The sequence below is a fragment of the Streptomyces sp. NPDC004629 genome, assembly GCF_042873595.1.
Lineage (GTDB): Bacteria > Actinomycetota > Actinomycetes > Streptomycetales > Streptomycetaceae > Streptomyces.
Map to the genome: position 1 here is coordinate 117,540 of NZ_JBIALO010000019.1, position 57,671 is coordinate 175,210.

45 protein-coding genes, 1 tRNA gene and 2 pseudogenes (2 of these 48 cut by a window edge) are annotated in these 57,671 nt (G+C 70.5%); 28 read left to right on the forward strand and 20 right to left on the reverse strand.

Annotated features, from left to right (window positions below; translation table 11 throughout):
* On the reverse strand, nt 1-665 hold the 5' portion of the coding sequence (locus ACFYTE_RS27190) for a Crp/Fnr family transcriptional regulator (protein ID WP_014674022.1). It extends 10 nt beyond the left edge of the window; 665 of the gene's 675 nt are visible here — the first part of the coding sequence; the start codon lies at nt 663-665; its stop codon lies beyond the left edge, outside the window.
* Nucleotides 666-976: 311 nt separating this feature from the next.
* Between ACFYTE_RS27190 and nth the strand changes: the two genes are divergently transcribed.
* The 3 genes from nth (at nt 977) to ACFYTE_RS27205 (ending at nt 4,214) form a co-directional block, all read left to right on the forward strand.
* Nucleotides 977-2,023, forward strand: a complete 1,047-nt coding sequence (gene nth, locus ACFYTE_RS27195) for an endonuclease III (RefSeq protein WP_388715560.1) — start codon at nt 977-979, stop codon at nt 2,021-2,023.
* 202 nt (nt 2,024-2,225) lie between these two features.
* Nucleotides 2,226-2,918 (forward strand): NUDIX hydrolase, encoded by a 693-nt coding sequence (locus ACFYTE_RS27200; RefSeq protein WP_388715563.1) that lies wholly within the window; start codon nt 2,226-2,228, stop codon nt 2,916-2,918.
* 96 nt (nt 2,919-3,014) lie between these two features.
* Nucleotides 3,015-4,214 carry a MarP family serine protease gene (locus tag ACFYTE_RS27205; protein ID WP_388715566.1) on the forward strand — a complete coding sequence of 400 codons (1,200 nt, stop codon included), beginning with the start codon at nt 3,015-3,017 and terminating at the stop codon, nt 4,212-4,214.
* An 18-nt stretch (nt 4,215-4,232) separates the two neighbouring features.
* On the opposite strand, the gene ACFYTE_RS27210 is transcribed toward ACFYTE_RS27205, so the two are convergent.
* The 6 genes from ACFYTE_RS27210 to ACFYTE_RS27235 form a co-directional block, all read right to left on the reverse strand.
* On the reverse strand, nt 4,233-4,412 hold the full coding sequence (locus tag ACFYTE_RS27210) for a hypothetical protein (RefSeq protein ID WP_388715569.1): 180 nt from the start codon (nt 4,410-4,412) through the stop codon (nt 4,233-4,235).
* Nucleotides 4,413-4,539: 127 nt separating this feature from the next.
* Nucleotides 4,540-5,463 (reverse strand): alpha/beta fold hydrolase, encoded by a 924-nt coding sequence (locus ACFYTE_RS27215; RefSeq protein ID WP_388715572.1) that lies wholly within the window; start codon nt 5,461-5,463, stop codon nt 4,540-4,542.
* Nucleotides 5,460-5,948 carry a phage holin family protein gene (locus ACFYTE_RS27220; RefSeq protein ID WP_388715575.1) on the reverse strand — a complete coding sequence of 163 codons (489 nt, stop codon included), beginning with the start codon at nt 5,946-5,948 and terminating at the stop codon, nt 5,460-5,462. The genes ACFYTE_RS27215 and ACFYTE_RS27220 overlap by 4 nt, the downstream gene beginning before the upstream one ends.
* Before the next feature lie 90 nt (nt 5,949-6,038).
* Nucleotides 6,039-7,475, reverse strand: a complete 1,437-nt coding sequence (gene nhaA / locus ACFYTE_RS27225; RefSeq protein WP_388715578.1) for a Na+/H+ antiporter NhaA — start codon at nt 7,473-7,475, stop codon at nt 6,039-6,041.
* Between the two features lie 196 nt (nt 7,476-7,671).
* Nucleotides 7,672-9,627, reverse strand: coding sequence for an acetate--CoA ligase (gene acs / locus ACFYTE_RS27230; RefSeq protein WP_388715581.1), 1,956 nt, complete (start codon nt 9,625-9,627; stop codon nt 7,672-7,674).
* Nucleotides 9,628-10,163: 536 nt separating this feature from the next.
* Nucleotides 10,164-12,887, reverse strand: a complete 2,724-nt coding sequence (locus tag ACFYTE_RS27235) for a bifunctional SulP family inorganic anion transporter/carbonic anhydrase (protein ID WP_388715584.1) — start codon at nt 12,885-12,887, stop codon at nt 10,164-10,166.
* 329 nt (nt 12,888-13,216) lie between these two features.
* Here ACFYTE_RS27235 and ACFYTE_RS27240 point away from each other — a divergent pair, with 329 nt between their 5' ends.
* Nucleotides 13,217-14,482 carry a hypothetical protein gene (locus ACFYTE_RS27240; RefSeq protein WP_388715587.1) on the forward strand — a complete coding sequence of 422 codons (1,266 nt, stop codon included), beginning with the start codon at nt 13,217-13,219 and terminating at the stop codon, nt 14,480-14,482.
* A 5-nt stretch (nt 14,483-14,487) separates the two neighbouring features.
* Here ACFYTE_RS27240 and ACFYTE_RS27245 read toward each other — a convergent pair whose 3' ends face one another.
* Nucleotides 14,488-15,468 (reverse strand): ATP-binding protein, encoded by a 981-nt coding sequence (locus ACFYTE_RS27245; RefSeq protein ID WP_388715590.1) that lies wholly within the window; start codon nt 15,466-15,468, stop codon nt 14,488-14,490.
* 100 nt (nt 15,469-15,568) lie between these two features.
* Between ACFYTE_RS27245 and ACFYTE_RS27250 the strand changes: the two genes are divergently transcribed.
* A complete protein-coding gene (locus ACFYTE_RS27250) occupies nt 15,569-16,393 on the forward strand; it encodes an oxidoreductase (RefSeq protein ID WP_388715593.1) in 825 nt (274 codons plus the stop codon).
* Nucleotides 16,394-16,725: 332 nt separating this feature from the next.
* Here the strand turns inward: ACFYTE_RS27250 and ACFYTE_RS27255 are convergent, their stop codons facing one another.
* Complete coding sequence (locus ACFYTE_RS27255; protein WP_388715596.1) at nt 16,726-17,559, reverse strand: HAD family hydrolase; 834 nt, start codon at nt 17,557-17,559, stop codon at nt 16,726-16,728.
* Nucleotides 17,560-18,141: 582 nt separating this feature from the next.
* On the opposite strand from ACFYTE_RS27255, the gene ssd reads away from it, so the two are divergent.
* The 7 genes and pseudogenes from ssd to ACFYTE_RS27290 form a co-directional block, all read left to right on the forward strand.
* Entirely contained in the window at nt 18,142-19,245 is a 1,104-nt protein-coding gene (gene ssd / locus ACFYTE_RS27260; protein ID WP_388715599.1) for a septum site-determining protein Ssd, read from the forward strand.
* Nucleotides 19,242-20,432: a TadA family conjugal transfer-associated ATPase gene (locus ACFYTE_RS27265; protein ID WP_388715602.1), complete on the forward strand. Its 1,191-nt coding sequence runs from the start codon at nt 19,242-19,244 to the stop codon at nt 20,430-20,432. The genes ssd and ACFYTE_RS27265 overlap by 4 nt, the downstream gene beginning before the upstream one ends.
* A 17-nt stretch (nt 20,433-20,449) precedes the next feature.
* The gene (locus tag ACFYTE_RS27270; protein ID WP_388715605.1) at nt 20,450-21,319 is read left to right on the forward strand and encodes a type II secretion system F family protein; all 870 of its coding nucleotides are present in this window, start codon (nt 20,450-20,452) and stop codon (nt 21,317-21,319) included.
* Nucleotides 21,316-22,131: a type II secretion system F family protein gene (locus ACFYTE_RS27275; protein ID WP_388715608.1), complete on the forward strand. Its 816-nt coding sequence runs from the start codon at nt 21,316-21,318 to the stop codon at nt 22,129-22,131. Before ACFYTE_RS27270 ends, ACFYTE_RS27275 begins: the two co-directional genes overlap by 4 nt.
* 141 nt (nt 22,132-22,272) lie before the next feature.
* Nucleotides 22,273-22,473: a DUF4244 domain-containing protein gene (locus tag ACFYTE_RS27280; RefSeq protein WP_388715611.1), complete on the forward strand. Its 201-nt coding sequence runs from the start codon at nt 22,273-22,275 to the stop codon at nt 22,471-22,473.
* Between the two features lie 28 nt (nt 22,474-22,501).
* A complete protein-coding gene (locus ACFYTE_RS27285) occupies nt 22,502-22,849 on the forward strand; it encodes a TadE family type IV pilus minor pilin (RefSeq protein ID WP_388715614.1) in 348 nt (115 codons plus the stop codon).
* Nucleotides 22,846-23,364: pseudogene (locus ACFYTE_RS27290) on the forward strand (Rv3654c family TadE-like protein); the annotation flags it as partial. The gene ACFYTE_RS27285 and the pseudogene ACFYTE_RS27290, both read left to right, overlap by 4 nt.
* A 214-nt stretch (nt 23,365-23,578) precedes the next feature.
* Here ACFYTE_RS27290 and ACFYTE_RS27295 read toward each other — a convergent pair.
* A complete protein-coding gene (locus tag ACFYTE_RS27295) occupies nt 23,579-26,296 on the reverse strand; it encodes a DEAD/DEAH box helicase (protein WP_388715617.1) in 2,718 nt (905 codons plus the stop codon).
* A gap of 81 nt (nt 26,297-26,377) precedes the next feature.
* On the opposite strand from ACFYTE_RS27295, the gene bldG reads away from it, so the two are divergent.
* The 11 genes from bldG to ACFYTE_RS27350 all read left to right on the forward strand — a co-directional run bounded on the left by bldG (nt 26,378) and on the right by ACFYTE_RS27350 (nt 43,027).
* Nucleotides 26,378-26,719 carry an anti-sigma factor antagonist BldG gene (gene bldG, locus ACFYTE_RS27300; protein WP_010986038.1) on the forward strand — a complete coding sequence of 114 codons (342 nt, stop codon included), beginning with the start codon at nt 26,378-26,380 and terminating at the stop codon, nt 26,717-26,719.
* A 157-nt stretch (nt 26,720-26,876) separates the two neighbouring features.
* Entirely contained in the window at nt 26,877-27,314 is a 438-nt protein-coding gene (locus ACFYTE_RS27305; RefSeq protein WP_388715620.1) for an ATP-binding protein, read from the forward strand.
* Between the two features lie 387 nt (nt 27,315-27,701).
* Entirely contained in the window at nt 27,702-30,110 is a 2,409-nt protein-coding gene (locus ACFYTE_RS27310; RefSeq protein WP_388715623.1) for a sodium-translocating pyrophosphatase, read from the forward strand.
* A 213-nt stretch (nt 30,111-30,323) separates the two neighbouring features.
* Nucleotides 30,324-30,896 (forward strand): small secreted protein, encoded by a 573-nt coding sequence (locus ACFYTE_RS27315; RefSeq protein ID WP_388715626.1) that lies wholly within the window; start codon nt 30,324-30,326, stop codon nt 30,894-30,896.
* A 69-nt stretch (nt 30,897-30,965) separates the two neighbouring features.
* On the forward strand, nt 30,966-32,492 hold the full coding sequence (locus ACFYTE_RS27320; protein WP_388715629.1) for a methyltransferase: 1,527 nt from the start codon (nt 30,966-30,968) through the stop codon (nt 32,490-32,492).
* Between the two features lie 556 nt (nt 32,493-33,048).
* Nucleotides 33,049-33,246 carry a hypothetical protein gene (locus ACFYTE_RS27325; protein WP_388715632.1) on the forward strand — a complete coding sequence of 66 codons (198 nt, stop codon included), beginning with the start codon at nt 33,049-33,051 and terminating at the stop codon, nt 33,244-33,246.
* 245 nt (nt 33,247-33,491) lie between these two features.
* Nucleotides 33,492-36,314 (forward strand): type I DNA topoisomerase, encoded by a 2,823-nt coding sequence (topA, locus tag ACFYTE_RS27330; protein WP_388715635.1) that lies wholly within the window; start codon nt 33,492-33,494, stop codon nt 36,312-36,314.
* A 154-nt stretch (nt 36,315-36,468) separates the two neighbouring features.
* Nucleotides 36,469-39,651, forward strand: coding sequence for a dTMP kinase (tmk, locus tag ACFYTE_RS27335; RefSeq protein WP_388715638.1), 3,183 nt, complete (start codon nt 36,469-36,471; stop codon nt 39,649-39,651).
* Between the two features lie 266 nt (nt 39,652-39,917).
* On the forward strand, nt 39,918-41,123 hold the full coding sequence (locus tag ACFYTE_RS27340) for a DNA polymerase III subunit delta' (RefSeq protein WP_388715641.1): 1,206 nt from the start codon (nt 39,918-39,920) through the stop codon (nt 41,121-41,123).
* A 134-nt stretch (nt 41,124-41,257) separates the two neighbouring features.
* A complete protein-coding gene (locus ACFYTE_RS27345; RefSeq protein WP_388715642.1) occupies nt 41,258-42,847 on the forward strand; it encodes an alpha/beta hydrolase in 1,590 nt (529 codons plus the stop codon).
* A gap of 106 nt (nt 42,848-42,953) precedes the next feature.
* Nucleotides 42,954-43,027, forward strand: a tRNA-Thr gene (locus ACFYTE_RS27350).
* 424 nt (nt 43,028-43,451) lie between these two features.
* Here the strand turns inward: ACFYTE_RS27350 and ACFYTE_RS27355 are convergent.
* Complete coding sequence (locus tag ACFYTE_RS27355; protein WP_388715645.1) at nt 43,452-44,903, reverse strand: LacI family DNA-binding transcriptional regulator; 1,452 nt, start codon at nt 44,901-44,903, stop codon at nt 43,452-43,454.
* A complete protein-coding gene (locus ACFYTE_RS27360; protein ID WP_388715648.1) occupies nt 44,900-45,598 on the reverse strand; it encodes a hypothetical protein in 699 nt (232 codons plus the stop codon). Before ACFYTE_RS27360 ends, ACFYTE_RS27355 begins: the two co-directional genes overlap by 4 nt.
* Nucleotides 45,599-45,940: 342 nt before the next feature.
* Between ACFYTE_RS27360 and ACFYTE_RS27365 the strand changes: the two genes are divergently transcribed.
* Nucleotides 45,941-46,732: a hypothetical protein gene (locus ACFYTE_RS27365; protein ID WP_388715651.1), complete on the forward strand. Its 792-nt coding sequence runs from the start codon at nt 45,941-45,943 to the stop codon at nt 46,730-46,732.
* A gap of 195 nt (nt 46,733-46,927) precedes the next feature.
* Nucleotides 46,928-48,076, forward strand: coding sequence for a hypothetical protein (locus ACFYTE_RS27370; RefSeq protein ID WP_388715655.1), 1,149 nt, complete (start codon nt 46,928-46,930; stop codon nt 48,074-48,076).
* Nucleotides 48,077-48,511: 435 nt separating this feature from the next.
* On the opposite strand, the gene ACFYTE_RS27375 is transcribed toward ACFYTE_RS27370, so the two are convergent.
* From ACFYTE_RS27375 to ACFYTE_RS27385, 3 genes and pseudogenes are all read right to left on the reverse strand, one after another.
* Nucleotides 48,512-48,643 (reverse strand): hypothetical protein, encoded by a 132-nt coding sequence (locus tag ACFYTE_RS27375; RefSeq protein ID WP_388715658.1) that lies wholly within the window; start codon nt 48,641-48,643, stop codon nt 48,512-48,514.
* Nucleotides 48,644-48,795: 152 nt separating this feature from the next.
* Nucleotides 48,796-50,410, reverse strand: a pseudogene (locus ACFYTE_RS27380) (tyrosine-type recombinase/integrase).
* On the reverse strand, nt 50,407-51,066 hold the full coding sequence (locus ACFYTE_RS27385; protein WP_388715661.1) for a helix-turn-helix domain-containing protein: 660 nt from the start codon (nt 51,064-51,066) through the stop codon (nt 50,407-50,409). The pseudogene ACFYTE_RS27380 and the gene ACFYTE_RS27385 overlap by 4 nt, the downstream one beginning before the upstream one ends.
* Before the next feature lie 92 nt (nt 51,067-51,158).
* On the opposite strand from ACFYTE_RS27385, the gene ACFYTE_RS27390 reads away from it, so the two are divergent.
* The 3 genes from ACFYTE_RS27390 (at nt 51,159) to ACFYTE_RS27400 (ending at nt 53,631) form a co-directional block, all read left to right on the forward strand.
* Nucleotides 51,159-51,443: a hypothetical protein gene (locus tag ACFYTE_RS27390; protein WP_388715664.1), complete on the forward strand. Its 285-nt coding sequence runs from the start codon at nt 51,159-51,161 to the stop codon at nt 51,441-51,443.
* A 484-nt stretch (nt 51,444-51,927) separates the two neighbouring features.
* Nucleotides 51,928-52,494: an ATP-binding protein gene (locus tag ACFYTE_RS27395; RefSeq protein ID WP_388715667.1), complete on the forward strand. Its 567-nt coding sequence runs from the start codon at nt 51,928-51,930 to the stop codon at nt 52,492-52,494.
* Nucleotides 52,495-52,800: 306 nt separating this feature from the next.
* Nucleotides 52,801-53,631 carry an RNA methyltransferase gene (locus ACFYTE_RS27400; RefSeq protein WP_239760576.1) on the forward strand — a complete coding sequence of 277 codons (831 nt, stop codon included), beginning with the start codon at nt 52,801-52,803 and terminating at the stop codon, nt 53,629-53,631.
* A 10-nt stretch (nt 53,632-53,641) separates the two neighbouring features.
* Here the strand turns inward: ACFYTE_RS27400 and ACFYTE_RS27405 are convergent, their stop codons facing one another.
* The 5 genes from ACFYTE_RS27405 to ACFYTE_RS27425 form a co-directional block, all read right to left on the reverse strand.
* Complete coding sequence (locus ACFYTE_RS27405) at nt 53,642-54,643, reverse strand: glycosyltransferase (RefSeq protein WP_388715670.1); 1,002 nt, start codon at nt 54,641-54,643, stop codon at nt 53,642-53,644.
* Nucleotides 54,640-55,539, reverse strand: coding sequence for a glycosyltransferase (locus tag ACFYTE_RS27410; RefSeq protein WP_388715673.1), 900 nt, complete (start codon nt 55,537-55,539; stop codon nt 54,640-54,642). The genes ACFYTE_RS27405 and ACFYTE_RS27410 overlap by 4 nt, the downstream gene beginning before the upstream one ends.
* Nucleotides 55,536-56,291, reverse strand: coding sequence for an HAD family hydrolase (locus ACFYTE_RS27415; RefSeq protein WP_388715676.1), 756 nt, complete (start codon nt 56,289-56,291; stop codon nt 55,536-55,538). Before ACFYTE_RS27415 ends, ACFYTE_RS27410 begins: the two co-directional genes overlap by 4 nt.
* Nucleotides 56,288-57,310, reverse strand: coding sequence for an NAD-dependent epimerase/dehydratase family protein (locus ACFYTE_RS27420; protein ID WP_388715679.1), 1,023 nt, complete (start codon nt 57,308-57,310; stop codon nt 56,288-56,290). The genes ACFYTE_RS27415 and ACFYTE_RS27420 overlap by 4 nt, the downstream gene beginning before the upstream one ends.
* A 108-nt stretch (nt 57,311-57,418) precedes the next feature.
* Nucleotides 57,419-57,671 carry the final stretch of a polysaccharide pyruvyl transferase family protein gene (locus ACFYTE_RS27425; protein ID WP_388715682.1) on the reverse strand. 980 nt of this gene lie beyond the right edge of the window, so 253 of the gene's 1,233 nt are visible here — the last part of the coding sequence; its start codon lies beyond the right edge, outside the window; its stop codon occupies nt 57,419-57,421.

The window sequence follows — 57,671 nt, forward strand, 5'->3', positions numbered from 1 at the left end:
CGCTTGGCGAGCCGCTCGACGTCCAGCAGGATCACGGCCCGCGCCTCCAGGCGGAGCCACCCGCGCTGGGCGAAGTCGGCGAGCGCCTTGTTCACGGTCTCGCGGGACGCGCCGACCAACTGGGCCAGCTCCTCCTGCGTGAGGTCGTGGACGACGTGGATGCCCTCCTCGGACTGCACGCCGAAACGGCGGGAGAGGTCCAGCAGGGCGCGCGCCACACGACCGGGCACGTCGGAGAAGACGAGGTCCGACATGGCGTCGTTGGTCTTGCGCAGGCGGCGGGCGACGGCGCGCAGCAGGGCGCCGGCCACCTCCGGACGCGCGTTCAGCCAGGGCTGGAGGTCGCCGTGGCCGAGACCGAGCAGCTTTACCTCGGTCAGTGCGGTCGCGGTCGCCGTACGCGGGCCCGGGTCGAACAGTGACAGCTCGCCGATCAGCTCACCGGGACCGACGACGGCCAGCATGTTCTCGCGGCCGTCGGGGGAGGTGCGGTGCAGCTTGACCTTGCCCTCGGTGACCACGTACAGCCGGTCGCCCGGGTCGCCCTCGTGGAAGAGGGAGTCGCCGCGCGCCAGGGTCACCTCACTCATGGAGGCGCGCAGCTCCGCGGCCTGCTCGTCGTCAAGAGCCGCGAAGAGCGGGTTGCGCCGCAGAACGTCGTCCACGAGTTCTCTCCTTGTCGACCTGCTCAAGGGATCTTGCTCCCCCGGTGTACCAGGGGACCGTGTTCCCCATCTTGCCGGACGGTCCAAACAGTGTGATCTGTCACAAGGATGCCGCACAGGTGTCCCGAGGTAAGCGGCAGGGGGCCAATCGGGGGCTGATCCCGGGGGTCCGGGGCGGATGTCGGTGCCGGGGCTTAGGCTGGCCGGGTGTCCAAATCGCCGGTAGAGCACAGGCCGAGGGGGCTGGGCGGGTGGTTGTACGTCGCGATTCCGCTGTGGGCGAACAGGACCCGGGCGGTGGTAGTAAAAAGGTGAAATCGGTAGAAAAGGTACCGGCGAAGAAGGCGGCCCCGGCGCCCGCGAACGAGGCGGACGCCGCGAAGAAGGCGGCCCCGGCGAAGAAGGCGGCACCCGTGAAGTCGACGGCCGTCAAGAAGGCGGCAGAGAGAGCAGCCGCCACGAAGCCGGCCGTCGCCAAGAAGGCACCCGCCAAGAGGGCACCCGCCAAGAAGGTGGCCGCCAAGAAGGTGGCCGCCGCCGGAGCGGCTGGTGCCGAGAAGGCCGCCGTCGCGAAGCCCCCGAAGAACGAGTCGCGTGCCGCGCTCGTCCGCCGGGCCCGCCGGATCAACCGCGAACTCGCCGAGGTGTACCCGTACGCCCACCCCGAGCTGGACTTCGAGAACCCCTTCCAGCTGCTGATCGCCACGGTCCTGTCCGCCCAGACCACCGACCTCAGGGTCAACCAGACGACCCCGACGCTCTTCGCCAAGTACCCCTCGCCCGAGGATCTGGCCGCCGCCAACCCGGAGGAGGTCGAGGAGATCTTGAGGCCGTGCGGCTTCTTCCGGGCGAAGACGAAGTCGGTCATAGGGCTGTCCAAGGCGCTGACCGAGCAGTCCGGCGGCGAGGTCCCCGGCCGCCTGGAAGACCTCGTGAAGCTGCCCGGCGTCGGCCGCAAGACCGCCTTCGTGGTCCTCGGCAACGCCTTCGGCCGCCCCGGGATCACCGTGGACACCCACTTCCAGCGGCTGGTGCGGCGCTGGCAGTGGACCGAGGAGACGGACCCCAACAAGATCGAGGCGGCCGTCGGCGCGCTGTTCCCGAAGAACGAGTGGACGGACCTCTCGCACCACGTCATCTGGCACGGCCGCCGCATCTGCCACGCCCGCAAGCCAGCCTGCGGCGCCTGCCCCATCGCCCCGCTCTGCCCGGCGTACGGCGAGGGCGAGACCGACCCGGAGAAGGCCAAGAAGCTGCTGAAGTACGAGAAGGGCGGCTTCCCCGGCCAGCGGCTCAAGCCGCCGCAGGCCTACCTCGACGCGGGCGGCAGGCCGGCGCCGCCACTGGGGGCCGGGTGACGGCCCGGTCAACCTGGCTTGACCGGCCGGAACGATCCAGGGCCCGCAGGGCGTTGGACTCGGCAGAACGGGGGTGGTCATGACGCACACCAGCGGGACGCACACCGGCGGTCCGCCTTCAAGCAATGCGGATTCGGGCACTGCGCGTACGAGCATCGCGCGCGCGAACGGGACGCATGCCGACGCTGCGCACGCGAAGAGCATGCACCCGCTCAGCACGCGGACCGGACCGGTGACGCTCAGCAAGGAGGGGCTCCCCGGCTGGCTTGACCCGGTGGTGCACGCCGTGGAGACGGTCGAGCCGCTGCAACTCAGCCGCTTTCTGCCACCGGAGAACGGGACGGGGCGGCAGTCGGCCGTGCTGATCCTGTTCGGCGAGGGCGCGCGCGGCCCCGAGCTGCTTCTCATGGAGCGCGCGGGCTCCCTGCGCTCGCACGCCGGCCAGCCCGCCTTCCCCGGCGGCGCCCTCGACCCCGAGGACGGCGACCCGACGGCCGACGGGCCGCTGCGGGCCGCTCTCCGCGAGGCCGAGGAGGAGACCGGGCTCGACCCCTGCGGGGTCCAGCTCTTCGGCGTGCTGCCCAAGCTGTACATCCCGGTCAGCGGCTTCGTCGTGACGCCGGTCCTCGGCTGGTGGCGTGAGCCCAGCCCGGTCGGCGTCGTCGATCCGAACGAGACCGCGCGGGTCTTCACCGTCCCCGTGGCGGATCTCACGGACCCGGCCAACAGAGCCACCGCCGTCCACCCCCGCGGCCACCGAGGTCCGGCATTCCTGGTCGAATCGGCACTGGTGTGGGGCTTCACTGCAGGGATCATCGACCGCCTGCTGCACTACGCGGGCTGGGAGCGCCCATGGGACGGAGACAGGCAGGTCCCGCTCGACTGGCGGTCATGACAGGGTGGCGTCCGTGCTGTGTTTTCCCGGGGGGCTCCCCTCGGCACTCCGGCCGGGCCGGTCGGACCGGAGCGTGACGAGGCGAGGCCTGAACAAGTGAATGTGCTGGACATCCTGCTGCTGATCGCTGCCGTGTGGTTCGCGATCGTGGGCTACCGCCAGGGCTTCGTCGTCGGCATCCTGTCGGTGATCGGCTTCCTCGGCGGCGGGCTCGTCGCGGTCTATGCGCTGCCGGTGATCTGGGACGCCCTCACCGACAACGCGGAGGTCAACACAACCGCCGCCGTCGTCGCGGTGGTCGTCGTCATCGTCTGCGCCTCCGTCGGGCAGGCACTGACCACCCACCTCGGCAACAAGCTGCGCCGGCACATCACGTGGTCACCGGCCCGCGCCCTGGACGCGACGGGCGGCGTGCTCGTCAACGTCGTGGCGATGCTGCTGGTCGCCTGGCTGATCGGTTCGGCCCTCGCCGGTACGACACTGCCGACCCTGGGCAAGGAGGTCCGCGGCTCCAAGGTGCTGCTCGGGGTCTCCCGGGCGCTGCCCGCGCAGGCCGACACCTGGTTCGCGGACTTCTCCTCGGTCCTCGCGCAGAACGGCTTCCCGCAGGTCTTCAGCCCGTTCTCGAACGAGCCGATCACCGACGTCCAGCCGCCCGACCCGGCGCTGGCGGGCAGCGCCGTGGCCACCCGCGCCCAGAACTCCATCGTGAAGGTCATGGGCACCGCCCAGAAGTGCGGCAAGGTCCTGGAGGGCACCGGCTTCGTCTTCGCCGACCGCCGCATCATGACCAACGCGCATGTGGTCGGCGGCGTGGACGAGCCCACCGTGCAGATAGGCGGGGTCGGCCGCAGGTATGACGCGAAGGTCGTCCTCTACGACTGGCGGCGCGACATCGCCGTACTCGACGTACCGGACCTCAGGGCGCCCGCCCTGCGGTTCACGTCCCAGGACGCGGCGAGCGGCGACAGCGCGATCGTCGCGGGGTTCCCGGAGAACGGGGCGTACGACGTCCGTGCCGCGCGCGTGCGCGGCCGCATCACGGCCAACGGCCCGGACATCTACCACCGCGGCACCGTCCGCCGCGACGTCTACTCCCTGTACGCGACCGTCCGCCAGGGCAACTCCGGTGGCCCGCTGCTCACGCCCGACGGCAAGGTGTACGGCGTGGTGTTCGCGAAGTCCCTCGACGACGCCGAGACCGGGTACGCGCTCACGGCCGACGAGATCCAGCAGGACATCGTCCGAGGACGTACGGCGAACGAGCAGGTGGGGACCGACAGCTGCGCCCTGTAGGGCGGCCCGGCGGGGTGCTCAGTCGCGGGCGTGGCGCAGGCGTACCGAGACCCAGCGGGCCCGGCGGCGCAGGATGCGCGGGATTCCCACGCGCAGGTCCGTGTCCGGCGCCTGTGGCGTGCCCGGCCGATGGGAATTCAGGCCACTGGCGGAGCGGCGGTTGCGGGGTGCGTCACTGTAGTCGTGCGTCCAGCCCATACCGGGACCTCTGCCCCTGCCCCAAGGTCGATAACCGCGCCGAGGCCCCTCAATTGGCCTATGCGCCGGGCATGTGGCCGTTCGTACGACAGATGTTCCCGTCCGGATACCGGGCGCATCGGCGCGGTCACCGATCGGGTTCGGGGTCTTTCAGCCAGTTGACGAGTTCGGAGGAGAAGGCGTCCGGGTCCTCCTCGTGGGGGAAGTGCCCCAGCCCGTCGAACAGCCGCCAGCGGTAGGGCGCTTCGACGTACTCGCCCGAGCCGGCCGCGCTGCGCGTGCGCATCACGGGATCCAGGGAGCCGTGCAGATGCAGCGTGGGCACGCGCACCGGCCGCTTCATGCGGCGGTTGAACTGGATGCCGTCCGGGCGGACCAGCGACCGCACCATCCAGCGGTACGGCTCGATCGCGCAGTGCGCGGTCGAGGGGATGCACATCGCGCGCTGATACGTCTCCACCGTGTGCTCGTCCGGCAGCTTGGGCCCGGACCAGTCGTGGACGAGCCGGCCCACGAGCGCACCGTCGTCGGCGGTGAGCTGCCGCTCGGGCACCCACGGCCGCTGGAAGCCCCAGATGTAGGAGCCGGCGACCGTCTGCCTGGCGTCCCGCAGCATCGCGGCGCGCCAGCGTCGCGGGTGCGGCATCGAGACGACCGCGAGGCGCCGGACGAGCTTGGGGCGCATCGCGGCGGCCGTCCACGCCAGATAGCCGCCGAGATCATGGCCGACCAGCGCGGCGTCCGGCTCGCCCAGGGAGCGGATCACCCCGGTGACGTCGAGGGCGAGGTTGGCGGGATCGTATCCGCGCGGGGTGCGGTCGCTGCCGCCCACACCCCGCAGATCCATGGCCACGGCCCGGAAGCCCGCGTCGGCGAGCGCGACCAGTTGCCGCCGCCAGGTCCACCAGAACTGCGGGAAGCCGTGCAGCAGCAGCACCAGCGGGCCGTCGCCCAGCTCCGCCATGTGGAAGCGGGCGCCGTTGGCGGCGACGTCCCGGTGTGTCCAGGGACCTTCGATCCGTACGGCCGAGGGAGCGGCGGGATCCGTCATGACGACGAGCGTGCCACAGCCTCGATGGCTTCGGGCACACGATCCTGCGGCAGCTCCGGACGCGGGTGCGGCTTGGCGTTCTGCAGGACGCCCGCCGACTCCTTCACCGACGCGGCCACCTTCTGCGGTCCCTTGCCCTTCTTGGCCTTCTGCGCGAAGTACAGGCCCATCAGTCCGAGGACCGCGGTGACCAGGACGTTCGCCGCGAAGGACAGCAGGAAGCAGACGGCGAGGTTCCAGCCACTCCAGGTCCGAATGCCGTAGGCGAGGGCGAAGTTGAGCATCGGCAGGGAGAACAGCAGGATCAGGCCGGCCACCGTGAAGGCGCCGCCGCTCACCGCGCCCCGCTTGACGTCCTGCCTCAGCTGGGCCTTGGCCAGCGCGATCTCGTCGTGCACCAGTGCCGACATCTCGCTGGTCGCCGAGGCGACCAGCTGGCCGATGCTCCGTTCGGCGCCGACCGGGCTGCCGTCGGGTGCGCTCATCGCGGTCTCCCTCTTCTGCGTACGCCGCGCGTACGGTTCCGTCTTCTGCCTGACTGCGTACGGTCCCGTAATTTGTACCGTCTCGTCAGATCATGCCGGACGGTCGTTCTCCTCGCCTGCCCCGCCCGGCACTTCGGCAAGCCCATCGCGTGCGTCGGCCTTCGCCTGGGCCAGTCGACGGTGTGCGGCGGCCTTGCGCTCGTAGATGTCCGCCATGCGCAGGTGGTAGGCCGGATCGTCCTCCTCGTAGACGTCCGGGATGCCGTCGCTGTCGTCGTCCCGTTCCTCCTCCTCGCACAGGCGGCGGTACTTGGCGTTGCGTACCTTCAGCAGGACCGTCGCGCACAGGGCCGCGAGGAGCGAGCCGGTCAGTACGGCCGCCTTGACCTCGTCGGTCAGCACCGCATCGCCGACGAAGGCGAGTTCGCCGATCAGCAGCGACACGGTGAAGCCGATGCCGGCGAGGGTCGCGAGCGCGAACACGTCGGCCCAGGCGAGGTCGTCGCTGAGCGAGGCCCGGGTGAAGCGGGCCGTGAGCCAGGTGCCGCCGAAGATGCCGACCGTCTTGCCGATGAACAGGCCGAGCACGACGCCGAGGGTCTCCGGCTGTGTGAACACATCCCCGAGCGCCCGCGCGGAGATGGACACGCCGGCGCTGAACAGCGCGAACAGCGGCACGGCGAGCCCTGCCGACAGCGGGCGCACCAGGTGCTCGATCCGCTCGCCGGGCGAGCGGTCTTCACCCTTGTGGGTGGTGCAGCGGATCATCAGGCCCATCGCCACGCCGGCGATGGTGGCGTGGATGCCGCTGTTGTACATCAGCGCCCAGATGACGACCGCGAGCGGCACGTACACGTACCAGCCGCGCACGCCCTTGCGCAGCAGCATCCAGAAGACGACGAGACCGGCCACGGCGCCGCCGAGCGCGGCGAAGTCGAGCCGGTTCGTGAAGAAGACGGCGATGATCAGGATCGCGAACAGGTCGTCCACGACGGCGAGCGTCAGCAGGAAGGCGCGCAGGGCGCTCGGCAGGGAGGTGCCGATGACCGCGAGCACGGCCAGCGCGAAGGCGATGTCGGTGGCGGTCGGCACGGCCCAGCCGTCGGTGGAGCCGCCGCCGACGAGATTGGTCAGGGTGTAGACGAGGGCCGGTACGGCCATCCCGCACAGGGCCGCCACGACCGGGAGGACGGCGGCCTTCGGATCACGCAGATCGCCGGCGACCAGCTCGCGCTTCAGCTCGATCCCGGCGACGAAGAAGAAGACGGCCAGCAGTCCGTCGGCTGCCCAGTGCTCGATGGAGAGGTTCAGGCCGAGGGCGGCGGGGCCCAGGTGGACGTGGCCGACGCTCTCGTAGCTGTGCCCGAACGCGGGTACGTTCGCCCAGATCAGCGCGGCGACGGCGGCGACGAGCAACAGCACGCCACCGACCGTCTCGGTGCGCAGCGCGTCCGCGACGAACCTCCGCTCGGGCAGCGAGAGCCTGCCGAGAACCTTGCGAGCGGTGGTGGTGCGGGGCGCGGTCACAGCGAAGACCTCCGGTCGGTGGGCATGGCAGAGCACATGCCGACCAGACTTCCCGGCACACCTTGTGGATCTTGTTGTTCTTCGACGCTTTTCCTATTTTACCCAACGCGCCACGGGGAACCTTCGGCACGCTAAACGCACAGTTGTGCGCGGAGGGGACGCCCCGCTGTCAAGGCGTCCCCTCCGGTGGTCCTGCTCAGTCCTCGCTCGGCGCCGCCGGCAGCTTCGCCTGGATGAGATCCATGACCGTCGAGTCCGTCAGCGTGGTGACGTCACCGAGCTGGCGGTTCTCCGCGATGTCGCGCAGCAGACGGCGCATGATCTTGCCGGAGCGGGTCTTCGGCAGCTCCGCCACCGGCAGAATCCGCTTCGGCTTGGCGATGGGGCCGAGCGTGGCACCGACGTGGTTGCGCAGCTCGCCGACCAGGCCGTCGTCCTCGGACGCCGTACCCCGCAGGATCACGAAGGCGACGATCGCCTGCCCCGTCGTCTCGTCTGCCGCGCCGACGACGGCCGCCTCGGCGACCGACGGGTGCGAGACCAGCGCGGACTCGACCTCGGTCGTCGAGATGTTGTGGCCGGACACCAGCATCACGTCGTCGACGCGGCCGAGGAGCCAGATGTCCCCGTCCTCGTCCTTCTTCGCCCCGTCGCCCGCGAAGTACTTGCCCTCGAACCGCGACCAGTAGGTGTCGAGGAACCGCTGGTCGTCGCCCCAGATGGTGCGCAGCATCGACGGCCACGGCTCGGTGAGGACGAGATAGCCACCGCCGCCGTTGGGCACCTCGTTCGCCTCGTCGTCGACGACCGTGGCGGAGATGCCGGGCAGCGGCCGCTGCGCGGAGCCCGGCTTGGCCTCGGTCACACCGGGCAGCGGCGAGATCATCATCGCGCCGGTCTCGGTCTGCCACCAGGTGTCCACGACGGGGGTGCGGTCCGCGCCGATGTGCTTGCGGTACCAGATCCAGGCCTCGGGGTTGATCGGCTCACCGACCGACCCCAGCACACGCAGGCTGCCGAGATCGAACTTCGCGGGGATGTCGTCGCCCCACTTCATGAACGTGCGGATGGCGGTGGGCGCCGTGTACAGGATCGTCACCCCGTACTTCTGCACGATCTCCCAGAAGCGGCCCTGGTGCGGGGTGTCCGGCGTGCCCTCATACATGACCTGGGTCGCGCCGTTGGCCAGCGGCCCGTAGACGATGTAGGAGTGCCCGGTGACCCAGCCGACGTCCGCCGTGCACCAGTACACGTCCGTCTCCGGCTTGAGGTCGAAGACGGCGTGGTGGGTGTAGGCCACCTGGGTGAGGTAGCCGCCGGAGGTGTGCAGGATGCCCTTCGGCTTACCCGTCGTGCCGGACGTGTAGAGGATGAACAGCGGGTGCTCCGCCTCGAACGGCTCCGGCGTGTGCTCGGCGGACTGCCGCTCGACGATCTCGTGCCACCACACGTCCCGCTCGTCGTGCCAGGCGACCTCCTGGCCGGTGCGGCGCACGACCAGCACGTGCTCCACGTTGTCCACGCGCGCGATCGCTTCGTCCACGGCCGGCTTGAGCGCGGACGGCTTGCCGCGCCGCCAGCCGCCGTCGGAGGTGACGACCACCTTGGCGTCGGCGTCCTGGATGCGCGTGGCGAGCGCGTCCGCCGAGAACCCGCCGAAGACGACCGAGTGCGCGGCGCCGATACGGGCCGCGGCCAGCATCGCGATCGCCGTCTCCGGGATCATCGGCATGTAGATCGCGACCCGGTCACCGGCGCGGACCCCCAACTCCAGCAGAGCGTTCGCGGCCCTGGAGACCTCGTCCTTCAGCTCGGCGTAGGTGATCGCGCGGCTGTCGCCGGGCTCGCCCTCGAAGTGAATGGCGACCCGGTCGCCATGCCCGGCCTCGACATGCCGGTCCACGCAGTTGTACGCGACGTTGAGCCGACCGTCCTTGAACCACTTCGCGAACGGCGGGTTCGACCAGTCCAGCGTCTCCGTCGGCTCCTCGGCCCAGGTAAGTCGGCGGGCCTGCTCGGCCCAGAAGCCGAGCCTGTCAGCCTTGGCCTGTTCGTACGCCTCTGCCGTGACGTTGGCATGCGCGGCCAGGTCAGCGGGCGGCGCGAAGCGTCGCTCCTCCTTCAAGAGGTTGGCCAGGCTCTCGTTGCTCACGACATCTCCCTTTCGAAGGGTGTCCGTTGTGTCCCAGGCCACAGCTCATCAGACCCAGGGGGCCGATGACAAGGGTCGACCTCCAATTGGTTTAGACCTCTGTGCGGGGGCTCGGCTACTTCTACCCACGGACGCCGACCGCCCGGAGTTCACACCCACCGGCACCTAGCGCCCTCCGTGGAGGAACACGGGCGTTTCGGCCACGGCGGCACGGACCCGCACTGCGAAGAGTGCCACCAGCGCCAAGCGGACCCACCACCGCCCCCCGCCACGGCCCGGCGTGTCGCCGAGCCACGGCGGGCCTGCGTCCCGAAGGCCCTCAGCTCCTCCCGGTACCGACGGGCAAGAAGAAACCGTCGGGCAGCCTGTCCCGCGGGGCGCTGCTGCTCGCGGTGTCCCTCGTGACGCACGGCGGGGCGGGCCAATCAGGCTGCCCCTGGCTCCTGGGGCGAGTGGCGTCGGGGTCCCGGTGTGCGGCCGCTACGCGCGCGGCCGCACACCGGCCTCCCCACCCCGCTTCGGCCCGCCCCGCCCGCTCACGCGAGGCTGGGCAGCTCCTCCGCCCCCGGCACGTGCTGGAACACCTCGTCCCCGACCGTCCCACCGAGCAGATACGCCTGAGCCTCGCCCACGTGGAAGTACATCCCGTGCAGCTCCAGCCCGCCTTCCGCCCGCGCCCGCGCCACCGAGTCATGGGCGTGCAGGTGCTCCAACTGCTGGACCACATTGGTCAGGCAGAGCTGCTCGACCGCGTCCGCGGCCGGCCGCCCGGCCAGCCGTGCCCAGGGGCGGCTGTCGTCGGCCATCCGTTTCAGGCTCGGCTGCCCGTGCCGCAGCCACCGGCCGAGCGGTGTCTGCCCGTCCCCGGGGGCGGAGTTGAGGAGGGCCTGCATGGCCCCGCACCCGGAGTGCCCGCACACCGTGATGGACCGCACCTTGAGTACGTCCACCGCGTACTCGATCGCGGCCCCCACCGAGTCGTCACCCCACTCCTCGCCCGGCGGCGGCACCAGGTTGCCGACATTGCGGACGACGAAGAGGTCGCCGGGACCACTGGAAGTGATCATCGACGTGACGAGCCGGGAGTCGGCGCAGGTGAGGAAGAGCTGGGACGGCCGCTGCCCCTCCCGCGCCAGCCGTGCCAGCTCATCCCGCACGAGGGGTGCGGTGTTGCGCTGGAACGCGCTGATCCCACGGGCTAGTTCATGCCCACCGAAGCTGTGGGCTGCGCTCGCACCGGTTCCGGTGAGGGCTCCGGTACCCGTGCGAGTGTTGAGACTGCCTGTGGAGCCGACGCCGACACGGGCGCCTGGGCCTGTGCCGGAGCGCGAGCCTTGGCCCGAGCCGGAACCCGGTTCCGAGCCAGCGCCCGCGCCCGAGGCTGAGCCCGTGCCCGAGGCTGAGCCCGTGCCCGAGGCTGAGTCCGTGCCGGAGCCGGGAGTCGAGCCCGAGCCATGGCCCGAGGTGACCGGGCGCGTGCCAGGGTCGGAGGTGGCGGGGAATGGGCCGGTGCCGGAACCCGCGCCGTCGCCTCCTCCACCGCCTACGCCGCCTCGCACGCCGGTCTCGCCGCCCGGCAGCCCGGCCTCGTCAGGCGCCCGGTGTCCGGTCGCGTAGTCGCCCGATGAGCCGTCCCGGCCGCCCTGACCGCCGGACGGCATGGCGCACTGGTGGTTGCGCCATGGTGTCCAAGGGCGGCAGTGGCACTCGGCGGAGGTCGGCCGCTCGCTGGTCCGGATCCCCGTGCGGCAACCGGTCAGCTCGGTGGTGCCGCCCAGCGCGGTGTGTGAGGTCCGCCAGTCCTGCAGTGACTCGTACGCCGCGTGGTCCATGAACGAACCGTCCAACTCCACCACGGCGTAGGCGCCTTGGGGTACGAGGTGCAGGGCCCGGCTGAGCCGGGGGACCGCCAGGAACGTCAACTGTCCGCATACATGTACGTGATGGACTCCTCCCTTCTCTTCGTGCGTGATACGGGTTCGGGTGAGGCGGTGCATGGCTACGGCGACGGCCACGGCGACCCCGAGCGCCACGCCCTCCAGGACGCCCAGGAACACCACGCCGAGTGTGGTGACGGCGTATACCAGCACTTCTCTGTGGCGGGTCACCGTGCGGATGTGGTGCAGAGACACCATCTGGATGCCGACGGCCATCACCAGGGCGGCGAGCGAGGCGAGCGGGATGAGGTCCAGGACCGGAACCATCAGCAGCGCGGCGACTACTACGAAAACGCCGTGCAGCATCGTGGAGTTCCGGCTCACGGCACCGGATTGCACATTCGCCGAACTCCGCACCGCCACGCCCGCGACCGGCAGCCCGCCGAGCGCCCCCGAGGCGATGTTGGCCGCGCCTTGTCCGAGCAGTTCCCGGTCCAGGTCGGAGCGGCCGGCGCGGGGTTCTGGGCCGGGGCGGGCGGCGATCATCTTGTCCACGGCAACCGCACCCAGCAACGACTGCACGCTGCACACCAGTGTGGTGGTGAGGACGGCGGCGGCCAGACCCAGCACCGGTCCTTCCGGCAGCCCGGCGAGGGCATGGCTGCCCCAGGACGGCAGGTCGACCTTGGGCAGGACCAGCCCGGCGAGCGAGGCGGTGACCGTGGCCCCGGTGACGGCCACCAGGGCGGCCGGGACCTTGCGCAGTAGTCGGCCCGGCCGGCCGGGCAGCCGCGGCCAGGCCAGGAGCAAGACCAGGGTCAGCGCGCTCATCGACACCGCCGCGGGGTGCAGGTCGGCCAATTGGGCGGGCAGACCGAGGATGTTGTCGATGACTTCACTCTGCGGGGTGCCGCCCAGCACGACATGCAGCTGGGCGATGGCGATGGTGACGCCGATGCCGGCGAGCATGCCGTGCACCACGGCGGGGCTGACGGCGAGGGCGCTGCGGGCCACGCGCAGGCACCCCAGGCCCAGTTGAGAGAGTCCGGCGAGGACGGTGATGGCGCACGTCGTGCGCCAGCCATAGCGGTGGATCAGATCGGCGGTGACGACCGTGAGCCCGGCGGCGGGGCCGCTGACCTGCAGCGGGCTGCCGCCGAGCCATCCGGCGACGAGCCCGCCGACGGCGGCGGCGACCAGGCCGGCCTGGAGCGGGGCGCCGGTGGCGAGGGCGATGCCGAGGGACAGAGGGAGAGCGATCAGGAAGACCGCGATCGACGCGGACAGGTCGGCGCCCGCGATGCGGAACCGGCGGTGCGGGGCAGGGGGCGGGCTGTGCGGTTGATGCGGGTGCTTGGGTCGGGTGTGGACGCAGGCTGACATGTTCCCGTCTCCTCCGGGGCAGCGCGGTCGCGGAATGGGGGTCCCGTCCATGACGGGGCGGTCGCGGCCGTGGGTCACGGCGTGCAGCGGCGGGATGAATCAACGCTCAGTAAACGAATCGTAATTGCGAGTAAAGGTCATGCATATCTTTTCTACGCAAATGGTGCAGATATTCACCTATTGAGGTGAAGTGGGCCGTTTATCGGCTTGTCGTATTAAGTCCTTCTCGGTCCCGTGCGACCTTGGCGGCGCTGTCGGCACAACCCGGCGCATCGCCGCAAAACGCCTGATCAGCGTTTGCCTGAGAGAAGGAAGAAGGTGGGCGGAACATGGCCGCCAACCAGAGGATCGCCGTGGGTGCCATGGTCGCCGCGGCGTGTGCCGCGTCGCTCGTCGGTTGCGCGACCGGCTCCAGCGGCTCGAAGGAGGGGGCACCCGGCCCGGCGAAGGGAGCGCCGGCGCCCAACAGCATGCTTCGTCTGATCGGCGACGGATCCACCGCTTACACCGGGGCGCAGCCCCACCTGCCCAAGCCCGAGCGGCTCAAGTCCGGCGAGAAGCCACCGCAGTTCGTGGTGTTCTCCTGGGACGGTGCCGGCGAGGACAGTCAGAAGCTGTTCTCCCACTTCCGCAAGGTCGCCAAGGACAACAACGCCACCATGACCTTCTTCCTCAGTGGCGTGTACATGCTGCCGGAGGAGAAGCGCGACCTCTACCGTCCCCCGCAGCACTCACCGGGCCGCTCGGACATCGGCTTCAACGACGAGAAGGGCATCGCCGACACCGTTCAGCAAGTGCGTCTGGCCTGGCTGGAGGGCAACGAGATCGGCACTCACTTCAACGGGCACTTCTGCGGCACCGGCGGCGGGGTCGGCGAATGGTCCGTGGAGGACTGGAAGAGCGAGATCGCCCAGGCCAAGCAGTTCGTGAAGAACTGGAAGACCAACAGCGGACTGACGAAGTCCGCGCCGTTGCCCTTCGACTACGACAAGGAGCTGATCGGCGCCCGTACCCCGTGTCTGGAAGGCCAGAAGAACTTCATGAAGGCGGCCCGGGACATGGGCTTCCGCTACGACACCAGCGGCGTCAACAACCAGGTCTGGCCCAAGAAGAAGGAAGGGCTGTGGGACCTGTCGATGCAGCTCGTGCCGTTCCCCGGCCACACCTACGAGCAGTTGACCATGGACTACAACTTCATGGTCAACCAGTCCGGCGCCTCGACCCAGGGTGACCCTGACAAGTACGACTACTGGGGCGACCAGATGCGCGACGGTCTGCTCAAGGGCTTCTACCGGGCCTACGACGGCAACCGCGCCCCTCTGGTCATCGGCAATCACTTCGAGTCCTGGAACGGCGGCACCTATATGCGTGCCATCGACGAGGTCGTCGAGCAGGTGTGCAACAAGCCCGAGGTGCGCTGCGTCTCCTTCCGGCAGCTCGCCGACTGGCTGGACGCCCAGGACCCGCAGATCTTGGAGAAGCTGCGCACCCTGGAGGTGGGCGAGGCGCCCAAGCAGGGCTGGGCGTCCTTCCTCTCGGCCCGCCCGGCCCCGGCCCCGAAGGGGGTGCCCGGGGCGCCGGCGGTCAAGCAGTAAGGCCGTCAGGCGGGGGCGGCGACGCCCTCGCCCAGCACGAACCCGGGGTCGACCTGCGCCGCCAGGTCGGCCCCGGTGCGCTCGTTGCCCCACGCCTCGGCGTTCTTCAGGTGGAAGTGCACCATCTGCCGCGTGTAGCGCTCCCAGTCGCGCATCTCGTAGGTCGCGTCGGCGGCGACCCGGAGCTTGCGCAGGGCGCGGCGGTTGGCGTCCTCCAGGAACTCGAATCGGGGCGGCCGGCCCTTCTCCATCGCGCGCACCCAGTCCGAGTGCCCGAAAGCCACGAGCAGGTCGTCCCCGACCTCCGCGCGGAGGAAGTCGAGGTCGTCCTCGCCCTGCACCTTGTTGCCCACGACCTGAAGGATCACCCCGAAGTCCCGGGCGTACTCCTTGTACTGGCGGTAGACGGAGATCCCCTTCCGGGTCGGCTCGGCGATGAGGAACGTGATGTCGAAGCGGGTGAACATCCCGGAGGCGAAGGAGTCCGAGCCCGCGGTCATGTCGACCACGACGTACTCGTCGCGGCCGTCGACGAGGTGGTTGAGGAACAGCTCCACCGCTCCGGTCTTGGAGTGGTAACAGGCGACCCCCAGGTCGGCGTCCGTGAAGGGCCCGGTGACCATCAAACGGACGGCGCCGCCGTCGAGTTCCACCGGTCGCGCGCAGGCGTCGTAGATCGGATTCGGCTCCCGCACCAGGACCAGCTGCGAGCCCTCGCCCGGCGGGGTCGTCTTGATCATCGTCTCGGCGGAGGCGATGCGCGGGTTGGTGCCGCGCAGGTAGTTCTTGATCAGCGGCAGCTGCTCGCCCATCGCGGGCAGCGCGGCCGCTTCCGCCTCGCCGATGCCGAGGGCCGCGCCGAGGTGCTGGTTGATGTCGGCGTCGACGGCGAGGACCGGCGCGCCCGTGGCCGCGAGATGGCGGACGAAGAGGGAGGAGAGCGTGGTCTTGCCGCTGCCGCCCTTCCCGACGAAAGCAATTTTCATGTTCACGAAGAGTAGTCGCGCGATGGCGTTGTGTCGCAGAGTGTGAGGAGAAGACCACTCCTTCGTGGGGCGGGTGTGTGGGGTGCGTAGTGTCGTACCCATGAGTACGACAGGCGCGACCGCCGATCCGCTCGCGGCCCTGGGTTCACTGCCCGGTGTGGCCGAGTCCGTGGAGTCCGTGCGCAAAGCGGTGGACCGGGTCTACGGGCACCGGATCATGCGGCGGCGCAGCAACGAGATCACCTCCGAGGCGGCGCTGCGCGGCGCCCGGGGCTCCGCGGCGGTGTCCGGTGCGGACTGGGCTCTGGAGGAGGTGCGGCGGCGCACCGACTTCGGCGCCGACGACGACGCGCGCGTGCTCGGCGCCGCTCTCAGGCTGACCGCGGAGGCGGGCCAACTGCTGTCGGTCTGGCGGCAGTCGCCGCTGCGTGTGCTGGCCCGGCTGCACCTGGTGGCCGCCGCGAGCGGCGCGGACGAGGCGGGCAGGCCGCGCCGGGACGGCGAGCCCGTCGACGAGCCGCTGATCGAGCTGCCGCTGCCCGGTGCGGACGAGGTGTCCGGCCGGCTGGAGGGGCTTGCGGAGCTGATCGTCGCGGGAAGCGCCGCTCCCGCCCTGGTGACGGCGGCCGTCGTGCACGGCGAACTGCTTGCGCTGCGCCCTTTCACTTCCCACAACGGCCTCGTCGCGCGCGCGGCCGGGCGGATCGTCCTGGTGGGCAGCGGCCTGGACCCGAAGGCGGTGTGCCCGGCCGAGGCGGGGCATGCGGAACTGGGCCGCGCGGCCTATCTGGCGGCCCTCGACGGCTATGTCTCGGGCACTCCGGAGGGCATGGCCGCCTGGATCGCCCACTGCGGCAAGGCGGTCGAGCTGGGGGTGCGTGAGTCGACGGCGGTGTGTGAGGCGCTGCAGCGCGGCGCGGCCTGAGAACAGGGCTGCGGCGGTACGAATCCTCGTACCGCCGCTGGCATGCGCACCGGGTTACCAAGCGTCCTCGATGTATTGCCCATCAGGCCGGGATCTTCGCCCGTCACCTGGTGCAGCTGGCCCGTAATCGACGGGTCGACGTCGCGTGGGTGCCCGGTGTTCATGCTCGGTCCGTGGGGCCGAAAGCGTCTTAAAAGGTGATCCTCTCGGATGTCCTTGGTCTCGCGGGCCGTTGAGTCCTTTGTACTGCAAGCCCGGAGCAAGCGGAACCCCTGGCCATGGTTCTTTACTTTTAGGTTCAAACGCCTATCAATCGGGCGGCGGCGAGGGGGTCAGGCGACTGAGCTGCGGCGCCGGGAGGCGTACCAGACCAGACCCGCCGTGGCCGCCGCCGCGCCTATCGCGGCCGCGGCCACCAGAACAGGACGCGGCGGTGCCGAGAACGCGGGCAGCCGCTGCTTGAGCCGGACCGGCCGGTGGAAGTCCAGAATCGGCCACCCGCGCGCGAGTGCCTCGCGGCGCAGCGCCCGGTCCGGGTTCACGGCGTGCGGATGCCCGACGGCCCGGAGCATCGGCAGGTCGGTCGCCGAATCGCTGTAGGCGTAACAGCGGTCGAGGTCATACCCCTCGGACTCGGCCAGCTCCTTGATCGCCTCCGCCTTGGTGGGTCCGTAGGCGTAGTACTCCACTTCCCCGGTGAAGCAGCCGTCGTCACCGACGACCATGCGGGTGGCCACCACCCGGTCGGCGCCGAGCAGTTCGCCGATCGGCTCGACCACCTCGGCACCCGACGTGGACACGATCACGACGTCGCGCCCGGCCGTGTGATGTTCCTCGATGAGGGAGGCCGCCTCGTCGTAGATGATCGGGTCGATCAGGTCGTGCAGGGTCTCGGCCACGATCTCCTTCACCTGCTGGACATTCCAGCCGCGGCACAGGGTGGACAGATACTCACGCATGCGCTCCATCTGGTCGTGGTCCATGCCGCCGACCAGGAAGACGAACTGCGCGTATGCGGTACGCAGTGCGGCCCTGCGGTTGATCAGCCCGCCTTGGTAGAACGACTTGCTGAAGGTGAGCGTGCTCGACTTCGCAATGACCGTCTTGTCCAGGTCAAAGAAGGCCGCGGTGCGGGCCAAGGGGTGGTTTTCCACGAGCCTGAGCATAGGCGCCCACCATTCGGCGTAAGGTGGGGCGCGTGGGTTTGCCTGAGAGAGCTCTCGGGTACACCATGGAAGTCACGGATCGTTCGCGACCGTGCTAACCCGGTCCGACTCCTCCCCCCCCGAGTCGGCCGTGGGGACGACCCCCGCTCTCCCCCCCGGCGGGGGTCGTCGCATGTCCGGGTGGGTTTTCTCCTTCTCCAGGCGGCCTCGGTGCCGCGGCAGGGCGGCGTCGACCGCCCTTTTCTTCTGCCCATGATCCGTCACGGAACGTAGTGGCGAGGGTGCGCTGCGGAAGTCGTACGGCGCCTCGTGCGCGGGTCACCGGTTTGGGTGACGGCGATATTCACAACCACCGAGTTGTCCACAGTTTTCGACCAAGATCCACATGATTTCCGGGATCGCTGCACCGTGATTCCAACGCGCTCCGCCCGCCGCGAGTTCGTGGCCGGTTCCGTTTGTCGGCGCGCGTTTGGCCGGTTCGTATCGGCCGTTCATATGAAGGCCGGTCGCCGGTTCTTCACACGTTCGGGAATCGCGTGGCCGCATCGGGCCGTGCGCAGATGCAGCGAAGGGGGACCACACATGGCCGGAACCGTCACTCACGATCCACCGCCCGCCGTCGGAGGACGCCCGGGCAGGCCGCTCATCGTCACCGAGGACGCCGAACTCCTCGACGACCTGCTGCGCCTGTGCGCGGCGGCAGGCGCGACACCCGAGGTCCACCACGGGGTGCCGGAGAGCAGGGGCAGCTGGGAGGCGGCGCCGCTCATCCTGGTCGGTGACGATGCCGCGCGGCGCGTGCGTGGGGCCGCGCGCCGACGCGGAGTGGTGCTGGTCGGCCGGGACCAGGACGACTCCGGGGTCTGGAAGCGGGCCGTCCAGATCGGCGCCGACCACGTCCTGATGCTTCCCGACGGCGAGCAGTGGCTGGTCGACCGCATCGCCGACGTCGCCGAGGGAGTCGGACGCCCGGCGCTCACCGTCGGCGTCATCGGCGGCCGGGGCGGCGCCGGAGCCTCCACGCTCGCGTGCGCGCTCGCCGTCACCTCCGCGCGCGAGGGACTGCGCACGCTGCTTGTGGACGCGGATCCGCTCGGCGGCGGACTCGACGTACTCCTCGGGGGTGAGACGGCCGAAGGACTGCGCTGGCCGGCCTTCGCCGCCTCGCGTGGCCGGGTCGGCGGCGGCGCCCTGGAGGAGTCCCTGCCCCAGCTGCACTCCCTGAGGGTGCTCAGCTGGGATCGCGGCGACTGCGTCGCCGTCCCGCCGCAGGCCGTGCGGGCGGTGCTCGCCGCCGCCCGGCGGCGCGGCGGCACGGTCGTCGTCGACCTGCCCAGGCGACTGGACGACGGCGTCGCCGAGATCCTCGCCCAGCTCGACCTCGCGCTCCTCGTCGTCCCCGCCGAACTGCGCGCCGTCGCGGCGGCCGGACGGGTGGCCTCCGCCGTCGGCATGGTCCTGCGCGACCTGAGGCTGGCGGTACGCGGGCCGTACGCGCCCGGATTGGACGACCGTGAGGTGGCCCGCCTGCTCGGCCTTCCCCTGGTCGGCGAAGTGCCCGTCGAGTCGGGGCTGCTGCGCCCGCACCACAGCGGGAAACCGCCCGCCGCGGCCGGCCGGGGACCCCTGGCCCGGTTCTGCAAGGACTTCTGGGAGCGCACGCTGGTCGAGGCGGGTGCCGCATGAGGGCGATTCCCGGCCTCGAACCGGCGGACGGCGCGCGGCTGCTCGACGGCGTGCGGCGTCGACTGGCCGAGAGCGGCGCCGAGCCGACACCCGCGCGCGTGGCGCAGGCGCTGCGCGACCAGGGACGGGTGCTCGGTGACGCCGAAGTCCTCGGCGCGGCTGCCCTGTTGCGCTCCGAACTGGTCGGCAGCGGCCCCCTGGAACCATTGCTCGCCGATCCGTCGGTCACCGACGTCCTGGTGTCGGCCCCGGACCGGGTGTGGGTGGACCGGGGCGGCGGCCTGGAGCTGACCGCGGTGACCTTTCCGGACGCGGCGGCTGTACGGCGCCTCGCGCAGCGGCTGGCCGCCGTGGCGGGACGCCGGCTCGATGACGCGCGGCCCTGGGCCGACGCCCGGCTGCCCGACGGAACCCGGCTGCACGCGGTGCTGCCCCCGGTCGCCGTCGGCTGCACCTGCCTGTCACTGCGGGTCGTACGGCCCCGGGCGTTCACCCTCGACGAGCTGGTGGCGGCGGGCACGGTGCCGCCCGGCGGGGACCGGATCCTGCGGGCACTGCTTCGGGCGCGGCTGTCCTTCCTGATCAGCGGCGGTACGGGAAGCGGGAAGACGACCCTGCTCAGTGCCCTGCTCGGGCTGGTCGGACCCGGGGAGCGGATCGTGCTCGCCGAGGACTCGGCGGAGCTGCGGCCGGACCATCCGCACGTCGTGCGGCTGGAGACCAGACCCGCCAACCAGGAGGGCGCCGGCCTGGTCACCCTTGAGGACCTGGTGCGCCAGGCGCTGCGGATGCGCCCCGACCGGCTGGTCGTGGGCGAAGTGCGCGGTCCCGAGGTCGTGCACCTGCTGGCCGCCCTCAACACGGGGCACGAGGGCGGCTGCGGCACCGTCCACGCCAATGCCGCCGGGGACGTCCCGGCCCGCCTGGAGGCCCTGGGCACCGCCGCCGGGCTCGACCGGGCCGCCCTGCACAGCCAGCTGGCGGCCGCGCTGTCGGTGGTGCTGCACCTGATCCGGGACCCGACCGGCCGCCGTCGGATCGCCGAAGTGCACGTCCTGGAGCGGGACCCCGCGGGCCTGGTCCGGACGGTCCCGGCGCTGCGCTGGGCCCCGGGGGCGTTCGCGCGGGAGCGCGGATGGGAGCGGCTGAGCGGGCTGCTCCGCGGTGACGCAAGTGAACAGAAGTGAACAGGACTGTGGGGGCGATGAGAGTGACCCATGAGATGTCGACGGGAGCTGCGGGGGTGTGCGTCGCGGTGGCCGTGTGGCTGTTCGGCGAGCGGCACCGCGGCGCGCGGCGGGCGCGGTTGCTGCTAGCAGGCGGCGGAGCCGTGGGGACGGGGCCGCCCCAGTGGGGCCTGGCGGCGGGCGAACTGCAGCGCCTGCGCGGCCGGTTGCGGGGCGAATGGTGGGCCCTCGGTATCGGGCTGCTGCTCGCGCTGCTGGGCGCATCGGTGATTCCGGCCGTCGCGGGGGCGGCCGGCGTGCCCGTGCTGCGCCGGATGCGGCTGGCCAGGGCGGCCCGGCGGACCCGGGAGCGGCGGACGGACGTGGTGATCGCCCTGTGCGGGGCGCTCGCCGGGGAGGTGCGCGCCGGACGGCAGCCCGGGGACGCGCTGCTGCGCGCCGCGCGTGACAGCGGCGGGCTCGGGGACACGCAGGCCGCGGTCCTTGCGGCGGCCCGGTTCGGTGGGGACGTACCGGGCGCGCTCGCTGCGGTGGCCCGGCAGCCGGGTGCCGAGGGGCTGCTGGGGCTCGCGGCGTGCTGGCGGGTGGCCGTGGACCAGGGCGCCGGGCTCGCGGCCGGCCTCGACCGGCTCGACGCGGCCCTGCGCGCCGAGCGGGACCAACGGGCCGATCTGCGGGCCCAGTTGGCGGGCGCTCGGGCGACGGCCGTGATGCTCGCGGCCCTGCCCGTCCTCGGGCTCCTGCTGGGTACGGCCATGGGCGCCGACCCGCTGCGGGTGCTCCTGCACACCGGAGCGGGACTGGGCTGCCTGGTGGTCGGCGGACTCTTCGAGGCCGCCGGGCTGTGGTGGGCGGCGCGGATCGTACGGGGAGCGGAGGCGGCATGAGTGCGGACGTTGTCCACAGGCTGGGGGCGGCCGCCGGAGCGGCGCTGGTGCTCGGCTGGTTGGTACGGCAGCTGGCGGTGGGGCGGCGAGAGCGCCTGATGCGCGGACGGCTGGCACGGCTGCTGACGCCCCGTGCGTCGGCCGCGCGGGTGCCCACCTCGCGCGGGGCTGCCGGGCGGTCGGCCTTCGAGGTGCACGCTGCCGTACGGCGGTGGCTGCCGTGGGCCGGTGCGGTGTGCGCCGGTTGGGTGCTGGCCGGCGGGGTCGCGGGGGCCGTGGTGGGGCTGGGCGTGGCCGCGGCGCTGTGGCGGTGGCGGCGCCGGCAGAGGGCCGCGGGTGGGGCGGAAAAGGCCGATGCCGCCGAGGCTGCTCGCCAACTGCCGCTCGCCGCGGATCTCCTGGCGGCGTGCATCGCGGCCGGTGCCGGCCCGGTGATCGCCGCTCAGGCCGTCGGCGAGGCCCTCGCGGGACCCGTCGGGGAAGGGCTCGCGCGGGGTGCGGCGGAGATGCGGCTGGGCGGTGAACCGGCCGAGGCCTGGCGGCGGTTGGCGGCTCTGCCGGGCGCCCGGCCGCTGGCCCGGCTGCTGGAGCGGGCCGACGAGTCCGGGCTGCCCGCGGCGGGACCCGTAGCCCGGCTCGCCACGGACGCCCGCGCGCAGTGGGCGCGCACCGCGACGGCGCGGGCCCGCCGGGCGGCCGTCATGGTCACCGCGCCGGTGGGGCTGTGCTTCCTGCCCGCCTTCGTCACCGTCGGCGTCCTGCCCGTGGTGATCGGGCTGGCCGGGGGAGTGGTGCGAGGGGGTGGCGGATGACGAGGTGAGACGGCGGCGCGGCGATGGCGGCGGCCTGATCCGCCGGCCCAACCGGCCCGCCGACAAGGCGACATGAGTGGCGGAACCGCACGACTGGCAGGGCAGACACGGCCGACAAGGCCACTGAACAAGGGAGTTGAGATGAACGTGAAGGTCAAGAAGGCGTGGACCCGGCTGTGTGTGACGCGGCGCCGGGACTCGGGGATGGTGACGTCCGAGTACGCGATGGGGATCGTCGCGGCGGTGGGGTTCGCGTTGCTGCTCTACGAGGTCGTGACGAGCGGCCAGGTTCGTGCGGAACTGCAGGCCATCGTGAAGCGAGCCCTCAGTGCGCGGATGTGAGCGGCAGGAGAGGCGCGACGCGGGGTTCGTGACGGCAGAGGCGGCCGTGGTGCTGCCCGTACTGGTGGCGTTCACGATGGCACTTGTCTGGGGGCTGTTCGTGGTGGCGGCGCAGATCCAGTGCGTGGACGCGGCCAGGACGGGTGCGCGGGCGGCGGCCCGGCAGGATCCCGACGATGCGGTCGTGGAGGTCACCCGCGCGGCGGCACCGGGCGGCGCGAAGGTCACGGTCGCCCGCGAGGGGGACCAGGTGCGCGTCACGGTCGTGGCGCGGCCGCCACTGCTCGGCGCCTTGCCCCTGGAGGTGCGGGAGGAGGCCGTGGCGGCCGCGGAGGAGACAGTGGGGGCACCGCCGACGGGGGAGGCGAGCCCATGAGACGCCGTGTGCCGGAGCGCTTCCGCTGCTCCGTCCGGAGCCGGTTGCCCGGATGGCGCGGGGGCCGCCGCCCGGACCGTCTCGGCTGTCTTCCCCGGCAGGGTCGTGGCTGTCTCTCGGGCCGTCCGACTGGCGGGCGCCGGGGACGGTTGCCGGGTGGTTTCAGTGGGCGGCATCGGGGGCGATTCCTGGGTGGTCTCACTGGACGGCTTCGGGGGCGGCTCTCGGGGCGCTCACCTGGGTGGGGCGCCGCGCGGTTTTCGGACGAGGGGTCCGCCACCGTCTGGAGCGTCGGGGCGATCGCTGTCCTGTGCGTGGTGTTCGGCGTCGTGCTCGCCCTGGGGCAGGCCGTCGTGATCCGGCATCGGGCGGCGGGCGGCGCGGATCTCGCGGCACTCGCGGCGGCGGACCACTGGTCCGAGGGCACGCAGGGGGCCTGTGCCCGGGCCGAGCGGGTGGCGGGCGCGCAGGGCACGCGGCTGGTGCGGTGCGTGATCGTCGGGGAGACCTCGGACGTCACCGCGGCGGCCGGTGGCGGGCCGTTCGCGGCGCAGGTCAGGGCGCGGGCCGGTCCTGCGGGGCCGCTTGCGCGGGACCCGCTGCCCGCACCCTCGCCGACCGTTGCGCCGGCTCCGGACGCGGCCTCCCACCGGGGGCCGGCGTCCGCACAGGAACCGGCGTCCGTTCAGACGGCTGCTCAGATCGCGATGTCTTCTCGTGCCGCGGCGGCTACTGGGATTCCGAAACCCGCGCAGGTCCCGGCGTCTCCCCGGGGCCCGGCGCCTGCTCCAGCCCTGGAGTCCGTTCAGCGCCCGGCGCGTGCCCGACCTCTGGCGCCTGCCCGACCTCCGGCGCGTGCCCGACCTCTGGAACCTGCTCCAGCCCCGGAGTCCGTTCAGCGCCCGGCGTCTGCCCAGCCTCCGGCGCGTGCGCAACCTCTGGCGCGTGCCCAGCCCCCGGCGCGTGCCCGGCATCCGGCGTCTCCTGCGGGGGCCCCGGCTCCCGCGGGGCATCCCGCAGCAGGGTCGTGAGGAGTCGTACCGCTCCTCGCTTGTGCAACGGCTCGTTCCCGTTGCCGCACTTGGGGGACTGGATGCAGGACGGGCAGCCGGCGTCGCACTCGCAGGCGGCGATGGCCTCGCGGGTGGCGGCCAGCCAGTCGCGGGCGGTGTGGAAGGCGCGTTCGGCGAAGCCCGCGCCGCCCGGGTGGCCGTCGTACACGAAGACCGTCGGCAGGAGCGTGTCGGGGTGCAGCGGCACCGAGACGCCCCCGATGTCCCAGCGGTCGCAGGTGGCGAAGAGCGGCAGCATGCCGATCGAGGCGTGCTCGGCGGCGTGCAGGGAGCCGCCGAGGATCTCCGGGTTGATCCGGGCCTCGTCCAACTGGTCCTCGGTGACCGTCCACCACACCGCGCGCGTCCGCAGCGTACGAGGAGGGAGGTCGAGCTTCGACTCGCCCAGCACTTCACCGGTGATGACACGTCGACGCAGGAAGGAGACGACCTGGTTGGTGACCTCTACGGAGCCGTAGCAGAGCCGGCCCGCGCCCCAGGGGACCTCGATGTCCGTCTCCAGGACGGAGATGGACGTGGTGTCGCGGGCGACCGTCGAGTAGGCCGGTTCCGCCTGCTCGACCAGGGCGACCGAGTCCTCCAGGTCGAGCGAGCGCACCAGGTAGGTGCGGCCCTGGTGCAGATGGACCGCGCCCTCGTGCACGGTCGAGTGCGCGGCGCCCGCGTCGACCGTGCCCAGCAGGCGTCCCGTCCCGGCCTCCACGACCTGCACCGGCGTGCCGCCCGCGCCGCGGATGTCGGTCAGGTCGGCGGCCCGCTCGCGGCGCGTCCAGTGCCAGGACCTGGTCCGCCGGCGCAGCAGCATCGCGGCCTCCAGCTGCGGCAGCAGCTCCGCGCAGGCCGGGCCGAACAGCTCCAGGTCCTCTTCGGTGAGCGGGACTTCCGCGGCGGCCGCGCACAGGTGCGGGGCCAGGACGTACGGGTTGTCGGGGTCGAGGACCGTGGACTCCACGGGCTGCTCGAACAGGGCTTCGGGGTGGTGTACGAGGTAGGTGTCCAACGGGTCGTCGCGGGCGACCAGGACCGCAAGGGCGCCCTGGCCGGAGCGTCCGGCGCGGCCCGCCTGCTGCCACAGGGACGCGCGCGTGCCCGGGTATCCGGCGATCACCACGGCGTCCAGCCCGGAGATGTCGACGCCGAGTTCCAGGGCGGTCGTGGCGGCCAGGCCCAGCAGCTCGCCGGAGTGCAGGGCGCGTTCCAGGGCGCGACGCTCCTCGGGGAGGTAGCCGCCCCGGTAGGCCGCCACGCGCCCGGGCAGGGAGCGGTCGACCTCGGCCAGGCGTTCCTGGGCGATTACCGAGATCAGCTCGGCGCCGCGCCGGGAGCGGACGAAGGCGACCGAGCGCACGCCCTGCACGGTGAGGTCGGTCAGCAGGTCGGCGGTCTCGGCGGTGGCGGTGCGGCGGACGGGTGCGCCCTTCTCGCCGTGCAGCTCGGTGAGCGGAGGTTCCCAGAGGGCGAACACGAGTTCCCCTCGGGGAGAGGCGTCGTCGGCGACCTCGACGACCGGCAGGCCGGTCAGCCGGCGGGCCGCCACGGACGGCTCCGCGGCGGTCGCGGAGGCCAGCAGGAACACGGGGGAGGCGCCGTAGCGGGCGCAGAGGCGGCGCAGTCGGCGCAGTACCTGGGCGACGTGCGAGCCGAAGACCCCCCGGTAGGTGTGGCACTCGTCGACGACGACGTACTTCAGGGACTTCAGGAAGGAGGACCAGCGGGCGTGTGAGGGCAGTATGCCCCGGTGCAGCATGTCCGGGTTGGTGAGGACGTAGTTCGCGTACTGGCGGATCCACTCGCGTTCCTCGAACGGCGTGTCTCCGTCGTAGACGGCGGGACGTACCGCGGTGCCGAGCGGTTGTGAAAGTTCTTTCACCGATCTGCACTGGTCCGCCGCGAGGGCCTTCGTGGGGGCCAGGTACAGCGTGGTGCTGCCGCGGCCGTTCGGGGCCTCGGAACCGTCCAGGAGGGCCGACAGGACCGGCACGAGGTATGCCAGTGACTTGCCGGAGGCGGTGCCCGTGGAGACGATCACCGAGTCGCCGTCGAGGGCGTGCTCGGCGGCCAGGGCCTGATGGGCCCAGGGGTGGTCGATGCCCGCGGCCTGGACGGCCGCGACGACCTCCGCACGGATCCGGTCGGGCCAGACGGCATGGCGTCCCGCGCGCGGGGGCAAGTGCTCCGTATGAGTGATGCGCGCAGACCGGCTCGGCCCCGAGGCGAGCCGGTGCAGGACCGTGCCCGGGGAGCGGGATGCGGCGTCCGTCGGGGGTCGATCGGATCGGTGATTCTTGGCCATCGGGACCGAGTGTGTCACCGGTGTGACGGACAATGGGGCCAAGGCGTCGTGCACGCCTGCCGGTAAGTGATTGAATGCCATCGCGGCTGGCGTACGTCCCGGGGGCCGCAAGCCGAGGTGTCCCGAGGGGCGACCGCTCGATAGCAAGGTGCTGGAGGATCCGTGGACCTGTCCCTGTCGACCCGTACCGTCGGCGATCGTACGGTCGTCGAGGTCGGTGGCGAAATCGACGTATATACCGCGCCCAAGCTGCGCGAGCAGCTGGTCGAGCTGGTGAACGACGGGAATTTCCACCTCGTCGTCGACATGGAGGGCGTGGACTTCCTCGACTCCACCGGGCTCGGCGTGCTGGTCGGTGGCCTGAAGCGAGTGCGTGCCCATGAGGGCTCCCTGCGCCTGGTCTGCAACCAGGAGCGCATTCTCAAGATCTTCCGCATCACCGGCCTCACCAAGGTGTTCCCGATTCACACCTCGGTCGAGGAAGCGGTTGCGGCCACCGACTGACCTTGGTCCGTCGACCGGATCCGGGTCGTTGAGCGGCCCGGTCCGCCGTAGGACCACGTCCCGGGCCGATGGCCCGGGCCGTACAAGTTGATCAGGGGGGCGGGGCTTTCGGCGGCCCGGCCCCCCGACCGCACGCCCGAAGTTCCGAGGGGGATGCATGGCCACCGTTGAACTCCGTTTCAGCGCGCTGCCCGAGCACGTCCGGACCGCCCGACTGGTGGCGGCAGCGGTGGCGCGCAGGGCCGGGGTGGACGAGGCCGTACTCGACGAGGTCCGGCTCGCCGTGGGCGAGGCATGCTCCCGCGCCGTCGGGCTGCACCAGAGTTCCGGTATCACCGCGCCGGTGAAGGTGGTGCTGGTCGAGGAGGAGAAGCAGTTCTCCATCGAGGTCGGCGACGAGGCGCCCCGTTCGGCCCCGGGTGACCGGGCGCCCGGCGGGCCCGGACACGACGCGGACGCGGAGGCCGAGGAGGACGAGATGGGCCTCGCGGTCATCAGCGGCCTCGTCGACGACGTGGAGGTGACCGCCGGAGAGCACGGCGGGCAGATCCGTATGACCTGGCCGACCACGCCGCCGGCGGTCGCGCTCGGCTGAGACGTTCCGTACCACCGGCTCTCCGCCGGTGCGATCACCTGCCACCGGCACCCCGTCGGCACCCTGCCGGCTCCGTCCGTGGCGTGCGCCCCGTCGGGCGTCACACTCAAGGGCCCTGCTCAGCAGGGCCTTTCGTGTTGTTGTCTGCCACCGCCGCCGGAATTCGTGAAGAAATTCACGATCAATGACCCGATAATTTGATCAAGCGTCAATGCGGGCGTCAATGCTTTTGAGGCATTACCGCTTTCGGGTTCGCTGGCGTGGCGTCGATCATTTGCTGAAGAGCAAGTGAAGGCTAATTCCGTCTACCGCGCTCTGTTTTGATCAGGTTCCGGTACCTACAATCCGTCCACATCTTGAGCTCAGCCCAAGCGTCAAGGAGGACGAATGGCGGGGCTTTCTACCCCTCATCAGTTGGGCCACCCCACAACCCTCGCAGCCGCAGTCCTGACCGACGGCAACCGTGTCCTGGTGGCGGTCTTCGTGGTCGTCGCGCTGGCCGCGCTCGTGGTAGCCGGGATCCTGGTGCGCCAGGTGCTCGCGGCCGGCGAGGGCACCGACAGCATGAAGAAGATCGCTGCGGCGGTCCAGGAAGGCGCCAACGCCTATCTGGCCCGCCAGCTGCGCACACTCGGCATTTTCGCCGTCGTCGTGTTCTTCCTGCTCATGCTGCTGCCCGCGGACGACTGGAATCAGCGTGCCGGACGGTCGGTGTTCTTCCTGATCGGCGCGGCGTTTTCGGCGGCCACCGGCTATATCGGCATGTGGCTCGCCGTGCGCAGTAATGTGCGCGTCGCCGCGGCGGCCCGGGAGGCGACACCGGCGGAGGGAGAACCGGAAAAGGATCTCACCACCGTCTCTCACAAGGCCATGAAGATCGCTTTTCGTACGGGCGGCGTCGTCGGCATGTTCACGGTGGGGCTCGGCCTGCTGGGCGCCTCCTGTGTCGTGCTGGTGTACGCGGCCGACGCGCCGAAGGTGCTTGAGGGCTTCGGCCTCGGGGCCGCCCTGATCGCCATGTTCATGCGGGTCGGGGGCGGCATCTTCACCAAGGCCGCCGACGTCGGCGCCGACCTGGTCGGCAAGGTCGAGCAGGGCATTCCGGAGGACGACCCGCGCAATGCCGCGACCATTGCCGACAACGTGGGCGACAACGTCGGCGACTGTGCGGGCATGGCGGCCGACCTGTTCGAGTCGTATGCCGTGACCCTGGTCGCCGCGCTGATCCTCGGCAAGGCGGCGTTCGGTGACTCCGGGCTCGCCTTTCCGCTGCTGGTGCCGGCCATCGGTGTGATCACCGCCATGATCGGCATCTTCGCGGTCGCCCCGCGCCGGGCCGACCGCAGCGGCATGTCCGCGATCAACCGTGGCTTCTTCATCTCGGCCGTGATCTCGCTCGCCCTGGTGGCGGTGGCGGTCTTCGTCTATCTGCCGGGGAAGTACTCCGACCTCAGCGGCGTCACGGACGCGGCGATCAGCGGCAAGGACGGCGATCCGCGGATCCTCGCCCTGGTCGCGGTGGCGATCGGCATCCTGCTCGCCGCGGTGATCCAGCAGCTCACCGGCTACTTCACCGAGACCTCTCGCCGCCCCGTGCGCGACATCGGCAAGACCTCGCTCACCGGCCCGGCCACCGTCGTGCTCGCCGGCATCTCGATCGGCCTCGAATCGGCCGTCTACACCGCGTTGCTGATCGGACTCGGCGTCTACGGCGCGTTCCTGCTCGGCGGTACGTCGATCATGCTGGCGCTGTTCGCGGTCGCGCTGGCCGGTACCGGCCTGCTCACCACCGTCGGTGTGATCGTCGCCATGGACACCTTCGGCCCGGTCTCCGACAACGCACAGGGCATCGCCGAGATGTCCGGCGACGTCGAGGGCGCCGGCGCGCAGGTGCTCACCAACCTGGACGCGGTCGGCAACACCACCAAGGCCATCACCAAGGGCATCGCGATCGCCACCGCCGTCCTGGCGGCTTCGGCGCTGTTCGGGTCGTACCGCGACGCGATCACGACCGGGGCGCACGACGTCGGTGAAAAGCTCTCCGGGGCGGGCGCGCCGATGACCCTGATGCTGGACATCTCGCAGCCCAACAACCTCGTCGGCCTCATCGCGGGCGCTGCGGTCGTCTTCCTCTTCTCCGGGCTCGCCATCAACGCCGTGTCGCGGTCGGCGGGCTCCGTGGTGTTCGAGGTGCGCCGGCAGTTCCGCGAGAAGCCCGGGATCATGGACTTCAGCGAGAAGCCCGAGTACGGCAGGGTCGTCGACATCTGCACCAAGGACGCCCTGCGGGAGCTGGCCACGCCGGGCCTGCTGGCCGTGATGGCGCCCATCTTCGTCGGCTTCACGCTCGGCGTCGGCGCGCTCGGCTCGTATCTGGCCGGCGCCATCGGCGCGGGCACGCTGATGGCCGTGTTCCTCGCCAACTCCGGCGGCGCCTGGGACAACGCCAAGAAGCTCGTGGAGGACGGCAACCACGGCGGCAAGGGCAGTGAGGCCCATGCGGCCACGGTGATCGGCGACACCGTAGGCGACCCCTTCAAGGACACCGCGGGACCCGCGATCAACCCGCTGCTGAAGGTGATGAACCTGGTGTCGCTGCTGATCGCGCCGGCCATCATCAAGTTCTCCTACGGCAGCGACAAGAGCCTCGGCGTGCGGATCCTGATCGCGGTCCTCGCGCTCGTGGTCATCGTCGGCGCGGTGTACGCCTCCAAGCGGCGTGGCATCGCCGTGGGGGACGAGGAGGAGGACGCCGAGCGGGTGTCCGAGTCGGCCGGTCCCGCGGTGGTTCCGTAGGCGGTCCTGCCAAGGTCGCTCAAAGGGCGGGCGGCGCGTACTGACGCGCCGCCCGCCCGCTTCACGTGCGCGCGCCCGCCGCTGCGACCGTGAGCCTTCTCTCCCCTGGAGTAAATGCCATTAAAAGTTCTCTTAACGGACGTATGGCGTGCGGATGCGGACGGTGCGGCGTGTAAGGTCCGGGGGCCGAGAGCCACGGAAGGGACCGATCCGGTGAACAAGAAGCTCGCGGCCGCACTGTCCGGCGGCGCGGTACTGGCGCTGGCGCTGACGGGATGCAGCGGCGACGACACCAACGAAAAGCTGGACGCCTGGGCCAAGCAGGTCTGCGACGCGGTGCAGCCGCAGGCCAAGAAGATCGCGGCCGCCAACACCGCGATACAGAAGCAGACCTCGGACAACAGCGCACCGGCGGACGTGCAGAAGACGGACGCGCGGGCCTTCCAGGACATGTCGAACGCCTACAAGGCGATCGGTACCGCCGTCAGCTCGGCCGGGGCGCCCGCCGTCGACGGCGGTGAGAAGAAGCAGCAGGACGCCGTCAAGGAGCTGAACGCCATCTCGGCGCAGTACGCGTCCCTGAAGAAGCAGGTCGACGAGCTGGACACCAAGAACCAGGGGAAGTTCGCCGACGGTCTCAAGGACATCGCGACGGAGCTGTCCAAGCTGAGCAAGACCGGTAACGACGCGCTCAAGAACCTGGAGGAGGGCGACGTCGGCAAGGCGATGGCCAAGCAGGAGACCTGCAAGTCGGCGTCCGCGTCGGCCTCGCAGACCGCGAGCTGATCCGGGGGCTGTGGCGGGGCCGACTCCGGGAGGGCTCGGGTGCGTGCACCGCCCGTACGAGCGGACACAATGGGACACGTGAGTAACGCCACCCTGCGCTCCCTGCCGTCCTCCGACCGCCCCGATGTCGCCGCCCGGCTGCGTGAGGCCCTGCTCGGCGCCTCCTTCACCGCCGACGGGCTGCTCGAACTGCTCGGCGCCCCGGCCTATGCGGCACTGGCCCGCAGCGAGACCGTGCCCGCGCTCCGGGCGACCCGCGGTGACACGCCGCTGGAGACGCTCGTACGGCTGTTCCTGCTCCAGCAGCCCGTTCTGTACGCGCGCGTGGCGGACGTGCTGCCCCTGCCGGAGTGCCTGGACAGCAGTTGGCTGGTGCGCACGGGCGGGGACGAGGTCGCCGCGACCGTGGACGTACGGCCGTACGGCGGTCCGGGCGGCGAGGACTGGTTCATCGTGTCCGACCTCGGGTGCGCGGTCGGCGGCGCGGGCGGCATCGGGAACCGTGACGAGGGGGTCGTGCTCGGGGTCGGCGGCGCCTCCACCACGCTCGCCGGCATCACCGTACGCACGCCCGTGGCCGCCGCGCTCGACCTCGGCACCGGCTCGGGGATCCAGGCCCTGCACGCCGCCCAGCACGCCACGCGCGTGACGGCGACCGACGTCAACCCGCGCGCCCTGCATATGACCGCACTGACCCTCGCCCTGTCCGGTGCCCCTGCCGCCGACCTGCGCGAGGGATCGCTGTTCGAGCCGGTCAAGGAGGGGGAGACGTACGACCTGATCGTCTCGAACCCGCCCTTCGTGATCTCGCCCCGCGCCCGGCTGACCTACCGGGACGGTGGAATGGGCGGGGACGATCTGTGCCGCTCGCTCGTTCAGGAGTCGAGGGAACGGCTGAACGTGGGCGGGTTCGCGCAGTTCCTCGCCAACTGGCAACACGTGGAAGGGGAGGACTGGCAGGACAGGATCAGATCGTGGGTGCCGCGCGGGTGCGATGCCTGGGTCGTGCAGCGCGAGGTGCAGGACATCACGCAGTACGCCGAGCTGTGGCTGAGGGACGCCGGCGACCACCGTGGGGACGCCGCCGAGTATCAGGCGCGGTACGACGCCTGGCTCGACGAGTTCGAGGCGCGCAAGGTCAGGGCGGTGGGGTTCGGATGGATCACGCTGCGCAGGACGGAGGACGCGGCGCCCTCCGTCACCGTGGAGGAATGGCCGCATCCGATCGAACAGCCGCTCGGCGAGGCGGTCCGGGCGCACTTCGCCCGCCTCGACTACCTCCGGGAGTATGACGACGCGGCCCTGCTCGACAGCCACTTCCGGCTCGTCGCGGAGGTCGTGCAGGAGCAGGTCGGACTGCCCGGCGCCGAGGACCCGGAGCATGTCGTGCTGCGCCAGAACCGCGGGATGCGGCGCGCCACCAAGGTGGACACCGTCGGCGCCGGTTTCGCGGGCGTGTGCGACGGCACGCTGAGCGCGGGCCGCATTCTGGACGCCATCGCCCAGTTGTTGGGCGAGGACCCGGTGGTCCTGCGCGACCGTACGCCGGCGCAGATCCGCCTCCTCGTGGAACAGGGTTTCCTGGAGCCGGCGTGACGAGGCGCCCGCCCTTGGCGGGGGCCGCTCTGTGGCTTCCGTGGTGTCTGTGGAGTGCGCGCCGCGGTGACCTCGTGCGGCTCCCGGCCGTTCGGTCAGGCGCGCCATGTGACTGATGCGCTCTTTGTGGCATGCGTGTCTGCTGTGATCAGGGGCCTGCTGTATGCCATCGGTGACATGTGTAGCTACCGTGGTCTGCGTGCCAGTCGTGACCCGCGTGCCAGCGGTGTGGTGCCTGCCGTGACCTGAGTGCCAGCCGTGACCCACGCGGCTACGTAACTTGCGCGCCGCCGTGACCCGTGCGTCACCGTGCTCCATAGGCCCTCCGTGATCCGTAGCCGGCGCCCTCCGTGACCTGTGTCATCCGTTGTGTCATCCGTGCGGGAAATCGGCCGGAACAAGGTGGGCGGCCGGTTTGGGACGGGTGGGGGTCCGGACGCGGGAGGGAAGCGGCGACGACCGCGCGTTCACCTCGGATTCGCCCGTCCGCCGCCCGCGCGTGCCAGTCTCCCGGCGCTGGGTATGCATGGACGGGGGGAAAGGGGCGCGAGGAATCATGGAGAGCGGACCGGCGATCTTCGCGGGAGTGGTGTTCGCCCTGTTCGGGGGCGCTCTGCTGGCCTGGACCGGCACGCGGCTGCACCGCCGTGAGCCCATCGCCCACGGTGTGAGTCGGGTCGCATCGACGACCCTCACCGGCCTCGCTTCGGTGATCGCGCTGGGCCTCGGGGCGTACTGCTTCACCCGCATCTGACGGCGCCCCGCCTGCTGTTCCGGGCGTAAGGGGAGCGCCACCCTCCGGGCACGCCCGCACGGGCCCCCGAGAGGTCCGGGCGGCAGGAATGGCGGTAGTCGGGTTACCGTTCGAGTGGCCGTTGCGGGCTTTTCCCGTTTGACACGGGGGCGGGATGTACCGTCACACTCCGCAGCGTCACCACCACCCGACCCCGGGACAATGGCCTGGGGAGGCCCAAGCGTCGACCGGAGAGAAGAGCGAAGTTGTCCCCGACCAGCGAGACCGCACAGGGCGGCCGCCGACTCGTCATCGTCGAGTCGCCTGCCAAGGCGAAGACGATCAAGGGCTACCTGGGCCCCGGCTACGTAGTCGAAGCGAGCGTCGGGCACATCCGCGACCTTCCCAACGGCGCCGCGGAGGTGCCGGACAAGTACACCGGCGAGGTGCGCCGCCTCGGCGTGGACGTCGAGCACGACTTCCAGCCCATCTATGTGATCAACGCCGACAAGAGGGCGCAGGTCAAGAAGCTCAAGGACCTGCTGAAGGACTCCGACGAACTCTTCCTCGCCACCGATGAGGACCGGGAGGGCGAGGCGATCGCCTGGCACCTCCAGGAGGTCCTCAAGCCGAAGATCCCGGTCAAGCGGATGGTCTTCCACGAGATCACCAAGGACGCGATCCGCGCCGCCGTCGCCAACCCGCGCCAGCTCAACCAGAAGCTCGTCGACGCCCAGGAGACCCGCCGCATCCTCGACCGCCTCTACGGCTACGAGGTCTCGCCGGTCCTGTGGAAAAAGGTCATGCCGCGCCTGTCCGCCGGCCGGGTCCAGTCCGTCGCCACCCGGCTCGTGGTCGAGCGGGAACGCGACCGCATCGCTTTTCGTTCTGCTGAGTACTGGGACCTGACGGGCACCTTCGCGACCGGCCGCGCGGGGGATCCGTCGGACCCGTCGTCGCTCGTCGCCCGCCTGCAGAGCGTCGACGGCAGGCGGGTCGCGCAGGGCCGCGACTTCGACTCCCTGGGACAACTCAAGAGCGCGAACACCCTCCACCTCGACGAGGCGAACGCCCGCGCCCTCGCCGCCGCCCTGGAGAACACCCGCTTCTCGGTCCGGTCCGTCGAGTCCAAGCCGTACCGCCGCTCGCCGTACGCCCCGTTCCGTACGACGACCCTCCAGCAGGAGGCCAGCCGCAAGCTCGGCTTCGGCGCGAAGGCGACCATGCAGATCGCGCAGAAGCTGTACGAGAACGGCTACATCACCTACATGCGTACGGACTCCACGACGCTCAGCGACACCGCGATCAGCGCCGCCCGTGCCCAGGTCACACAGCTGTACGGCGCGGACTACCTGCCGTCCCAGCCCCGTACGTACGCCGGGAAGGTCAAGAACGCGCAGGAGGCGCACGAGGCGATCCGGCCCTCGGGTGATCGTTTCCGCACGCCCGCGGAGACCGGTCTGACCGGAGACCAGTTCAAGCTCTACGAGCTGATCTGGAAGCGGACGGTCGCCTCCCAGATGAAGGACGCGACCGGCAACAGCGTCACCGTGAAGATCGGCGGCACGGCCGCCGACGGGCGGGACGTCGAGTTCAGCGCGTCCGGCAAGACGATCACCTTCCACGGCTTCCTCAAGGCGTACGTCGAGGGTGCCGACGACCCGAACGCCGAGCTGGACGACCGTGAGCGCCGGCTGCCGCAGGTCGCCGAGGGCGACGCGCTGAGCGCCGAGGAGATCACGGTCGACGGGCATGCCACCAAGCCCCCGGCCCGCTACACCGAGGCCAGCCTGGTCAAGGAGCTGGAAGAGCGAGAGATCGGCCGCCCGTCGACGTACGCGTCGATCATCGGCACGATCCTCGACCGCGGCTACGTCTTCAAGAAGGGCACGGCCCTGGTGCCGTCCTTCCTGTCCTTCGCCGTCGTCAACCTCCTGGAGAAGCACTTCGGGCGGCTCGTCGACTACGACTTCACCGCCAAGATGGAGGACGACCTCGACCGCATCGCGGCCGGCGAGGCCAAGGCCGTGCCGTGGCTGAAGCGCTTCTACTTCGGCGAGGGCACGGCCACGGGTGGCGCGGCCGACGCAGGCAACGGCGACGGGGACCACCTCGGCGGCCTCAAGGAACTGGTGACCGACCTGGGCGCGATCGACGCGCGCGAGGTGTCGTCGTTCCCGGTGGGCAACGACATCGTGCTGCGGGTCGGCCGCTACGGCCCGTACATCGAGCGGGGCGAGAAGGACACCGAGCAGCACCAGCGCGCCGACGTCCCGCAGGACCTGGCGCCCGACGAGCTGAGCGTCGAACTGGCCGAGGAACTCCTCGCCAAGCCGAGCGGCGAGCGCTCCCTGGGCACCGACCCGGCGACGGACCGCCCGATCGTCGCCAAGGACGGCCGCTACGGCCCGTACGTCACGGAGATCCTCCCCGAGGGAACCCCGAAGACGGGCAAGAACGCCGTCAAGCCGCGCACCGCCTCGCTCTTCAAGTCCATGTCGCTGGACACGGTGACGCTGGAGGATGCGCTGCGCCTGATGTCGCTGCCGCGGGTCGTCGGCGCGGACGCGGACGGCGTGGAGATCACCGCGCAGAACGGGCGCTACGGGCCGTACCTGAAGAAGGGCACGGACTCGCGCTCGCTGCAGTCGGAGGACCAGCTCTTCACGATCACGCTGGAGGAGGCGGAGGCGATCTACGCCCAGCCGAAGCAGCGTGGCCGCGCCGCCGCCAAGCCGCCGCTGAAGGAACTCGGCGCGGACCCGGTCAGCGGCAAGCCGGTGGTCGTCAAGGACGGCCGTTTCGGACCGTACGTCACCGACGGGGAGACCAACGCGACCCTGCGCTCCGACGACAGCGTCGAGACGATCACCCCGGAGCGCGGCTTCGAACTGCTCGCTGAGAAGCGGGCGAAGGGTCCTGCCAAGAAGACGGCGAAGAAGACGGCCGCCAAGAAGGCCGCCCCGGCGAAGAAGGCCGCGGCGAAGAAGACGTCGGCCACGAAGGCGACCACCGCCGCGAAGAAGACCACGGCCAAGAAGACCACCGCGAAGAAGGCGACGGCCTCCAGGGCGTCCGTGGAGGACTGACGGCCCCGGACAGCGGGGGCCCGGCGTCGTCGGTCCTCCACATCGCGCACATCCGGTGCGTGAAGGGCACGCCCAGGCATCACTTTGGTGTCGGGGCGTGCGCACGTTCGGACGGCCGCCGCTGGCTGTCGGTGGCTGCCGATAGGCTGAACGCATGACGCGAGCCGATCAGCCAACGGCCCACAGCACGACCCCCGACGACGCACTCGTGGCGGACTCCCGCGAGCGTGCCGTCCGTGCCCTGCTGCGCCAGCCGGAGCTGAAACGCCTGTGGAGCGCGCAGCTGGTCGGCGGCGTGGGGGACACCCTCGCGCTGCTGGTGCTGGTTGTGCTCGCCCTTCAGGCGGCCATCGTCGAGGGCTCGTTCGGCGACGGCTACCGCGGCGTGGCGTTCGCGGTGGCGGCCGTGTTCGCGGTTCGCATCCTTGCGACGCTGCTCTTCGGAGCCGTCCTCCTCGGCCCGCTCGCCTCCCTCACGTCCCAGGAAGGCCCGCTCGACCGCCGCTGGACCATGGTCGGCGCCGACGGCCTGCGGGCCGCGTTGCTGATCGTCGCCCCGCTGTGGATCGACTGGACACCGGACAACGCGCTCGCCGTCATCCTGGTGACCGTCTTCGTCACCGGCGTCGCCGAGCGCTTCTGGGCCGTGTGCCGGGAGAGCGCGGCCCCCGCGCTGCTGCCGGCCCCGCCCCCGGAGGGCGCGACGGTGCGGCCGCTGCCGGACCACCTGGACGCCCTGCGCCGGCTTGCGCTGCGTACGAGCTTCACCGCGGTCCCTCTGGCCGCCGCCGCCCTGGTCGTCGGGGCACTCCTGAACAACCTGCTCGGCACCGGCGTCGGCTGGTTCGACCAGCACCAGGTGGCGCTCGGCTCATATGTGGCGGCCGGGCTGTTCGCCGCGTCCCTGTCGGTGGTCACCTTCCTTGAGCTGCCCGATACGCGCACCCCGCGCCCGCGGTCCCCGCTCGAAGGACTGCGCCGCCCCAGGACCGGGACCGGCGTGGACAAGGGCCGCACGGGCGCGATCCCGCTGCTGGTGCCGGCCTGCGCCGCCGTCGCCGGAGCCATCTCCGCCGCCGTAGCCGTCTCGGTGCTGCACGCCACGGAACTCGGTGGCGGCCCCGTGCTCTACGGCCTGCTGGTGCTCGGGCTGACCGGTGGAGTCGTCGTCGGCATCCGCACCGCCCCCGCCGTCCTGCCGTCGCTCTCGCGCCGTCGGCTGCTGTCGCTGGCCATCGCGTTCACCGGTGTGGCCCTGCTCGCCGCCGGGCTCGTCCCGGACGTCACCAGCGTGCTGCTGATCGTCGCGCTGGCCGGGGTCGGCGCGGGCGCGGCCGCCAACACCGGGCACGCGCTGCTGGACCAGGAGACCGAGGACCACCGCCGGGCGCGCACCACCGAGCACCTGCACGCCGTCGTCCGGGTCTTCGTGGCGATCGGCGCGCTGATCGCGCCCCTGGTGGCCGCTCTCATCGGGCCGCACCGCCTGGAGAACGGCAGGTTCGTGTTCGCGCACGGCGGCGCCGCCTTCACACTGATGCTGGTCGGCGCGCTGCTGCTGCCGGTGGCCGCGCTGGTGCTGGCCAAGGTCGACGACCGGGCCGGCGTCCCGCTGCGGCAGGACCTGCGCGACGCGCTGCTCGGCGACGACCCGGCGCAGACGCCCGCCGCGAACGGCTTCTTCATCGCCCTGGAGGGCGGCGACGGCTCCGGGAAGTCCACCCAGGCCGAGGCTCTCGCGGAGTGGATCCGGGCCAAGGGACACGAGGTCGTCCTCACCCGGGAGCCCGGGGCCACACCCGTGGGCAAGCGGCTGCGGTCGATCCTGCTGGACGTGTCGTCGGCCGGACTGTCCCACCGCGCGGAGGCGCTGCTGTACGCCGCCGACCGCGCCGAGCATGTCGACACGGTCGTGCGGCCCGCTCTGGAGCGGGGCGCGGTCGTCATCTCCGACCGTTACATCGACTCGTCGGTCGCCTACCAGGGCGCGGGCCGCGACCTGTCCCCGACGGAGATCGCCAGGATCAACCGCTGGGCGACCAACGGGCTGGTCCCGCACCTGACCGTCCTGCTGGACGTGTCCCCGGAGACCGCCCGCGAGCGGTTCACGGAGGCCCCGGACCGGCTGGAGTCGGAGCCCGCCGAGTTCCACGCGCGCGTGCGGGCCGGTTTCCTGACGCTGGCCGCCTCCGACCCCGGCCGCTACCTCGTTGTGGACGCGGGCCAGGAACCGGAGGCCGTCACCACCGTCATCCGGCACCGTCTCGACATCGTGCTGCCGCTGTCCGAGGCCGAGATCAAGGCGCAGGAGGAGGCCCGCAAGGCCGCCGAGGAGGAGGCCCGCCGCAAGGCCGAGGAAGAGGCCGCCCGCAAGGCCGAGGAGGAGCGCCTGGAGCGCGAGCGCCAGGAACAGCTGGCCCGGCTGCGTGCCGAGGAGGAGGAGCGCAAGCAGCGCGAGCTGGAAGAGGCGCAGCGGCGCGAGGCCGAACGACAGGCGGAGGAGGCCCGGCAGCGGGCCGAGGAGGCAAGGCGCCGGGCGGAGGAGGAGCGGCAGCGGCTCCTCGCCGAGGAGAAGGCCCGTGCCGAGGAGGAGGCCCGCCGCAAGGCCGAGGAAGACCGCCGGCGCAAGCAGGCCGAGGAGGAGGCCAGGCTCCGCGCCGAGGAGGAGGCGCGGCGCCAGGAGAAGCAGCGCAAGGCCGAAGAGGCGCTGCTGCGGGCCGAGGAGGCCAGGCGCCGGGCCGCCGAGGCGGCGGCCGCGGCCGATGCCGTGGCCCAGCAGCCCGCGGCACCGCGGCCGGCGGCTCCCGGAGTGACGCCGGAGGCCACGACCGTGGAGACGCCGGTGGTGACGCCCGGAGCGGACGAGACGGCGGTGCTGCGGCCGGTGCGCGAGGAGCGGGACGGCGGGGTTCGACCCGGCCGGGAGACGGAGTCCGAGTCCGAGGTGACGGCGAAGCTGCCGCAGCCGCCGGTCGCGCCGGGGGCCGCCGACGAGACGGCGGTGCTGCCGCCGGTCACCCCGGGCGCGGCCGATGAGACCGCCGTGCTGCCGCCCGTACCGGCCGACGATCCGGTGGACCGGGTCCCGCGGGACTTCTTCCGGGACGAGCGGCCGTCGGCGGCAGGCGGCGACACCGAGGACCGTACGCGCGAGATGCCGCAGGTCGACGCGGACGCCGAGGCCGGCGGCGCGGCCCGGCGCCGCCCGCGGCCCGACTGGGCCGAGGAGACACCGCTGGACGACCTGCCGTCGCTGGCGGACGAACTGCTCGGGTCGTACGAGGCCGAGGAGTACGACGAGAACCAGGACCGGCGGGGCCGGGGGCGGCGCGGCTGACCGCTCCGCGGGGCCTGGCCGCGTGGGCATGCACCTGGCACGAACTGGTACGGGACCTGCCGCGACCGGTCGGCCGCAGGATGCCGGTCACCGAATGAGGTCCGCGGATGCGGTCGGTGAAGGCGGTCCGCGAAGGCAGTCGGTGACAGCGGTCGGTGAAGGCGGTCGGGGACAGCGGTCGGTGAAGGCGGTCGGCACCCGTTGTCAGTGGGCGCCCGCACAATGGATGCCGGAACGCGGAACGTGACGGAAGGGCGGCGTGACCCATGACCGTGTGGGACGACCTCGTCGGGCAGGAGAAGCTGAGCGAACTGCTCGACGCGGCAGCCCGGGACGCCGACGCCCTCGTCACCGCCGCCGCCGCGGACGCGCCGCCGCCGGAGGCGTCCAGGATGACGCACGCGTGGCTGTTCACCGGCCCGCCCGGTGCGGGCCGCAACCAGGCGGCGCGGGCCTTCGCCGCGGCCCTGCAGTGCGTGAGCCCCGACCGCGCGCTCGGCGGCGCCCCCGGCTGCGGGTTCTGCGACGGCTGCCACACGGCGCTGGTGGGCACCCACGCGGACGTGTCCACGGTCGCCGCGGTCGGCAGCGAGATCCTCGTCAGGGACATGCGGGACACCGTCCGCAAGTCGTTCACGGCACCGGCGAACGGCCGCTGGCAGGTGATCCTCGTCGAGGACGCCGAGCGGCTGAACGAGAAGTCGGCCAACGCCGTCCTCAAAGCCGTGGAAGAGCCCGCACCCCGCACGGTCTGGCTGCTGTGCGCGCCCTCCATCGAGGATGTGCTGCCCACCATCCGCTCCCGCTGCCGGCACCTCAACCTGCGCACACCGTCGGTGGACGCCGTCGCCGACATGCTCGTACGCCGCGAGGGCATCGAGCCGGACGTGGCTGCCGCTGCGGCCCGCGCCACCCAGGGCCATGTCGACCGGGCCCGCCGGCTGGCCACCGACCCGGCCGCACGGGAGCGCCGCGGCTCCGTGCTGAAGCTGCCGATCCGCCTCGACGAGGTCGGCAACTGCCTCAAGGCGGCCCAGCAACTGGTCGACGCGGCGGCCGAGGACGCCAAGCAACTCGCCGAGGAGATGGACGGCAAGGAGACGGAGGAGCTGAAGGCCGCGCTGGGCGCGGCCCAGGGCGGACGGCTGCCGCGCGGCACCGCGGGCGTGATGAAGGACCTGGAGGACATGCAGAAGCGGCGCAGAACCCGGACGCAGCGTGACAGCCTCGATGTCGCCCTCGGCGACCTCACCGGTTTCTACCGCGATGTGCTCGCCCTCCAGTTCGGCTCCCGCGTGGCGATGGCCAGCACGGACGCCGAGGAGGCGGTGGAGCGGGTGGCGCACGCCAGTTCACCGCAGGCGACACTGCGCCGCATCGAGGCGATCTCCGCGTGCCGGGAGGCCCTGGACCGCAATGTGGCGCCGCTGCTCGCGGTGGAGGCGATGACGATGGCTCTGAGAGCGGGCTGAGCCCGGGCGCCGGTCCGGGACTCGTCGCTCACTCGTCCAGGGATCAGGCCATCGCGTTGTTGACGTCATCACCCGTAAGGGCCATGAAGAGCACGCATCGCATCCAGTTCATCGCTCAGCGTTACGCTCACTTGATGCACACCAGGCGAACCCCCCGCCAGACCAAGGCCACGGCCCGCGCCGTGGCCACCGCCCTCACGGCAGCCGCGCTGCTCCTCACCGCGTGCTCCGCCGGCGGCTCGATGACGGCGACGAGCGAAGGGGCGCAGCCCGCGCTGGCCCCGCTGCCGAGTTCGACACCGCCCGCGCTCGCGCCGTACTACGGGCAGAAGCTCGCCTGGCGCGACTGCGGCGTCGAGGGCTTCCAGTGCGCGACCCTGAAGGCGCCGCTCGACTACGCCAAGCCCGGCGCGGGCGACGTACGGCTCGCCGTCGCCCGCAAGAAGGCCACCGGCGAAGGCAGGCCGCTCGGCTCGCTCCTCGTCAACCCGGGCGGCCCGGGCGGCTCCGCGGTCGGCTACCTCCAGCAGTTCGCCGGCATCGGCTACCCGGCCGAGGTCCGCGCCCGCTACGACATGGTGTCGATGGACCCGCGCGGCGTCGCCCGCAGCGAGCCCGTCGAGTGCCTGGACGGGCGGCAGATGGACGCGTACACGCAGACGGACGTCACACCCGACGACCGCAAGGAGACGGACGCACTGGTCGCGCGGTTCAAGAAGTTCGCGGAGCGCTGCGGGGCCCGCTCGTCGCGACTGCTGCGCCATGTGTCCACGGTGGAGGCCGCCCGGGACATGGACATCCTGCGGGCGGTGCTCGGGGACCGGAAGCTGAACTACGTGGGCGCGTCCTACGGCACCTTCCTCGGGGCGACGTACGCCGGGCTGTTCCCCGGGCGGGCGGGCCGGCTCGTCCTGGACGGCGCGATGGACCCGTCGCTGTCCGCGCGGCAGCTGAACCTGGAGCAGACGAGGGGTTTCGAGACCGCGTTCCAGGCGTTCGCGAAGGACTGCGTCCGGCACGCCGACTGCCCGCTCGGCGGCAAGGGCACGCCCCCGGCCCAGGTCGGCGACCACCTCGCGGCCTTCTTCCGCAAGCTGGACGCGCACCCGGTTCCGGCCGGCGGCGCAGACGGCCGCAGGCTCGGCGAGGCCCTCGCCACCACCGGGGTGATCGCCGCGATGTACGACGAGGCGGCCTGGCCGCGGCTGCGCGAAGCGCTCACCTCGGCGATGAAGAACAACGACGGAGCCGGCCTGCTGGCGCTCTCGGACAGCTACTACGAGCGTGACGGCGACGGCCAGTACACGAACCTGATGTTCGCCAACGCCGCCGTGAACTGCCTCGACACCCCGCCCGCCTTCGACAGCCCCGAACAGGTCGAGAAGGACCTCCCGGCCTTCGAGAAGGCGTCCCTCGTCTTCGGCAAGGGCCTTGCCTGGGCGTCCCTGAACTGCGCGTACTGGCCGGTGCGGGCCACAGGGGAGCCGCACCGTATCGAGGCCAAGGGCGCGGATCCGATCGTGGTGGTGGGCACCACCCGCGACCCGGCGACGCCGTACCCCTGGGCCAAGTCCCTCGCCCACCAGCTCTCCTCCGCCCGCCTGCTCACCTACGCCGGTGACGGCCACACCGCCTACGGCCGCGGCAGCGCCTGTATCGACTCCGCGATCAACGCCTACCTGCTGGAGGGAACCCCTCCGGCCAACGGAAAGCGCTGCTCATAGCCCGCCGCACGCCCCGGAGGTCGCCTTCCGGGGCGTGTACGAAGCACCCTCGGAAACTGTGTAGACTTACCGACGTTGCCGATCGCACCATAGTTGCGGGCGACATGCCGCTTTAGCTCAGATGGCCAGAGCAACGCACTCGTAATGCGTAGGTCTCGGGTTCGAATCCCGAAAGCGGCTCAGTGAAGACCCAGGTTAGATAGCCTCTGACCTGGGTCTTTTGTTATTTCTTTACCTTGCTTCTGCTGGAGTGCCAGGCTGGAAGCCCGGTCAGGCGCTTCCTGGTGGCCGACCGGTGGCCAAACGTGCAAGGGGCGTGCAGCAGCGGTGGCCAAGGGGGTTGCTGGGAGCATGCTGGCGACCGCTTGGCCGTTGTTCCATCCCTACAAGTCATTGCCAAGCAGAACCGATGTGTAGGACTTGCGGCCGGGCCCAACGGTTTTTCACTCACGCGCCGTGAGGGATGGGCCGGAGCAGACCCGCATGGTTGTCATCGCTTCCGTCTTCCGCTTGGGCCTCGCGGGCGCTGGCCTTGTTGTCCGGTCTGTGCGGGGGAGCGCGGCGTGTGAAGGCGGGGGCGCCGGGCGGCACACCGGGATCTCTCTCAACACCTGTGGGCTGGGCAACGCGATCGCGATCGGCAGCAGGGTTGAGATCGATGGCGAGGGGATTGGACCGCGGACGCGCGTGCGCGCAGGAGATCATCGAGCACGTGCACCGGAGATGTCGGGCATAGGGCCAGTCGGGCGTCGAGCGCTCCCGCCCACTGCTCGGTCAGATGGAGCATGAGGCGCTTGCGCATGCCTGGGGTGACATGGGCGTAACGCGCCGAGACCGAGCCGTCGATGTGGCCCATGCGTTCGTCCATGAGGACCCACTCGGTGCCGAGGTCCTCCATCACGGTCCGGTGGGCGTGGCGAAGGCCGTGGGGTGTGAGTCCTTCGGCGATCGGGAGCCAGCAGGCGTCGGCCCGCTGGCTGGCTCCGCGCCCTCGTACCGGGATGCCGGGCCACGGCTCGCCAAGCAGTGGAACGGGGCGTGCCGATTGCGGTGCCTTCTTCGGGTACCAGCCGGAGACTGCTGGCGTGAACAGCCACGTCGCGAAGCCGTTTCGGCGCCAGTGGGCAGCGTGCTCCGAAACCGCGCCGCCCCGCACGAAACCCAGGTCCGCGATGGCCTGCTCCACCTTCAACCGTTTGGCTTCGGTGACGCGGTCGGGGTGGTTGAGAACGTTGGACACCGTGCCCGTGGAGACTTCGGCACGGCGAGCGACGTCGACGAGCTTCGCGCCTTGGTGGCCACCGGTGCGAGCCGCGCCCTGCCCGCGGAAGACGTACGTCTTGCCATGACACGGGCAAGGGGTCGGCTTCGTGCGGGCGACGTGGTCGGCGACCAGGGCCGACAGCCAGTCCATCGCGTCGATCTTGCGGTAACTGTCGTCCTTGGGCGGGCAGCGCACCAGCTCACCGGTGTCGAGTTCGTACAGCTGCCACTCGACGCGGATCGAGCCGCGGCGGGCGAACTCCGTCTCCAAGCCGACGACTTCGCCCCAGCGCATGCCCGTGTAACCCGTGAGGACCACGGCGACGAACTCATCGTCGCGACCGGACAGTATGGCGGTCCGCTCGGCGGTCAGCAGGATGCCGAGTGCGTCGGTGATGACCTTCTCCGGGCCACGGCCCCGGAAGCGGCCGGCGCGCTTGCCGCGCCCGCGCCGCCTTGCGGCCGGGTTAGAGGTGATCAGACCTTCGTCGAATGTGTCTTCGAAGATCAGGTGGAGGGTCGAGCGCCAGGTCTTGACGCTGGAGGCTGCGTAGACGGCCTTCTCCTTCTTCTCCCACAGGCTGACGTCCGTGCGCAGGATGCTGGCGAGCGCCTTGTCCTCGAACTCGGGGAGCAGGTGCTTCTCGAGATGACGCCGATAGTTCTGCATGGTCGAGGCGGCCAGGTCTTGAGCCTCGTACCAGCGGTTTACGTACTTGCCGAAGGTCTCCTGGCCCAGTGCCGGGTCACTCCAGTCGCTGTCCTGGTATTCGGTTTCAGCTGGCGGACTCATGGGAGGTGAACCAGGTAGCCGGGTTGGACGCCGTCGAACGTCGTGATGGCTGTTCCGGATGTGACCCAGAGGCTGGTGGGTTTTTCCCCTGCCGGGATCTGGAACACCCCGTGCACCGGCCCCTTGCTGCCGGGGTTGATACCGAAGGTCGGCGCGGTCTCACCTTTGCTGTTCCAGTACTGGGCATAGTCCAGGGCGTAGTGCGCGTCCCTTTGTGACTCGGTGTAGCGGGTGTCTACGACGTTCAGGCTTACCCTGTCGCTGGCGTCCCAGAACGCCATGCTCTTGCCCACGTTGACCGCTTCCATGGTCAGGACGCAGAACTGCTTGCTGGACTCCGGTGTCGGTGTCGCGGTGGGCGAGCCGACCGCGTCGGCGGCGTACGCCAGCACCGCGTGGTCCAGCGGCTTGCCGCAGACCACGCTGCGTACGGTGAACTGCCAGCGGTGCGGGTCGGCGGCGGTGTCCGAGGCCAGGACGGTGAGGGTGAAGGGCATGCCCGGTCGCGCCGTACCAAGTACCTCGGCGCCCGGCGGTACGCCTGCCTGCGGACCAGCGTCGGTTGTCGTCGGTTCAGCAGTGCCAGCGCTGCCGTCCGCGCCGGGCGAGCGATCAGAGCTGCCTGAACAGGAGGCCATGAACGCAACTAGGGCAAACGCGGCGGCGGCGTGATACAGATCCCGGCGCGCGCTCATATCCCCATGCTGATACGCCCTGACCTGGTCCGCATGCTGGAACCGGGCAGTAACCAGACACGAGTGGTGGCCCACTCGGCGAGCAGCCGGTTACAGCGGATCAACGCCAGTTCCAGCAGCGCGGCGTGGTTCTCCTCGATCCACTCATGGAATGAGGGGGGCTGGAAGGCTCGCCACGTAGAGGTCACCGGGCTTTCGGGAGCTACGACAGTGCAGACCCGTCAGCGATGCGGCTGGCAGCCTGGATGGCATCGAGGCACTGCCACTCTCGCCTGGCGTGTCAGATGGGAAGGGGATCATTGCGGGCTCTGCCAGCTGATGCTGCCGCTACTCTGAAGGCATATGGACGCTTCGATCCACGCCTTGCTCGCTCGCCTGCTGGCGGGCCCCGCCATGTTGTTGTTGGGCCAGCATGCCGCTGATGACGAGCAAAGCCGACCGGATCCGGGACTGCCCGATCTTCTGGGCTCGGCCGACGAGGACATGGCTGCCGCGTACCGGAGGTTCGACAGCGCCGCCAGGATCCGGCAGGTGCCTGCGTGGCTCTCCGAGATCGCGACGTACCCGTGGAACGGCGTCTTCACCTCACGCATCGACTCCGTGCTGCCCGACGTCTTCAGCACCGGCTGGCGCCGCGTGGTGCCGACCGCGCAGGCTCAACTCGGCAGACACCCGCGCAGCACCACGGAGCTCCAACTCCGCTACCTGTTCGGAGGCCTGGGCCTTCCGGAGGACGAGCGTCCCCCAGCGGATGTGATCCAGGAGGTGGAGACGCGTTCCCGTGCGGTCGAGACGCTGAACACCCTGGCGGACACGCTTGTCACCCCGCGGGGAGTGGTGGTCATCGAGGGCTACCGCGTGGGCGACTGGCTGACTACACAGGAGCTGTTCACCTTCGTCAGCCGACTGCAGGCTGGCCAGGCGCACCTGTTCTCGGCCCCCGATACGTTGCGCGAAGACCGGTTTGTACGTGCCGCAGTTGACCGGGGCACCTTGGTCCTGCACGACGAGTCCTTCGCCGCCGTGCTCGCCGAGCTGGAGGCGGCGGGGCAGCTCCGGCCGGGAATGGTGGACCGGGACGCGAGGAGCCTGCGGTTCATTCCGGTCCGCGACGGCTTCGCGGACGTGACGTAAGCACATGGAATCGGATCATCGGCGCCGCGCCCCATCGATGTCGAACTACTCGAACCGTTCACCTCGGCTTCCTCCGCACTCAGGTACCAGCGGTTTCGCAACTTCCTTGGAGCGAGTGAAGGTGCTCCGCACTGGAAAGCGGTCGCGAGCGGGTACAACCTGAGACGGGACTTCGAGGCCGACCTGCTTCGCCGGGTGCAGGCCGGCCTCGACGGGCCGGTGCCCTCGAAGCCAATTGTCGTCGCCGGCCAGACGGCGACGGGTAAGTCGGTGGCCCTGTGCGCGCTGGCACTGGACGTGGCGCGTGCAGGGCAGGCAGCTGTCCTGCACCGTTCCCGGCGCGGGGACCAACCCAACCTCGCTGACATCGATGCGTTCGCCGCCTGGGCCGATGAGCACCATGGGCTGCCTACCCTGCTCGTGTGGGACGGCATGGCCAACATGGATGAGTACTACACACTGCAGCGCAGGCTGCGCTCCAGGGGGCGGCGCGTCCTTATCGTCGGCAGCAGCTATCTGCCCCCGGTGCACAGCAAGAACGTCATCCGTGTCCACGCTGTTCTGAGCAGAAGCGAGATCGCCCGGGCGAAGGATTGGTTGAGTGGATTCGACGTACCCATGCCGAGCGATACCAGCCTCGCGGTGGACTCTTCGTTCCTCGCCTTCCTCTACCGTGTGCTGCCCGATACTCACAGGGGACTGCGGCGGGGGCTGGCCCGCGAGATGCGTGCGGCGGAGAGCGGCCTGGAAATGTTGTCCCGCGTCGCCGCCTCGTCTGATCGACCACGGCTCGGCGCGGTGGCACAGGCGCTCGAAGCCGCAGGCTTCAACATCGACGAGCTCATGCCTGCCGACCACCCGCACGGAGAACTGGCCGACCTCTCGTTCGAAGCGAGGAGCTCGGCCGAGCAGCTGACGTCGATGTTGCTAGTGGCCGGCTGCCGGGGGCTGAGGATTCCGTTGGAACTTCCGTTGAGGATCCTCGGCCGCGAGGGGTCCAGCCGCATCATGGAGCTCGTCGGGACCTTCGACATCTTTCGTTTGACCGACAACGACAGCGGAAGCCAATACCTGGGGACGAGGACCCAGTTGGAGGCACAGCTGCTCGCGAAGGAGGACCTGAACGTCCGTACGGAGATCGGGGTCGTCACGCAGCTGATCGAGAATCTGCGACCAGCGGCGAGCAGTTGGGGTGGCGAAGAGGTGCAGTTCATCGTCGGCCTCATGGACGGCATGGGGCCGCAGTCACCGGAATCTTCCCGGTACTCTCAGCACTACCTGGATCTCGCCCATGCCTTCCGCTACCTCCGGACCACTCGGAGGTCGCAGCCGACCTCAATCTGAATCTGCCGAGGGCGAGCCGGCAGCACCATGAAGGTCAGGTCGAGAGGAGGTGGAGCAAGTACACCCTCCGCCCAGGCGAGACGGCTGCACAGGTCATAGCGTCGTTCGCCGAGAGTAGTCTCGTGTCGAGCCTCGGGCGGCTTCCCTGTGACTATGTGGAGATCCTCGAAGAGTTGCAGGTTCTTGGGACGAAAGACGCCGTAGCTGCGCTCCGGCTGGCCCACTCGGTTGCGGAGATCTCCCTGGCGAAGGGCGACGTCTATCTCAAGCTCGTCACCTCCACTTGGACGACACTGCGATCGGGTAGACACCCCTAACGATCTTGATTCGGAGGCTTGGTTGCCTCACCCAGGGCGACAGCCGGGTGGTTTGGGGAAGGGTCAGGGAGAGCGCATCGACGTCCGCGCGTTCGAGGGCGAGTCGGATCACGGCGCCCTAGTGAGCCTCCAGCAGGTCGACGACGTTCAGGGCTGTACCGGACGGAACTCCCCACATGGACCGGACTTGCGCCGCGATCTGCTCGATCTCGGCGGCGGCCTCCAGCCCGCTCCCCGGAAGTGCCAACACGTCGCTCAGGCGTAACCGCTGTGCGGCCGATGCGCGGACCACAGGGTCATGGACGAACGCCCACTGTCGGGAATTCCAGGTCAGTGAGTTTCGCGAGAGTGCCCCGAGCCCCGGTCTGATGCCCGCTTACCGGGGGCTCCTTCTCGCTGTGATCAGGCGGAGCGCTCTCCTTTTGCCTCGTTGCTCTTGCGGGGTGGCGTCATCCTCGGTCGGCGGGAGGCGGCGGGCGGGTCAGCGTCCTTGACGGCCGTCAAGGGCCTGCGGGTGTGCGGGACGAGTTGTGTGACCTTCTCGGCTGCGTCACGGGCGAGATCGTCCAGGACCGACTGGTAGATGTCCCGGGTGATCCGGGTGTCCGAGTGCCCGAGGGTCTCGGAGACCACCTTGATGTCGACGCCGGGCGGCGAGCATCAGTGTCGCTGCGACATGGCGAAGGTCGTGGAGCCGGATCGGAGGAAGGCCGGCGGCCTCCGCCAGGCGCTCGAAGAGGTCGCTGACCTTGCCGGGGTGGAGGAGGGAGCCGTCCTCCTGGGTGAAGATTCGGCCGGTGTCCTGCCAGCCCTCGCCCCACGCCTCGCGCTCCTGCTGCTGGCGGGCCTTGTGGGCGAGGAGGTCCTGGTTGGTTTCCTCGTCGAGGGCGATCAGGCGGATGCCGCTGTCGGTCTTGGGAGCGCCCTCGTGGACGTCCCAGCCGTCCTGGACGAGCTGGGTGGCGATGGCCAGGGAGCGCGCCTTGGCCGAGTGGTCTTCCCACCGGACCCCGCAGCCCTCGCCTCGTCGGGTGCCACGGAAAGCGATGAGCCGCCAGAGCACGTACAGGCGGTCATCCGCGACGAAGTCGAGGAATGTCGCGGTCTGGTCGGGGGTCCAGACCATGACCGGCGAGGGCTTCTCGCCGGTTTCCTTCCAGCGTGCGATGCGCTCGTCGCTCCAGATGAGCGCCTTCGGCTTCGTGCCCGGCAGCAGCTCGACGTGCGCGGCCGGGTTGAAGGCGGGCATCACCTGCTGGGCGATCGCGACGTTCAGCGCGGCGCGCAGCGTGTCACGGATGTGCGGCTGGGTGTTGAGGCCGGTGATCCGCCGAAAGGGGGGCATCGCATCGAGTTGGGCCTGTAGCCAGCGGCGTCGGGCGCGGTTCTCGGCACCCTTGTTCGGCGTGGCCTTGAGGTCGTCGCGCACCACGCGCCGCTGGGCGTTCTGCTCCTGGATCTCGATGTTGCGCTCGTTGATCGCGTCGAACATGGAATCGATGTGGTGTACGCGCAGCTTGTCGAGGCGCAGGTGGCCGAGGTGCGGTTTCAGGTGGACGCGGATGTCGCACTCGTAGCGCGCTGCCCCGCCCCGCCGCAGACGCTTGCGTCCGGCCAGCCATGTGTCGAGCCACTCCGCCACGGTGACCTTGGAGTTCAGAGACTGCCCCGTCTTGAAGCGGCGGCGGGTCTCGTCGTAGTCCGGGACGGGGTCCTTGTCCTTGACGCAGTTCTCCAGGAGGTCGCTGATCTGGGTCTTGCCCCAGGCGTCGTCCTCCTCGGGAATGGCCATGAGGGCGCGAACCTTGTCCAGCTCCTCCTGGGCCTTGGTGGAGGTCTCGAAGCCACCGCGACGGAACCGCCTGCGTCGGCCGTCCTGCGCGGGGTCGAGTTCCTGGGAGGCGGTCCAGGTGCCGTGCCGTCGGGACGACTTGAGCTTGGGGCAGGAGGCGCCGTACTCCTTCCCGGTCTTCGGGTCGGTGCAGCGGCACCGCCGTACGAGGTTTCCGCTCTTCACTCGCCGTCCTCAAGGTGGGTCGGTATGTCGGGCTGGTCGACGAAGGCCAGTTCGTCGGGCAGGGCCGGAGGTACGAGGCCGCGCTCGCGCATCCGGCCTCGGAACGCGCGCAGCTCCTGGCAGTCCTCGAAGGCGTGCTCCTCGTAGCCCTCGGCGCGCTCCAGGAGCGTGGCTCTGCGAGCCCGGTCCAAGGTGGTGCTCGCCGCGCGCCGCCTCTCCTTGGCCAGGGCGGTGGAGGCTGTCGCGGCGGACACCAGATCGCCGTGGTTGCGGAAGACGTCGAGGACATCGCGGGCGGTGCCCTCGGGAGCGGGCTGGTCCATGGGGGTCTCGCCGGTGAACCACGCGAGCGCGTCCCAGGTGGAGACCTCCCTTCCCGGGAGGACCTCCACCGTGGCGGAGGTACCGAGTGGAAAGAGGAGGGTCACGGGCGGGACGCCGAGGACGTCAGCCAGCACGACGAAGTCGGCGATGGCCATGCTCGCCTTGCGGCCGGACTCCAGGTTCTTCACGGACTGCTCGGTGATCTCCGTTAGTCCGCGGTCGGCACACCCCTGGGCGACCTCGCCCATGGTGAGGCCGGCGGCCTTGCGCGCCTCGCGCATCTCTTGGGCGATCCGGGCGGTGAACGCCGCTGGCCAGTGATCGGGTTTCATAGCTGCACTTTAAGGCGCTGGAAAGTGCTGCCGCAACTAGGTGATACACCTGGGCCTGACATTGCGGCACCTGAAGGCATCAGGAGGGCATCATGATGGCACCCACTTCTTCCCGTGAGGTGCGAGGGCTGACGAGTGACGAGCTGCTCGCTCTTCCGGCGGTCATCGACCTCGACACCGCGAACCGGGCGCTGATGATCGGCCGCTCCACCGGATACGGGCTCGCCAAGCATGGGGCGTACCCGGTCAAGGTGCTGCGGCTCGGAAATGCCTACCGAGTAGTGACTGCCGACCTGCTGAGGCTGCTCGGGCTGGAGCGCCAGCAGCCGGACGGCGGTCCCGAAGCCGCCGGCGAGCAGCACAGCCTGTGTGCGTAGAGGCGCTCGCATCCCAAAGCGCCGCTTGCCGGCGTAGGGCGACGCCTATGATCGCCCTGGCCTGGTCCTGCAGCTGCGAGGCGTACTCGACGACCCGCTCACCGTTCTTCCTGGCTGCCCACACAGCCAAGTCCCTCCAACCGGTCCGCGAGGCCCGCCTGTGGGGACGACCGTCAAGGGCGCCCGATTCAGCCGCGATACGGACAGGGATAGCTGCGCCGGACAGTGCACGAGCGTGATGGCGCATTACTTCTCGTCCACGGCCTCCAAGAGTGGTGGTCTGAGGTGAGGTGCGGAGGGGTACGGTCTACGCGACGTGCGTTTCCGGTGTTCGCGGCCTCAGCAGAAGCCGACCCGTACCACAACACGTCGAAGCGTCAAGGCGTCTTGCGGGGCGTGCCTACGGACAGACTGTCCTCCCACAGCCCTTGTCGGGTGGAAGGCTTCTTTGTCACTGAGGCCACTACCAGGTGAGGTTGTCGTCATGGCGCGTCGCAGTCCCGAACGTCCGACGTACGGATTCACGGTTGCGGCTGCTGTCGACGCTGTCCCGGCCGCACGCCGCCAAGTTGTTTCGCTAGCCCGGGATCTGGGGCTTCCCCTGTCGGACCAGACACTGGAGACCGTCGAGTTGCTGGCCGGCGAGGTGATCGCCAATGCTGTCCTGTACACAGACGCTCCGTGCGACGTCTCCGTGACGCGGGCCGACGAGCGGCTTCGCGTCGAAGTCACGGACACGGATGCATCGTTGCCAAGAAGTGTTGAGGCAGGGCCGAACGACGAGAACGGTCGGGGTCTCCTGCTCGTGAGCGCCTTGGCGGCCGACTGGGGGATGCAACCGGAACCCTCAGGCAAGACGACATGGTTCGAGATCACGTCGGAGCCCTGGGCCGAGGACACGGGCGACTACCGTGCGGATGCACTGCCTTCACCTCACGCGGGTGACGCTGCCGTCCGACGAACCGAGTGTGACGCTCGTAGGGCCTTGCCGGCCGACTCGCGGTCGTCGTTCGGCGCAGCAACTGCTGGGAAGCGACATCAGGCTGCATGAGGCTGTGATCCCAAGCGGCCGTCCCCGGCGACCTCGAGACGGAACGGCTCGTGGCCGAACCGCACGCGGGTTGAGGGATGGTCCGGTCGTAGAGGAGTCGTCGGAAGTCAGCTGGCCGTTCCCGACGAGGTCGTAGCTGTCGCCAACAGGGCGACCTCGTGTGCGCTGCCGCCGAAGCCGAGACGCCTGCACAACGGATGGACACGTACAGTTACGATCCAGTCCGTGTAACCTGCTGGGTGCCCGGTGCCGTGTTCCGCCTGGGACAACCGGGTTCGCAACGATCATCTTCGGCTTGGAGGACGGGTGGCAGTGCAGCGGATCACGACCCGCAATGCCCGTTTCCAGCAGCTGCAGACGCTGCTCAACAACCGCACCAAGCGAGGGCGTGCCAAGGAGTTCCTCGTTCAGGGCGTGCGGCCGATCACGATGGCCGTGGAGCACGGCTGGACCGTTCGGTCCCTGCTCTACGACGCCAGCCGCCCGCTCTCCCGATGGGCCGAGGATCTACTGCGCGGTGTCGGCGCCGAGCGCGTCGCGATGGCGCCGCAGCTGCTCGCCGAGCTCAGCGAGAAGGCCGACGGGGCCGCGGAGGTCCTGGCGGTGGTCGAGATGGCGCCGGACAGCCTGTCGCGGATCAAGGTTCGCGACGACTTCCTCGGTCTGGTCTTCGACCGGCCGACGCAGCCCGGCAACATCGGAAGCATCGTGCGGTCGGCCGATGCCTTCGGCGCGAGCGGGCTCATCGTGACGGGGCACGCCGCGGACCCGTACGACCCCAAGTCGGTCCGTGCCTCCACGGGATCGTTCTTCGCCGTGCCCGTGGTGCGGAGCCAGTCGCACCACGAGGTCATGGAGTGGCTGGAGAAGGAGCGCGCTCAGGGGCGGCCGGTCGCCGTCGTCGGCACGGACGAGGACGGCGATGCCGAGGTCTCGGAATTCGATCTGACCCAACCGGTCCTGCTCCTCATCGGCAACGAGACCGCGGGCCTCAGCGCGGCCTGGCGAGAGAGCTGCGACCACGTGATCAGCATTCCGATGACAGGCTCGGCCAGCTCCCTGAACGCGTCGAACGCCGCCTCAGTCGTTCTCTACGAAGCGCGCCGTCAGCGTCTGGCGAAGCAGCGCACGGCGTGACCTTCCGAGGTCACGTCCAGACCTCGCCGTTGACCGCTCTCTTGTAGACCGCCAGGTACTGGCGGGCGATGGTGTGGTGACCCCATCGGTCCACCGCTGTTTCGCGCACGACCTGGGCCGTGGGCAGCGACGCCAGCACCCCCTTTGCGTCGCTGGGTGTGATCTCCTGCCCGATCGGCAGCACCGTTCCGACGCCGGGGACGATCTCCGGCAGGCATCCGTTGTCGGTGGCGATCACCGGGGTGCCGCTGGCGGCGGCCTCCGAGACCACGGTGGCGCCGGGCTCGATCCATCGTCCGCCGAACGGCCCTCCCCACGGCTGGGACAGCACGAGCTGCGCTCGGGCGCGTGCGATCAGTCGGGTACGGGCGCTGCCGCCGACCTCGCCCACGTAGCGGACGGTGTGCGGGAAGTCGGCCAGCAGCGCGTCCAGGTAGTCCTTCTCCCAGGCCGGTCCGGCGACCGTCAGCGGCACGCTGGCGGTGTGTGCGAACGCCGCTGCCTCGCGCACGCCCTTGTGCGCGGAGACCCGGCCGAGGAAGAGGAGATAGTCGTCCTTCGCCTCCTGGAACTGACAGCGTGCGGGGTTGACCGGTAGCCGGATCACTGGGGCGGAGACGGACCCTGCGGCAGTGCGTTGTGCGCGGGAGAGGTAGATGCCGTTGGTCTGGAGCTCCGGCACGCCGTTGAGGTGATGTGTGCTCACCGTTGGCCTGCGGGTGCCGGCCGGCAGTGCGGCGGTGTTCGAGTGGTCGTGGACGATGTCCGGGCCGAAGGCTTCGATGGCGGCGTGGATCTCGGCCGTCTCCACTGCGTCGGAGACCGTGATGCCGTCCTGGACCGGGCTTCCTGGAGCTCCGACGAGGAGGATCTCGCACCCGGCCTCCAGCAGTCCGTCCATGAGCGTGGCGACGACCCACTGGATGCCGCCGTAGCCCTGGGGCGGCACGGTGATCCACTGGCTGGGGTCGGCACCGTACCGGTACGGCGGGATGACCATGGCTACCTTCATCGGTCGCTCCTGGTTTCGGCGTCGGCGGCGCTGGTCCGGCTCCGTGTGATGGCCTCCCGGCACACTCCGAGAAGAACGCTGGCGGTGTAGAGCAGGGCGAGGGCGGCCCGCACCGGACGGGCGCCGTTCCCCGAGCGGTTGCGGTTCCATTCCTTGGCGATGCCTCGCCGAGCGTCGTTACGCCGTGCTTCGCTGCGGCCCTGCCAGAAGGCGCGGCGCAGCAGGTAGGACAGGGTCAGCCGGTGAGCGGGGATCAGGTGTTGCACCTCGGCGTCGTGCAGGATCGTCGCGATGGCACCGCGCGCGGTCATCTCCCGTACGAAGGTGGTGTCCTCGGCGGAGACGAGGGAGCCGCCGATCCGGCCGAGGCGCTCGTTGAAGCCGACTCCCAGCAAGCGGGCGTGCTCGACGTCGATGGCGAAACTGCCGCCCCAGATCGACGCCGGCTGGGCCGGTGCGTGGGAGCCGAGGTAGTGCAGTTGTCCCGAGGTGAGGAACCACGGGCGGCGGTGCCCTTGAAGGTGGGCGGTGATCCTCGTACCGGTGACGTGTGCGCCGGCGGTCAGGGCTTCGCGTATCCGAGTCAACGTCTCGGTGGTGGGGACGATGTCGTCGTCGAGGAAGACGACGTGCTGCGTCGTGGCCTCCTTCATGGCCTTGTTGCGACTGTGGGCGAGGCCCTGGTTCCCCTCGTTGCAGATGACGCGCATGCGGGACGGAGGCGACGAGGCGTCTGTGGGCAGCGTGGGCAGGTGCTGGGCGGGCATGTCCGCGATGACCAGGAGGCGGTCCCTGGGGTTCATGGCCGCAGCCGTGCGGGCGACAGCTGCCGGCAGGCTGTCGGGGCGGTTGCTGCAGATGACGATGGTGAGAGGTAAGTCGGCGCCGAGGGTCATGGGCGCACCTCCTGGCGGGGGCGTGGGCTGCGCTGTTGGTGGCTGATGGTCCGCAGCACATCGGCCAGGTCTCCGAGGGCGGCGATGGCCCAGTGCCTCGTGCTTCCCTCGGTTGTGTGGACGCGTTGGATTTTCAGCTCCCGGTATGCGGTCACGATCTCGGGAGCGACCCCAGCAGGCGCGCTCCAGCCGCTGTCGACGTGGACGATCGCTGCCGAGCAGCCGAGAGCGAGTGCCGGAGCGGCGTCGTGGTCGGGCCGGTCGCCAATGACCGTGGTGTGTTCGGGCTTCCAGCTCAGCCGGTCCATGGCCCACTTGAAGAGGCGGGGGTCGGGTTTGGCGTAGCCGACGAGGGAGTCGAGCGCGACGAGTTGGACTTGCTGCTCGATTCCGAGGTTACGCAGGGTGGCGAGGCATTCCGGGGGCTGGTTGGCGACGATGCACACGTCGTACTCCTCGGCGAGGTGGCTGAGGGCGTCGACGGCTCCGGGAACGGGTTGGACCAACGAGGTCCAGCGCTCGCGGACGCTCTGCCAGCTCTTCGTGCCGTTGGGCGGGAACAGGCTGGGCGGGGGTGATCCGGGCGCGCGGCCCTGGTAGAACTCGCGCATGGCCTGGAGGAAGGCGTCCATGGTGAAGGCGGGATCGTCCGCGCGCGTGAGTTCCCAGACGCCCTGGAGCCAGGCGAGGTCGAAGGGCTCGTCGTAGTAGAGGACGCCGCCGACGTCGACGGCCAGGGTGCGGCGCGTCATGACGTAACCGCGCGTCCGGCGGCCCAGGTGAACCACTCGGGCTTGTCCGCGGTGTCGTTCTCGATGCTGAGGGAGGTCGCGGGTTCCACGGGGCCGTGTTCACGGGCCCAGGCCGCGGTGCGTCGCAGACCTTCGGGGAGCGGGGTATCGGTCCAGTCGCCGAGCGTTCTACGGGCGAGGCTGTTGTCGGTGTACGCGGCGTGGACTTCGTCGCGGGCCGCCAGGTGCTTGATGGGGTGGTCGGGTACGCCCATGGCGGTGCGCACGGCGTGCGCCATGTCCAGCACGGTGCTCGTGTGCGAGGAGCCGACGTTGAAGACCTGGCCCCAGGCGGCCGACTGGTCGGCGGCGGCGAGGAAGGTGCCGACGATGTCCGGGGCGTAGGTGAAGGCGCGGATCTGGCTGCCGTCTCCGTACACGCTGATCGGCTCGTCGCGCATGATCTGGTTGAGGAAGATGGCGACGGCGTTGCGGTACGGGTCGCCCATGTTCTGCCGCTCGCCGTAGACGTTGTGCATGCGCAGGGCGAAGTACGGCAGGCCCTGCAGCTGCATGGTGACGGCGAGTTCGCGCTCCACGGCGAGTTTCGCGTTGCCGTAGCTGTCGGCGGGGACGGGCCGCTCGTCCTCGCGCATGGGGACGTGTCCGTGGCCGTACACGGCGACCGACGAGGCGAAGCCGAAGAACCTGACCTTGGCGGCCAGCGAGGCGTTGATCAGGTTGATGCTGCCGAGCAGGTTGACGGAGTAGTTGTGGTGCTTGACGGCGTGGCTGATGCCTTCGGCGGCGAAGGCGGCCAGGTGGTAGACACCGTCGAAGTGGTACGAGGCGAAGAGTTCGGCGACCGTGGCCTGGTCGGCGACCGAGTCGACGACGAGGGTCGCGCCGGCGGGCACGTTCTCGGTCTTGCCGCCGTCGAGGTTGTCCAGGACGACGACGTCGTCGCCGCGCTCGATCAAGGACGCGGCAAGGTGGGACCCGATGAAGCCGGCGCCGCCGGTCACCAGATGTGTGGGCATGGCGTGTCTCCCTTGGCGTGAGTGAGTCCAGCTGCGGCCCTGGACTGGGCCGCAGCGGGTCGTGCGCGATGTGGTGCGGGCAGACGGACCGCCTGTGCGACTGGTGGTTCAGGCTCCGAGGAGCTTGTTGATCTGGGCGAAGTCGCTGCGGGCGCGGTCCGTGATCAGCGGGAGCCGCTGCCGCAGGGTGGTGCGCAGTGCGGTCGCGTCGGTGTCGTTGACGAGCCGGCCGATGACCGTGGTGTCCTGGGCGAAAGCGCGGACGTCCGCGTGGATGCCGTCGACGTCGACCGTGTGACCGTAGGTTTCGGCGAGCACCCCGTTGAACTTGTGCGAGTGGCCGATCGCAATTGCCGGGGCG

Coding starts and splice junctions, on each gene's coding strand:
- ACFYTE_RS27360 (WP_388715648.1), bottom strand. CDS start 45,598: ATGAGCGCGCGCCGGGATCTGTATCACGCCGCCGCCGCGTTTGCCCTA.
- ACFYTE_RS27420 (WP_388715679.1), bottom strand. CDS start 57,310: ATGCCCACACATCTGGTGACCGGCGGCGCCGGCTTCATCGGGTCCCAC.
- ACFYTE_RS27395 (WP_388715667.1), top strand. CDS start 51,928: ATGGCGCGTCGCAGTCCCGAACGTCCGACGTACGGATTCACGGTTGCG.
- ACFYTE_RS27270 (WP_388715605.1), top strand. CDS start 20,450: ATGAGAGTGACCCATGAGATGTCGACGGGAGCTGCGGGGGTGTGCGTC.
- ACFYTE_RS27265 (WP_388715602.1), top strand. CDS start 19,242: ATGAGGGCGATTCCCGGCCTCGAACCGGCGGACGGCGCGCGGCTGCTC.
- ACFYTE_RS27240 (WP_388715587.1), top strand. CDS start 13,217: ATGGCCGCCAACCAGAGGATCGCCGTGGGTGCCATGGTCGCCGCGGCG.
- ACFYTE_RS27245 (WP_388715590.1), bottom strand. CDS start 15,468: ATGAAAATTGCTTTCGTCGGGAAGGGCGGCAGCGGCAAGACCACGCTC.
- ssd (WP_388715599.1), top strand. CDS start 18,142: ATGGCCGGAACCGTCACTCACGATCCACCGCCCGCCGTCGGAGGACGC.
- ACFYTE_RS27235 (WP_388715584.1), bottom strand. CDS start 12,887: ATGTCAGCCTGCGTCCACACCCGACCCAAGCACCCGCATCAACCGCAC.
- ACFYTE_RS27320 (WP_388715629.1), top strand. CDS start 30,966: ATGGGACACGTGAGTAACGCCACCCTGCGCTCCCTGCCGTCCTCCGAC.
- ACFYTE_RS27410 (WP_388715673.1), bottom strand. CDS start 55,539: ATGACCCTCGGCGCCGACTTACCTCTCACCATCGTCATCTGCAGCAAC.
- ACFYTE_RS27220 (WP_388715575.1), bottom strand. CDS start 5,948: ATGAGCGCACCCGACGGCAGCCCGGTCGGCGCCGAACGGAGCATCGGC.
- ACFYTE_RS27275 (WP_388715608.1), top strand. CDS start 21,316: ATGAGTGCGGACGTTGTCCACAGGCTGGGGGCGGCCGCCGGAGCGGCG.
- ACFYTE_RS27215 (WP_388715572.1), bottom strand. CDS start 5,463: ATGACGGATCCCGCCGCTCCCTCGGCCGTACGGATCGAAGGTCCCTGG.
- ACFYTE_RS27340 (WP_388715641.1), top strand. CDS start 39,918: ATGACCGTGTGGGACGACCTCGTCGGGCAGGAGAAGCTGAGCGAACTG.
- ACFYTE_RS27310 (WP_388715623.1), top strand. CDS start 27,702: ATGGCGGGGCTTTCTACCCCTCATCAGTTGGGCCACCCCACAACCCTC.
- ACFYTE_RS27305 (WP_388715620.1), top strand. CDS start 26,877: ATGGCCACCGTTGAACTCCGTTTCAGCGCGCTGCCCGAGCACGTCCGG.
- ACFYTE_RS27345 (WP_388715642.1), top strand. CDS start 41,258: ATGCACACCAGGCGAACCCCCCGCCAGACCAAGGCCACGGCCCGCGCC.
- ACFYTE_RS27200 (WP_388715563.1), top strand. CDS start 2,226: ATGCACCCGCTCAGCACGCGGACCGGACCGGTGACGCTCAGCAAGGAG.
- ACFYTE_RS27415 (WP_388715676.1), bottom strand. CDS start 56,291: ATGACGCGCCGCACCCTGGCCGTCGACGTCGGCGGCGTCCTCTACTAC.
- ACFYTE_RS27405 (WP_388715670.1), bottom strand. CDS start 54,643: ATGAAGGTAGCCATGGTCATCCCGCCGTACCGGTACGGTGCCGACCCC.
- ACFYTE_RS27365 (WP_388715651.1), top strand. CDS start 45,941: ATGGACGCTTCGATCCACGCCTTGCTCGCTCGCCTGCTGGCGGGCCCC.
- ACFYTE_RS27280 (WP_388715611.1), top strand. CDS start 22,273: ATGAACGTGAAGGTCAAGAAGGCGTGGACCCGGCTGTGTGTGACGCGG.
- ACFYTE_RS27255 (WP_388715596.1), bottom strand. CDS start 17,559: ATGCTCAGGCTCGTGGAAAACCACCCCTTGGCCCGCACCGCGGCCTTC.
- ACFYTE_RS27355 (WP_388715645.1), bottom strand. CDS start 44,903: ATGAGTCCGCCAGCTGAAACCGAATACCAGGACAGCGACTGGAGTGAC.
- ACFYTE_RS27325 (WP_388715632.1), top strand. CDS start 33,049: ATGGAGAGCGGACCGGCGATCTTCGCGGGAGTGGTGTTCGCCCTGTTC.
- ACFYTE_RS27385 (WP_388715661.1), bottom strand. CDS start 51,066: ATGAAACCCGATCACTGGCCAGCGGCGTTCACCGCCCGGATCGCCCAA.
- ACFYTE_RS27210 (WP_388715569.1), bottom strand. CDS start 4,412: ATGGGCTGGACGCACGACTACAGTGACGCACCCCGCAACCGCCGCTCC.
- ACFYTE_RS27390 (WP_388715664.1), top strand. CDS start 51,159: ATGATGGCACCCACTTCTTCCCGTGAGGTGCGAGGGCTGACGAGTGAC.
- tmk (WP_388715638.1), top strand. CDS start 36,469: ATGACGCGAGCCGATCAGCCAACGGCCCACAGCACGACCCCCGACGAC.
- ACFYTE_RS27250 (WP_388715593.1), top strand. CDS start 15,569: ATGAGTACGACAGGCGCGACCGCCGATCCGCTCGCGGCCCTGGGTTCA.
- ACFYTE_RS27295 (WP_388715617.1), bottom strand. CDS start 26,296: ATGGCATTCAATCACTTACCGGCAGGCGTGCACGACGCCTTGGCCCCA.